Below are 57,671 nucleotides of genomic sequence, written 5' to 3' on the forward strand. Positions count from 1 at the left end.
AAATCTGGATAGAAGGAGATCATTTTAAACGTAAAAAACTTGATGAAGGTCCACTTACTGGCACTAAAATCTTTAAAAAGACCTTAAAGCATGGTATATATCTTTGCATATCCTTTTTAATTGCAAATACCTTTTTAGCTTACTTAATCGGCTCCAACCAACTCCTTAAAATTATCACAGAGCCAGTTTCGCAACACCTCTCTGGATTTATCTCTATCTGCCTATTTACATTTGTATTTTACCTCGTTTTTTCTAAAATGAGGGAACTGGTATGTACAGTAGCCTGTCCTTACGGACGCTTACAAGGAGTATTACTTGACAACCAAAGTATTATTGTTGCTTACGATTATGAACGTGGTGAGCCAAGAGCTAAACGTAATAAATCAGAAGAAAACCTATCTGGAGATTGTATAGATTGTAAGCTCTGTGTTGATGTTTGTCCGACAGGAATCGATATTCGCAATGGAACACAAATGGAATGTGTTAATTGTACTGCCTGTATCGACGCTTGTGATATGGTGATGGAAAAGATTAATCGCCCTACCCGACTTATTGGCTTCAAGTCCGAAGATGAAATAAAAAATAAAAAAGAATTTCACCTGAACAGACGTATTTATGCATACTCAGCAGTTTTAGTGATACTAATCTCTGTACTTTCCTATTTGCTGATTATTAGAAGTGATGTTAAAACCACCATTCTTAGAGCTGGAGGTACGCTGTTCCAGTTAAGAGATAAGGAACATGCAGTTAGCAACCTATATAATGCTGAACTCATAAATAAAACGAACAACAATATTAAATTTGAAATCGTACCTGACCATCCCGGTGCAAAAATACAATACATACAAAAACAGGATAGTATTGCTTATGGAGGAGTGGCGAAACTCACATTCTTTGTAATCCTCCCACAAAGTGATATTAAAACTTACAAATCGGTCATTAAGTTTAAGCTGATTGCTAATGATAAGATTGCAGATCGATTTGAAACAACTTTTATAGGTCCACCTAATGATTAAAGAAATGAACTGGGGAACAAAATTGGTAATCGGCATGATTTGCTTTATGAGTTTTATTATTGTACTTGCCATAAAGATGATTAATAGTAAATCTGATGCACTTGTAGATACAGACTATTATGAAAAAGGTTTAGCTTATGATGAAGATTACAAACGCAAAGAAAATGTAAAAACAGATGATGCTGCACCAGTAATCAGCATCACAGAAAGCTTTATATTGTTAACCTTTAAAGATAAAGCAGTAGGTGAATTAAAACTGGTCAGAAATTCAGATAAACGACTGGACAAAAAAATATCAATCAGTACTGACAGCCTTCATACTGTAAAAATACCACTCATTGGAATAGAAAAAGGACAATGGCGATTGATCATTTCATGGACTACTGATGGAAAAGCCTACCTCAACGAACAGGAGATCATAATACCATGAGCAACGAAAAACTAGCCTTTATGATTGGATTGATGGGAAGTGTACATTGCATAGGTATGTGTGGTCCACTTGCATTTGCTGTTCCAACTTTAAAAAAAGGCTGGTTTTTTCTTGTGACTGACAAACTTATTTATCAATTCGGACGAACTATCGCTTATTGTACTTTAGGGATAGTTATCGGCCTTATTGGTAAACAGATTTGGCTAGCGGGATTTCAACAAAGCGTAAGCATTTTAAGTGGATTACTCATTATTACGGCTGCTTGTTCAAGAATATTCAGATTTCCATTCTTAAAGGATAGCCCATCTCTTTTACTTGGTCCTTTCAACAAAATGTTTAACTATGCATTAAAGCACAAAGCCAATCATCTTATTATAGGTTTTATCAATGGTTTCCTACCCTGTGGTTTTGTTTACCTGGCTCTTGCAGGAGCTTTAAATACAGAAAGTGTACAAAGTTCTGTGTTATATATGTTTTGGTTTGGACTAGGAACACTACCTTTGATGTTCATTGCTACACTAGGTATTGGATTTACGGGCAAACTGCTCAGACAGAAAATTAACCGTATTGTCCCTTACTTAATGCTTTGTATTGGAATATGGTTCATATTAAGGGGGCTAACATTAGATATCCCGTACTTAAGTCCGGCAGCAACAGGAATTACCAATTGTAATTAGAATTATGAAAGATATAGCGCATAGAGAAGATATTCAATACCTTGTAGAAACATTTTATAAAACCGCTTTAGCTGATCCACTTATCGGCCCTGTATTTACAGCTGCTAAGTTCAATTTAGAAAGCCATATCCCAACTATGGTTTCTTTTTGGGAAACTATCCTTTTTGATGTAATTACTTATCAGGGCAACCCAATGCTAAAACACTTGAACCTGAACCGTTCTGTCCCTCTTCTTCCAGCTCATTTTGAACGTTGGATGAAAATATGGAGAGCAACTATAAACAATAAGTTCGAAGGTCCCCTTGCTGAAAAAGCAATTATTAGGGCCACTTCTATTGGACAGTTGATGGAGTATAAAATCAAACAGGCCGATCAAAAGACCAGCCTGTAAAGCATTTAATGAGGCATTAATTGCGAGGGAATATAAGTACAATTAGTCTGCTAAGCTGAATAGCTGTTTTTCAGGCTGCTTCTCCCACAACCTTGCATCTAAACTCATACAAATATTTCTTAAATATTTTTTACCAATAGCGGTAACCTGTAATTGCATTGGAGAGAGCATAATCAAACCATCATGTGCTAACCAGCGCATTTTCTCTATGCCTTTGGCAAAAGCTTCATTTTCTAATTCCTTGCTCGTCCATTCAGTATATCCTTTACACATAATATTTAAAATATGTTTACGAATCAGGAGATCTGTTTCTGTAAGAATATGGCCTTTAAATACAGGAAACTCACCTCCATTAACAATTTCCATATAGTTTTCTACAGTTTTGACATTTTGTGCAAATGCATTCCAGGTATCACTAATAGAGGAAACTCCTAAGCCAACCATTACACGGCTATATTGATGCGTATATCCCATAAAGTTCCGGTGTAAAGTACCTTTCTTTTCTGCTCTATAAAGGCTATCAGTTTTCAAAGTAAAGTGATCCATACCTATTTCCAGGTAACCATTTTCCTTTAGCAGCCTTCTACCTAGTTTATATAACTCCTGTTTAGCTTCAGATGTAGGCAGATCTTTTTCTGTATAACGGCGTTGTCCTGGTTTAACCCATGGTACGTGTGCATAGCTATAAAATGCAATCCTATCTGGCTTTAATCTGATGACTTCCTCAATAGTATTTGAAAGACCAGTAAAAGTCTGATGAGGCAAACCATAAATCAAGTCGTAATTAATGGAGGTATAACCATTCTTACGTGCCAGTTTTGTTGTACTTTCTACCTGTTCAACAGATTGAAACCTATTGATTAAGGCTTGTACTACAGGATCAAAATCCTGGATCCCCAGACTTAAGCGTTTAAAACCTAAGTTACCCAACGTTATTAAGTGTGTTTTCGTTGTATTACCTGGATGCGCTTCAAAACTAAATTCAGCATCTTTATGCAAAATTGCATCCTTCAGTAATCCGTTAATTAAAAACTCTAAATTATCTGCACTAAAAAAAGTAGGAGTTCCTCCACCAAGATGTAATTCCCTGATAACCGGCTTGTCTTTAAACAACTTAATATAAAGCTGCCATTCCTTTAATAGGGCATCTATATATGGTTTTTCTACACCATGATTTTTAGTAATACGTGTATTACAGCCACAATATGTACATAAATCCTCACAAAACGGGAGGTGTATATACAGGCTAATACCATCCTGGTGATTACTTATATTAAATGCATTTACAATAGCCTGGCTCCATTTTTCAACGTTAAAACCTGCTTCGTCCCAATATGGAACCGTTGGATAACTGGTGTAACGAGGAGCAGCTACTTGATACCTTTTAGTCAGTGTGCTTGTGTTCATGAGTGGTGTGATTGTTTAGGGTTGTGTGGTTTATTTGGTCACATGATCTAGAACAAACACAGGCTAATCCCAGGCACTTCTTCTGCTGCCATTTGTCAAGATTTAATATCGTTTCCTCGGCCAGGGCCATAGGCAATTGAGTATCATTAAGATTGTTTAAAGCAATTGAAGGAACACTTGCAACTCGCATAGATCTTGCAGTTGCAGTATCACGATCTATATGGTTGGTGGACACAGAGCGCGTAGCAATATACTTCACTCCCAAATCAGCTAATTTATTGATCACATCTGCCGATACATCGTCGTCTTCAAATACAATTACAGCTTCCTTACCTGTTGCATAGCTTACGGTATCAGCATTTAGCACATTAGAAATCAGGGTGATTTCATGCTTTTTATGATTGGCTATAGCCAGGGGTTCTTTCTCAAATGATTTTATACTGTAGGCAACAACTTTCATGTAAACTGATTATTAATAATCAAATTTACCAGTATCTTAATTCACAAGAAATGAGTTTAATCAATTGAAAAAATGATCTTCGTCAGTTTTTCATATTTTGAAGACGGAATTCATCCAGGATAATGATTTTACTTCCTTTTCGTTCTATTATTTCTTCTTCTTTAAAATCGCTTAATATACGACTCACTGTTTCGGTAGCTATACCTGCCATTGCGGCCAGATTATCCCTCGAAACTTTCAGGTTTAATTCATCACTTCTATTTTCCTGTCTTAACAACCTGATCAGTGCTTCAGCCAAACGCTTTCTTACAGAATGATAAGCCAATTGTAATAACTGCTCTTCTTTTTCCAACAGGTCATTAGATAAAATCTGAATAAATTGTCTGGCTACATCAGGATGCTTATTCAACAGTTCTTCAACCATTTCTTTCGGTAATAGACAGACTGTAGAATCTTCTACCGCTTCAGCAGTTTCTGCATAAGGTTCCTGACTTAAAAAGGCGGCGATTCCAAAGTAATTATCTGAACCATACATACCCGTAAGTAATTCCCGGCCATCAGTGCTCAGCTTTATCGTTTTAATCTTACCAGTTAGGATCAGATATACACCATTAACATCATCCCCCTCATAATAAATAACCTGTCTCTTTTTTACGTTCCGTACTTTACGCTCTTCAATCATTTTCTGAAGCGCAGGCATACCTGAGGTTACAATTAAACTTGATAATTTCTCTATAGACTGACTATAAAAACTTTCTTGTTTGCCTTTTTTGTTCAATCTTATCTCAATTGCGTTTAGCAATTCTACATCATCAAAAGGTTTAGTCAGATAATCATCAGCCCCCATTTCCATACCTTTTCTCATATCAATCCGTTCTGCTTTAGCAGTCAGAAAAATAAAAGGAATAACAGCCGTTTGGGGATTTTTACTCAACATATACAAAACACTATAACCATCCATTTCGGGCATCATAATGTCGCATAAAATCAGATCCGGAAAGTGTTTAGTTGCTATTTCAAAACCTATCTTTCCATTATCAGCTTGTAAAACATTATAGTTCGCCAATTCGAGTATTTCAGCGGTACTCTCTCTAATGTCATCATTATCCTCAATAATAAGTATAGTCGTTTTCTCCATTTATTTATTAAAAGAAAGTTTGAAAGTAGTTTCCTTGTTAATCACACTTTGAAAATGCAAAACCCCATTCATTAGCCTAGCATAACGTAGAACAATATTTAATCCCAATCCTGTACCAGGAATATTCCCTGTGTTATTGGCACGGAAAAAAGGTTGAAATAAATGCTTCTGATCAGATTCTGGTATGCCGATCCCATTATCTTTTATGGTAATTGTGCATTCATTGTCATTAATCTCTGTATTAAATTCTATAAAGGTATTCTCACCTGAATATTTAATAGAATTAGAGATCAGGTTAATCATGCAATTCCGGATCAGGTTCTGATCCAGGCTAACCATACTTTCCAAACCAGTATGCTGATAAATAATATGTTGTTGCTGTTTGGCAATCATCTGCATTTCTTCTGTCACCTCTTCTGATAATTTTACTAAGTCAAAAGGAACATATACCGGTTCCACAATACCAGCTTCCAATCGTTCGAGCGATAGAAAATCATTTAATATTGTAGTTAAATTACCGACTGCATTTTTGATCTTGCCAACATGCTTGGTAATATTCTTATTGTTAAAAGGTTGCGCGTATTTCTCTATCAGTGAAGAAGAAAGCTGAACTGAACTAAGTGGGGTTCTGAATTCATGTGAGGCCATAGAAACGAAACGACTTTTCATCTGGTTAAGTTCTTTTTCCTTTTCCAGTGATAAACTCACCTCTTCTTTAGCTTCACTTAAAGCTTTTACTGATTTCCTTAATGATTTGGTTCGTTCTTCTACCAGCTCTTCAAGTTCTGCAGCGTATTCGCGCAAGCGTTCTTCTGCTTCTTTTTCTTTCGAAAGATCGTGTATAAAGCCCGTATAAATGATGCGATCATCATACTGCACTTCACTTACAGCAAGTCTGAATGGGAAAGTACTCCCATCTTTTCTAAGACCTCTTACTTCCCGTCCTTTACCAATGATACGTTTTTCACCGGTGGTCTGATACCTGTTCAGATAGCCATCATGTCCACTTTTATCCGGCTCGGGCATCAGCATTTTTATATTTCTCCCCTTTACTTCCTCAAGAGAATAACCAAATAGCTTAAGCGCGGCGGGGTTTAGACTTTCAATATGCCCTCTCCTGTCAATGGTGATAATCCCATCAATAGCAGTTTCAATAATTGCTTCTAATAACCTGACTTGCTCCATATCTGCGTTTTCACAAATATATACAATTTATAATCATCAGTTTATCGTCAAAGTCAATTTTAAAAGTGATTACCGTCATATTTTAAACTAGGAATAGTATGCTCTTTTGCGTTCTAAATCTTATTAATAAATCATGAATCATACCTTTCATATACCAGTACTAGGTCTGGGATATTCCATAGATACCCCTTTAAAAGTTGCTAAATATGGGATTTCTTCTGTTGTTTCTATTGTAGATGATGAGCTGACTGAGCGAATGAGAAAATTTCATTCTGAAAAAAACAACGAAAATTATGTACTGATTGATAAAAAAGAGACAGATAGTCGCGCAGTAAGAATTACTTCATATTTGAATTTATTACATAAACTAATTAAGGAACAGTTTAATAGCTTATTAAGCGAACCAGCTGAAACCGGAACTGCTCTTGATACTTATTTTGAGTTACTTCCAGATCAATCCTTACTTAAAACAAAATACAAAGAAGTACAGGGAATCACAGATCTTAAAGAGAGAGAATCAGCATTTGAAACTTTAAAATCACAACTAAAACCTGGAAATATTGACGTAAATATTATGTCGAAAGTTGACAAGGCTAATTATAATGTAAAAGATGAGTATCTGGGCGATGACTATACTGACGCACTTGCAGCCATGCGTGGTTTTGCGAATAGTGATCTTAATGCATCTGTAATCATTTCAGCCGGATTAAATCCACGTTTATATACATACATGGAGAAATGCGCAGACTTCTACCCTGACGGTTCTGGTACTTTAAACAAAACTATTATCCTGAAGGTTAGTGATTTTCGCTCGGCAATGATACAGGCAAAGATGCTGGCAAAAAAAGGCTTATGGGTATCCGAATTCAGAGTTGAATCAGGGTTAAACTGTGGAGGACATGCTTTTGCTACAGAGGGCTTTTTATTAGGGCCGATATTAGAAGAGTTTAAGGAAAAACGTTCTTCATTAGTCGTTGAATTGTTTGATATTTATAAAACAGCCTTAGCAACAAAAGACATTTCCATTGTTTCCTCTCCACAACAAAAAATTACTGCTCAGGGGGGAATTGGTACAGCTGAAGAACATCAGTTTCTGATCAATTATTACCAGTTAGATGCCGCTGGCTGGGGAAGCCCATTTTTATTGGTTCCAGAAGCTACTAATGTAGATGATGATACACTTAATGACCTTGTTAATGCCGATCATTCTGATTATTATGTAAGTAACTCATCTCCACTAGGTGTGCTTTTCAACAACTTTAAGAAAAGCAGTATGGAACAACTTAGATTAGAACGTATTGCGAAAGGCAGACCGGGCAGTCCATGTACAAAGAAGTTTCTATCTACAAATACAGAATTTACTGCATTGCCAATTTGTACTGCATCCAGGGAATACCAGAATCTAAAACTTAAAGAACTTGAAAAGCAGGAACTGACAGCAGAAAATCGAAAACAACAATTCGATGCCATCACAGAAAAAATATGTCTTTGTGAGGGTTTATGCTCGTCAACTTATTTAAAACACGATATACTGAAGCCAAAAGAAAGTAAAGCTGTAAGTATTTGTCCAGGTCCTAACCTTGCCTATTTCTCAGGAAAATACACTTTAAAAGAAATGATACAACACATTTATGGTAAAACAAATCTATTGGAATCAGTTAGTCGCCCTAATCTGTTTATCAATGAGTTGAATCTATATGTAGATTATCTAAAGAAAGATATTTCATTGCAACTAGACGAACTGAGCCTTAAAAAGGCCAAGTATTTCAGTAAATTTAAAGAACAATTGCTACAAGGAATAGCTTATTATCAGGAATTAATTCCTGAGCTAAAAAAACAAAGTAATATGGCTATTAGTGAAATGCAGCAACAGTTAAAACTCGCAGAAAGTAAGCTTGCAACATTTAAAATATAATGTCAAAAGGGTTGTATTCTATAAAAATACAACCCTTTTATATACTTAAGTTTAATTAGGCGGATTAGAATGGCACAGACATATGTACCATTAACCTGTTTCCGGCATAAGCTCTTCCTCCGGCCAGATCCTGAGATCGAACATTCTGATAGTTCGCACCAAAAGATAAACCTTTCATTCCGGCTTCAATACCTGCTACAGCAGATAATGAATAACCGCCTGAGACATCAACGTCATATTTCCCGGATTCTACATCCTTCTGAGCTGTCTCGTATAAAACGCCGGCATTAGGTGCAACTGTAATCGCTTTTGCAATCCTTATTTTATAATAAGCAAGCAAATTTGCTGTGAACTTATTGCCATAACGGTATTCGTATTTGTTTTCAGTATTGATCTTGTAATTTACATTAGCATTCAATCCAACGTCATTATACCTAATATCATACGCTGCATTGACAGTAAAATCTGTGCTTGCTGTCCCAAGTTGAAAGTTATTTGGGGATTCCTGAATGGCAGTTCTCTCAGCAGGTTCGTATTTACCTGTAGGAACTTTTACACCTCCTCCAATCCATAGTGATTGTACCAGTAAACGTTCGCCCAATGTTCCTTTATGATCAAACACTTTATAATACCCCATTAATGCAATATCTCCCAATCCGTTTTTACTTCCATTGCCAGTCTGAGCTTTACGCTCATTAAAATTATAAGGTACAAAAGCAAGCACTCTGAACTTAGTTCCGATATTCCATCCGCCCCAGAGTTCAGCGCTCTGATAAGTTTCATCAGCAGTAATTGGTGTTCTTTCTCCATACGGGCCCAAATGCGTATTCAGGTTTTTGTATTGATAACGCATCCCTAAAAAGCGCTTGTTATATTCAGGTAAAATCCCCAGATAGTAGCTTCCAACACCACATCCGCAAATATCACAGGCTTTAACTATTGTTAAGCTCGTGACGATCAATATCAATGTGGCTATTATTTTTTTATTCATCATTTCTATTTTTTATTGTTCAGAAAGGGACTTGTCCTTAATGAAAGTTTCGTCATTTAATGTATTCAGGAAAGCCAGTAAATTGGTTTTATCGACTTCTGAAAGTGGAATTCCCAGTTTTCCATTTTGCTGCAGTAATGGATCCAGATTTGGTGTCTGCATCACTTCTGATGAATAATGATCTAATACACCTTTCAGTGTAAGATACCTCCCATCGTGCGTATATGGTGCACTATACTTCAGGTTCCTAAGACTCGGCACTTTAAATTTATACTTGTCGGTCTCATTCATCGTAATCTCGTAGCGTCCCATATCATCCACAGATCCAATTCCTATTCCATTATTCCTAAAAGATTCATCAGTAAATAAAGGGGCTTTATGACAACTGGCGCAATGCTGCTTAAATAAATTAAAACCTTTCTCTTCTTCGGCAGTAAATGCCTGATTGTCTTCTCCACGCATCACCTTGTCATATTTGGAATTGCTCGAGATACACATTAGCATAAACTGCGACATAGCCTTCATGGTTCTTGCAGTATTAATTTCTTCAGTTCCAAAAGCTGCTTTAAATAAACTGGTGTATTTGGGCATTGCCCTAAGCTTAGCCAACACACGATCTAAAGTCTCATCCATTTCCTCATGCGCCGTTATTGGTGCAATAGGCTGTAAATCAAGATCAAAAACTCCACCATCCCACATAAAGGTCTTCCTCCATGCAAGGTTCATAATTGGCGGAGAATTACGTTTGCCCAATCTGTCTTCAATACCATGACTTACATCATGACCATGATGCGTAAAAGCGGCAGATTGTATATGACATGAACCGCATGAAATTGAATTATCCCTTGAAAACCGGGGTTCATAAAATAAGGCCCTTCCCAATTCGAACCCACTTTTCGTAATCGGATTATTGGCAAAATTATATTCAGGCTCAGGAAAGTTTCCTGGTTTTTTAAAACCCAGGAAACTTTCTATCTCTTCTTTTATAACCTCATTTTTACTACATCCAACTATAAAAAGTATGATGACACACCATACATATAAGTGGTTTGCTTTCATAGTGTGGTATTAATTTTCTGTATGATCGTGACTAAACATATTTACATAATTGTTTGCCACAACTGTGCTGTATGAACCGGACATTACAGTCGGATTTACTGCAAAACTAACGTTAGCAGGGCCATTAAAGACTTTCATAATATCAGCAAACAAGTGGATATTGCTACTCCTGTCTTTACGTACTTTAGCAATACCTGCTGTTCTTAAGTCAATAGTTACTGACTTGATGTTATTGATTCCTGGTGCCGAGTAGCCACCAAATCCACCTATGTGATATCTGATTTTTTGATCAGCAGATCCTGCATCAGGAGCAGAACCTTCCAGTTTTAAAAATATATAACCGCTGTTCCATGACCAATACATGCCACTTGTACTATGATCTCCAGCAGGATCTAAAACACCTGTTCTTTTGCTTACATCCATGGTACTGCGTAAACTATCAACACCAATTGTAAAAGTTAAAGATTGGTAATCCGCTACAGGAACCTGAACCTTTGCAAACTGAGTTGCAGCATCAGCTTCATTTATCAGGAAATAACTATCATCTTGAGGAACTATATATTCTTGCCCCTCTGTGGTTTTCAATTTGATATTGCTGATAAAGTACTGTAATATGGAAATATTAAACTGTTGTCCTAATGCATTAGTATAGTTTCCATTGTTTAAAATCAGGTTCTTATTACCTACTATATTGTCAAACTGTATAGATAAACCAGCTTTTTCGCTTTCGTTAAAGTCTGGTTCTGGATCATCATTTTTAGAGCAAGCAGTAAGCAATATGGAGAGACTTATAATTGATAGTATTCTTTTCATCTTCTTAAAACAGTATATAACAGGCTACAAACCAATGTTCATTAGCTTTTTTATAATTAAATATTCATTTTGGGTACAAACAGTGTATAAGTTTGAACCAACAGTTCAGATTAACTGCGAATGTTTGATTAAGAAAACCTATTCTGTGGAGGATGAAGAATTTTAAAACTATTTGTTGGCAGTTCAAAGAAAATTTCAACAACCAGATGCTTTTTTACGATATAAGCCGGCACAGCTAAACTAATTATTGGTTTCACCAGATAATGATCCTGAAAGTTCTTTTTCTGGGCTTCCTGTGCCTGTTTCTTTTCCTTCTCTTCTGCTTGCTTAAGCTTTTTCATCAGGAAACACTTACCCTCACAATGTAATTCAGGTTTATCCCTGTTCTCACATAAAGTACTGGCAATATAATCCCGGTTCAGTTCAAAACCAGCATAAATAAACAGCTGACTAAACTGAGCAGAGCTTAAGGCAAATAATAGAAATATGGCAGTAAAACTTCTTAGCATTTTATTCTTTCAATAAAATATCCATATCACTCATTAACTGCGCTACCTCACCGTCTACAGTACCATCGTAAAGTCCTCTTATTCTCTTTTGTTTATCAATCAATACCAGATACCCCTGATGTACAAAACCTCCCGGTGCAGCTTTATCCTCTTGTGCCGACACCAAATAGTTTCGCTCAGCCAAAGCATAAATTTCATCTCTGCTACCCCATAAGTATTCCCATTGTGTACCTTCAATGCCTAGCTTTGTTGCATAGCTTTTCATTCTTGAAGGCAGGTCATATTTTACATCAATAGTATGAGATACTAATTTCACTTCAGGATTGCCTTTATACTTGTTATAGACCTTTAAAAGGTTCCTGTGCATGACCGGACAAATGGTTGGACAAGAAGTAAAGAAAAAATCGGCCACGTAAATCGTACCATCAAAACTCTTCTCAGTTACTACAGTACTATCCTGATTCAATAATTTAAAAGCAGGTATATATCTGAATGTTGAATCAATGATCGTCTTTCCATTAACAACTCTCTCAGTGGTTTCCAACTGTATAAATGGCAAACGCTTAGGTTGATTATTGCAACTACTAAGAATTGCGAATAATAAAATCAAATAAATACCAAAACTCCTTATCATTTCTTAAACCTTTCCAGGTAAGCATTAGAAGAAGCAATCTCCTTTTTATACAAACTATCTACCGCAGCAATTTTAGCCTTTTCATCCTTAAAATACTGTACTGCAACCTCATTGGACTTACCTGTAACATCAGGTTCAAAATTATGCATCCAATCATTCATACTGTCTTCAGCTATAGTCAAATCTTTAATCAAATCGTTAATAGCATCTTTTTCTTTTAGTGTATCTATTTCAGGAAACCTTGTTTTTAAACCTTTCAGATCTCTAACAAGCGTATCCAATTTCATCTGATTGTTAACAACCATTCCATGATCAGCCATGACAACATCATGAAATTTCATCACCTCATCACGTACTGCTTTATAATTTGTCTCTTTATTTTGTGTTGGACTACAAGCAACTGCAACAATTGCTATAAATGCAATTCCTAATATATACTTCATTTAGAATAGAGTTTTTTAAAAAAATATTGATTGTACTTCAAAAGAGTACATATAAATAACACCCTACATAGTACGAATGCTATATGGGCCATACTTGAACTAAAATTTACCTTCTCTGAAGAGACCTCAGGCGCTTTTGCCCTTCAGCAAAAACCGACTGAAAGGAGGTCAACGAGACAATTAAAAATTAACAAAAGCCTCCGAGTTAAATGCCAGTCTCAGAAGAGAATGGTTAATTTTAAATTTTATCTTTTAAACCTTTGGCGGCTGAAAGACAGAATTTTCAATATTTTGCGGGATTCCCATTGAAGCAGGAATATGGAGTTTCATTTCCTTTAGAGGAAACTGTTTAAAAACCATTGGAATTACAACCAGTGCTTCTTGAAAATGAATATTTTGACTTTGACGTTCTTGCTTTTGTTCCTTTTCTTCAGCTTGTTTCAGCTTTTTCATCAGGTAACATTTCCCTTCGCAATGTAACTCAGGTTTAGCTTTGTTTTCACAAAATTCTGCAGCAATATATTTCTTGTTCAGCTCAAAGGCTGTGTATAAAAATAAATTTGAGAAATTTATTGTCAATACACTAAACAAAAGCAATATGGAAACCGGTTTCAGTAACATTTTGTGGCAAATGTAAGGATCCTGATTTAGGATTACACCATAATCCCTGCATTATTTTAAAATAGATATGCCCCTATTAATCTTCTATAGTCATTTAGTCTTTTTTAGGCTGGCGAAGCTTCCCCCATTTAAGGTATGTTGCTCCCCATGAAAAGCCTGCACCGAAGGCAGTCAATATCATTTTATCGCCGTATTTGAAATCATCTTTAAAGTCCCATAAGCACAAAGGAATAGTGGCAGCCGTAGTATTTCCATAACGATCGATGTTTACCTTTACCTGCTCCGAAGATAAACCCAGGTAATCACCTACAGATTGTATGATTCTTAAATTTGCCTGATGAGGAATAAGATAATCGATTTGTGAGCTTAATAATTCATTTGATTTCAAAACCTCATTACAAGTATCCGTCATACCCTGAATTGCAGCTTTAAAAACCACTCTACCATCCTGACGTACATAATGGAGTTTGCTATCAAGTGTTTCTTGTGTAGCAGGGTGTTTTGATCCTCCTGCAGTAACAATAAGATTTTCTTTACCAGATCCGTCTGTTCTGAAGAAACTATCCATTAATCCTACAGGATCTTCTGTTTGTTCCAGTAAAACCGCACCTGCACCATCACCAAAAAGTATACAAGTATTGCGATCCGTATAGTTAACAATAGAGCTGTTTTTATCTGCACCTATTACAACCACCTTTTTACAACGTCCGCTTTCAATCATACTCGCGCCCAATGTTAAAGCATATAAAAAACCACTACAAGCGGCATTGGTATCAATTCCCCAGGCATTTTTTAATCCTGCTTTTTCGCACACCATACTTCCGGTACTAACCATCACATAATCAGGAGTTGAAGTTGATACAATTACACAATCAATTTCATCCGGATTTACATCACCATCCTGCATTAATCTTTGCAGCGCATAGGTTGCCATATCTGAAGTAGCAATCTCTGGATCATTTACAATCCTTCTCTCCTTTATTCCAGTCCTAGCAATGATCCATTCGTTATTGGTATCCACCATTTTTTCGAGGTCATGGTTACTTAAAACCGTATCTGGTACATAACCTCCAATCGCGGTAATCACCGCATTTTTCCTTATTCTCATTTGTGCGTACGTAATTCTGTAAAATAAAGGCAGGCATAACCCTGCCTTTATTTTTTACAAAGTTACAGCTTCTTCCACATATTCTCGCAGTACTTTTGCAGCAGAAACCATTTCTATTAACGCTTTTTTTGTTTCATCCCAGTGACGGGTCTTTAAACCGCAATCAGGATTCACCCAAAGTTGAGCTGAAGGAATAACTTTTTGTGCTTTTTGAAGCAGAAAAACCATTTCTTCTTTAGCTGGGACACGTGGTGAATGGATATCGTAAACTCCTGGTCCAATTTCATTAGGATATTTAAAATTGGCAAATGCATCCAGTAATTCCATTTGCGACCTTGAACATTCAATGGTAATGACATCTGCATCCATATCTGAAATATTTTGAATGATATCATTAAACTCAGAATAACACATATGTGTATGAATCTGCGTATCGTCTTTTACCCCACTTGCAGATATCCTGAAAGCACGAACGGCCCATTGTAAATAATCTTGCCAATCAGATTTACGTAAGGGTAAACCTTCCCTAATTGCAGGTTCATCAATCTGAATGATCTTAATACCTGCTTTCTCCAGGTCTACCACTTCGTCCCTTATTGCCAATGCGATCTGTGTACAGGTTTCAGATCTAGGCTGATCATTTCGTACAAAAGACCATTGCAATATGGTTACAGGTCCTGTAAGCATTCCTTTAACCCATTTGTTGGTTAATGACTGGGCAAAAGCAGACCATTTAACTGTCATAGGCAAAGGGCGATAAACATCTCCATAAATCACAGGAGGTTTTACACAACGACTACCATAACTTTGTACCCATCCGTTCTTAGTAAAAGTAAAACCAGCAAGCTGCTCACCAAAGTATTCAACCATATCATTACGTTCAAACTCCCCATGAACCAAGACATCTATACCGGCATCTTCCTGAAAACGAATTGTTTCCTCCGTTTCCTTTTTGATCAGCTCATTATATTCCTCAGCACTTAAATCACCCTTTTTATATTTTGCCCTCCAGCTACGTACTTCCTGCGTTTGTGGGAAAGAACCAATAGTAGTTGTAGGAAATAAAGGTAAATTTAAGGCCTGCTTTTGTAATTGCTGACGAACAGCAAAGGTATTTTTCCGTTGATCATCCTCGACAGTAATACCAGCTACACGTTGCTTTACAGCATTATTATGAATCAGATCAGATGACTTTCTACTTTCATTAGCTATTTTGTTTGCTTTTAATTTAGGAATGGCTGTCTTAATGTTCAACGCAAGTTCATTTAAAACAGCGACTTCATCAATCTTTTGTCTGGCGAAAGACAACCATTGCTTAATCTCAGCACTTAATACAGCTTCATTAGTCTCCAGTTCCAAATCACAAGGCGAATGAATCAGTGAGCATGACGGACTAATCATTAGTCTGTCATGGCCAATTTTGTCAGCCGCAGATTTGATTAAAGTTAAAGAAGCATCAAAATCATTTTTCCAGATATTCCGACCATCTACAAGACCCAAAGACAGTCCCATATATGCAGGGATATCAGCTAATATCTCCTTCAGTTGCTCAGGACTACGTACCAGATCTATATGCAAAGTATGAACAGGCAATGAAAGTGCTAGTTCCTTATTGTCTTGTAAAGCACCAAAATAAGTGGCCAATAAAATTTTTAATCTTGGAAAGCGCTTTTTAATTTCAGCGTACACATATTTGAAAGCTTTTCTATCCTTCTCTGTAAGATCTAGTGATAAAAATGGCTCATCAAACTGTACCCATTCTACATGTTGTTCTTCCAGTTTTTTAAGCAATTCTAAGTAAACCGGTAAAAGATTCCTGATCAGATCTATCCTGTCAAATCCACTTTCCTTTTCTTTACCCAGTAATAAGTAAGAAACCGGACCAATAATTACAGGCTTGGTTTTAATACCCAGCCTCACACTTTCCTGATATTCATCCAGCAGCTTGGTTGAAAACAATTTAAACTGCTGATCTTTTAAAAATTCAGGAACGATGTAATGATAATTGGTATCAAACCATTTGGTCATTTCCATTGCTGTAATATCTAAACCATCCTTTTGATAACCTCTGGCCATTGCAAAATAAAGGTCAAGCTCTGTATTACCTTTGTTGAGGATAACTTCATGATAACGTTTCGGTATTGCACCTACTGTAAGTGATAAATCTAAAACCTGGTCATAAAATGAAAAGTCATTTGATGGAATCAGGTTTATACCCGCTTCCTTCTGCATTTCCCAGTTTTGCTTACGAATTTCACGACCAGTTTGAACCAGCTCCTGAATAGTTGAATTGCCTGACCAATACTGCTCGCAGGCTTTTTTGAGTTCTCTTTTACTACCAATACGCGGGTAGCCCAGATTGTTTGTTAGCATTTTTTTGCTTTTTAATTGATGAAAAAATCAGTTAAAAGCTCTCTTGCTGAACTTCGCAATGCTGTCGAAGAATGAAGAATATGAAAATACAATGTATAAGACCGGGATAACGACATGCTGCCCACACCGTATCACCAATAATACATCAAACCTAAACATGCTTCATATCGCGAAAGCAAAGTCAATTCGATAAAGGCAGGTCTCCTGACTTGTAACATTTTTACCATCCTTCCCATTTCAATAACGAAACAGTGGATATACTAAGGGTAAAAACTTTTATGTTACTTACAGTTGCGCGACAGTTCGTGATTTACACACGATTCCCTATTAATCTACAATTAAGTAAAACCATTACCGGTTGATGAAGAAAGTAAAGAACTTTATCTGGCGTAAAGGTACTATAAAAAACTTTCTTTTGATAATACTGAAGCATCCCTTAGTTAATCCTACCCAGGTACATGCTATTGGCTACGGCTTTCCTGTTTAAGGAAGTCATACCTACATAAACTTCAAGTGTTTTACCTACAAATGGTTCTTGTATCTTAATATCACATTCCTTGTAGGCTCTGTTAACGCCGCCTGTAAAACCAAATGACATATTCAATTCAGGAGAATAAGCTACAAACATCAACTGATCATTAAAGGCTGTCTTTTTTACCACATCTGATTTCCATGTCAGTTTAAGTATCTCAGAGTCTTCAAGGATCATTTTTACATCATTAATCATAGGCAGTTTACCTACACTTAAGATCAGCTTACTATAATCTGCCTCCAGATCAGGATATACCCCAGAAATCATGGTGTTGTAGTTCGCCGAAAATGCAGCACTGATTTCAGTTTTCTCTACAGCTTCATTAGCAAATCCAACAGTAATAAATTCATGAAAAGGCACTAAAATTAAGTTCATAAACTTCAACTTTTCTTGTGTGGCTATTTGTGCCGGACTACTTTCCCTTTTATTCTTCTTCTTTTTAGGGACAGTCCTTAAATAAGGGATACTTTTCCAGGTAGCACCCACAACTGGACCAATCTTTCCTGATACCGGGCCTAATATGCCCTTTCTAATTTTTGCCATCTTGTTTTCCTTTCTTGGTTAATTAATTATTATATTTATTAGTCTTTTATAATCATCTTCTGTGAGTCCTCTCTTATTTATTACTTGCCATTAATTACACAAAAGGCTAAAAAATGCCTTTTAAATGCTTTTTATATGACCCCAGGTCATACAGAGTCATACAAGACTCATTAGAGACTCATACAACACTCATAGTTATTATAATCTTCGATCTAACTAAACCCTGTATATCAGCCAATTACATCAATAAATCTTAAAAAAAGATGTATTAACGAGTAACAACAAAAAAAAACAGACCTAACAATTAAATCTGTTTTACTAATATACTATCCAAAAAATCCGTTGTCAAGTTCCCTGAGTTCCCAACGCAGGGTGTAAACCTTTGACAAAACGCGGTTTAAACACCCGCCAGCGCGGCATTTTTTTTCTACAATGTATCAGATTTTTTACATTAACCATCATTAAATTTAACTAACAACCGGTAACGAAAAGTAAAACTTACTACCTTCCCCTATTGAACTTTCGACCCAGATATGACCATTTTCTGCTTCAATAAAATCTTTCGAGATGGCAAGCCCCAATCCCGAGCCCGACTTATTACTTCCATCTGTAGGTACCTGAAAGTACTTATCAAACAAACGTTTCAGGTATTGTTCTTCAATACCTTTTCCAAAATCGCGAACAGAAAATTCTATCGCATCATTATTTTCGATAACCTGCACAACTATTTTCGATTTTTCTGCACTATACCGTAAAGCATTCGACAAAAAGTTCACCAGTACCCAAGCTGTTTTTTCAATATCTACACTTACTTTCGGAAGATTATTTCTAGAAATAAGTTCCAGTTCTATAGCCTTTTGTTCTGCTTGAAAACGAACTGCATCGATAGCATAAATCGCTATCTTTTTAGGGTCAGTCTTTACAAAATTCAATTGTAGGTTACCTGTTTCTACCTGTGCAAGATCCAAAAGCTCGGAAGTTATTTTTAACAAGCGACCACAATCTTCTTTAATATGTTGAACCAGTTCTTTTTGTTCAGTGTTCATGATTCCTACCCGATCATCATCCAGTAATTTCAAACTCATTTTAATGGATGATATTGGCGTTTTCAACTCATGTGATACAGTGGCAATAAAATTTGTTTTAGCCTCATCCAATTCTTTAAACTTGGTTATATTTTTAAGCACATAAACTTGCCCAGCTGCTTTATCGGTCTGCACAGTCGCATTATCAGTATTATCTTCATAATTCGGCACGCTGATATCTCTTCTTTCCAACTGAAAATAAGATTCTTTATGGTCTGCATAGATCTTCATAGGTTTATCATCAACAGACTCCTGCAAAATTCTATTCAACAGATCATTCTTCTTCCTCAATTCCATTGCGTTTACACCAACTACCTGTTGCTGATCTAGATTCATTAGCTGTCCGGCAACTTTGTTAAAGAAAAGAATTTCCTGTTTCTCATTGACTCCAATAATTGCATCCTGCATCTGTTCAATAATGGTTTCTATTCTTAATTTTTCAGACTGAATTTTAGCCAGGTTACTATTTTCCCATTTATTCAGTTCTGAAGTCATTGTATTAAAGGAATCAGCGAGTTCTGAAAACTCATCAGAACCTTTGAAATCCAGTTTTTGCTTATAATTCTTACGACTAATTTCACGGATGGCCTCAGAAAATTCACGTAAAGGATTGGCAACAAATCCAGGAAAGTTGACTATAAACGAGAATAGTATCAGGAAACAAATTGAGGCAGCAAAAATCACATACATGGCTGATTTTTCGATAGCAGACTGTGCAGCAGCATTTTTCCTAACTATAGCGTTCATATTCAGATGATCGATCTCTTTTAACTGCTTCCTGACTTTATTTAAAGACACTTGCTTTGCCGTCAGGGAAGATAATGGATCAATAACACCCTCGTAAGCCAATTTCAATGCATCAACTGCCTTTCCTTCTCCTTTTTCAGTAACATTCTTTTGTTCCAAATTCAATTGTTTATCGAACTGACTTTTGGCTTCAGGCGACAAAGGCAGCTCGTGCTCATCTAAAATTGAACGCATGTTACTCGTATAGTTCAGCGTCTCATAATTATCTTTCAAAATAACCTTCGACCTTATGGAAATTTCATTCATGTAGTATAATGAAACCGCTCCAAAAAAGAGTATCACCACGAATAGGAAGCCGAATCCGAGGCGAAGTTTGGTTTTTATTTTCATAATTATATTATTTATCTTTTTGCACTAACTCAATATTACTAAATCAGTTTCTGTAGCTGAAATGCTCCGCAAAAGTTGATTAAAAATTGCAGTTCTCATCATAATTTGAAATAAATTTAAATGGGGCTTACCTATACATATTGTTGTGATCTCTTTTTCTGCTGCAATTTTCAATATGGTATTGGGAATATTATCGTTTTTTACCTTAATCACTTCTGCTCCAAGTTCAGTAGCCAACTTAAAATTATTAATCAGATGTCGCTGTAAATCCAGTTTAACTCTGTCACCACTTTCCTTACTATTCTGAACATACAATACAATCCAGGGAGAATGATAATAAGAGGCCAGTCTGGCAGTTTTACGAATTACAATTTTTGCAGTTGCATTATTGGTAGAAATACAGGCCATAAACCGCTCCTGCCTAAGCTTAATTTGCTTTGGAATTTCTATACTGATCTTTCTTTCTAAATGATGCGCCACTTCCTTAAGTGCCATTTCACGTAATTGCAGTATTCTATCCGATTGAAAAAAATTATTTAAAGCGCGTTCAATTTTAGTCTTATCGTAAATTTTTCCAGACTTTAAGCGGTCTATCAATTCATCAGCCGTCAAATCTATATTTACAATCTCGTCAGCCAATTCCAGAATCTTATCAGGTATTCGTTCAGTAATGGGGATGCCGGTAATCTTTTCGATTTCCTCATTCATGCTTTCCAGATGCTGAATATTTACTGCGGAAATGACGCTGATACCCGCTTCGAGTATATCAACCACATCCTGCCAACGTTTCCCGTTTTTGCTTCCTTCCACATTGGTATGTGCAAGTTCATCGACAATCACCACTTCGGGATGAATATTAACAATTGCATTAACATCCATCTCTTCCAGTTCTTTTCCTTTGTAAAACAACTTTCTTCTGGAAATCACCGGAATACCAGCTAAAAGTGCATGTGTTTCTTCACGATTATGGGTTTCAATATACCCGATTTGGATATCTATCCCGTTCTTTAACAGTGCGTGTGCCTCCTGGAGCATTCTATAAGTTTTGCCCACACCTGCACTCATACCAATGTAGACTTTAAATTTCCCTCTTCTGGATTTTTTCACCAGGTCCAGAAACTTACGGACAGAACTCTCTTTATTTTCTTCTTCCATCACATGTTACCATTTTACGATGATATAGGCCTCTTTAATTAAATACCAAATTCCCAGTAACAGTATTAGACAAACACTTAAAACCGGGATCAGTTTGAGAATAGATTTATTATTCATTTTACTTTCTTTTACCAAAGGCAATCTTTTGCGATCATTAATAATACAGGACCAGCCGCACCAAAACCGGCCCTGTATAAGTTAAACTAAAAAGAAACTGCTATGCTGGCTGTAACAGCTACATTTGTATTTGTCGGATTATCATTACGCATAAATACTTTGTCTTTGCTATCATAAACCTTTCCTTCTAAACGTACCACAGCATTACTAACAGGAGCATAATCCATGTTTACGGAATATCCTGTTGTTTTAAAACCATTCGGAGTTTCTGTCGCGATAAATACACCATTTTTATCCTGATAATGCTCTACCCTTCCTGCTACTTTCCATTTGTCGGCAATTCGGTACTGCGCAATAGCCACAGGCGCGAATACTTCATTACGATCATCACTACCTTTAGCTTTTTGCTGGGTTCCATAGTCAATACCAACTGTTAAACCAAAATCATCGGTCAGTTGAAATATTCCATATACATCATGGTAAAAACGTTTTACCCTTACATCGTCAGCACCTTCTGTTCCAAGATAATTACTGTAATTTACAGTGATTTTATCTGTAGGTTTCCAGGTGAGTTGTAAACCACCCGCGGGTTTACTGTTTCCATTTAAGCGATTAATTCGCTGCCAACCGTTCAGATACAATAGCACTGCTGAGAACTTACCGTCATTAGATGCATAGCTCAATTTTGCACCTGACTCATAATAGGGTGTATTTTCTGAAGAGATGTTTCTGGTCAACACCCAGCAATCCTTAGATACTGCGCTTTCAAAGCCAATATGGGAAGAAAATATACCGGCATCAACCCAAAGGTTAATTGTTTTAGACAGCTTTAAACCAGCATTCGCTTCATAAATATTTTTCAATACACCCGGTTCGGCAGCAAGGTTTGCATTTGTATAAGTACCCGCCATTAAGGCTACGTTTGCACGAATTGTACCGTTGTCATAACTGCCTTTAATAAAACCAAGGTTAAGGTTCACCTCATTATGGCGGTTGTGTGAGTAAATGAAACCAGGTCTGTTGTTATCAGCAGACTTGTTAAAATCGTATCCATAATAAGTTTCCAAATATCCGGTTACTTTTATCTTAGGCTCTTCCTGTGCATATAAAACTGATCCTGTTGAAAGGGCTACGGCTAATGTTATGAGTTTTTTCATTTGTTTTTATCGTTGTTTTAAATTATTATTTCTTTAATTCGTCCAGGGCAACGTTAAGTTTCAGGACGTTGACTTTAGAAGGGCCAAACAAACCAAATAATGGTCCTTCGGTATTTTTCACCACCAATTCCGCTACAGCTTTGTCGGTTAATCCGCGGTTTGCCGCAACTCTTTTGATCTGCATAATGGCTGCCTGCTCCGAAATATCAGGATCCAACCCACTACCTGAGGCAGTGACCATATCCGCAGGGATGTCTGTTTTTTTCAGATAAGGATGATATTTCAACAAGGTATCTATCCTTCCTTCCACATCTTTCAGGTAATCAGCATTGGTCGGACCTTTATTGGAACCTCCTGAACCTGCCGCATTGTACCCAACAGCTGATGGTCTGCCCCAAAAATATTCTGGTTTGGTAAAAGACTGGCCAATCAATGCATAGCCCACTACTTTACCATTTTTTATTACTTTTTCGCCACTTCCTTCACCTGCACTGAATTTTCCAACAAAGGCGATAGTTAATGGATAAATGATACACAACAGTACCATAAGTACTCCTGTTAGTCTCAACGATTGTATGATGTATTTTTTCATGACAACATTCTTTATTTATGTATTTATTTAGATGATATCTTTCTATTAAACAAGCAATTAAACCATCAAAGCAATCGCCATATCAATTAGTTTTATGCCGATAAATGGAGCAATTACCCCTCCCAGTCCATAAATCAGAAGGTTTCTGCGCAGTAAAGCACTCGCACCAATTGGCTTATAGGAGACACCGCGTAAAGCAACCGGAATCAACAATGGAATCACCAACGCATTGAAAATTACTGCGGAGAGTATTGCTGTTTCCGGACTGTGCAGATTCATGATGTTTAAGCTGCTTAGTGCCGGGATGGCTACAATAAATAAGGCCGGAACGATGGCAAAGTATTTCGCTACGTCATTGGCTATAGAAAAAGTGGTCAGCGTGCCCCTGGTAATGAGCAACTGTTTCCCGATCTCCACAATCTCAATCAATTTCGTTGGATCATTGTCCAAATCCACCATATTACCAGCCTCTTTAGCTGCTTGTGTACCGCTATTCATTGCTACACCAACATCTGCCTGTGCTAATGCCGGAGCATCGTTTGTACCGTCTCCCATCATCGCCACCAGTTTACCCTGAGCTTGTTCTTCTTTGATATAGTTCATTTTATCTTCTGGCTTAGCCTCAGCAATAAAATCATCTACACCTGCCTTTTGAGCAATAAACTTAGCCGTCAAAGGGTTATCTCCGGTAACCATTACTGTTTTTACACCCATTTTACGAAGACGCTCAAAACGCTCGCTGATGCCCGGTTTAATGATATCCTGTAACTCGATTACACCCAGTGCTTTTTCATTTTCAGCAACTACCAACGGTGTACCACCATTACTGGCAATTCTTTTCACCTGCTCTTCGATATCCATGGGAAATGGATTCCCTGCAGTCAGCACCATATTACGAATAGAATCAAATGCACCTTTTCTAATCCTTCTACCGTCTGCTGTATCTAAACCACTCGACCTGGTTTCGGCCGTAAACTTGATGAATTTAGATCCTACAGGTGCTGTAGTAATCAATTTATCATCCTGTGAAGCAGCCAGCTCAATAATCGATTTTCCTTCTGGTGTTTCATCTGCCAATGAACTTAATACACAGGCGTCAGTAAAGCTTTTAATCACAATTCCGGCAGTAGGATAAAAGTTGGTAGCCTTACGGTTCCCAATTGTGATCGTACCTGTTTTATCTAGTAACAACACATCGATATCTCCGGCAGTTTCCACTGCTTTGCCCGATTTGGTAATTACATTGGCTCTTAGGGCTCTGTCCATCCCTGCAATACCAATAGCAGAAAGTAAGCCTCCAATAGTTGTTGGAATCAGGCAGACAAACAAAGAGATGAATGCTGCAATCGTAATTGGCGTATTCGCGTAATCTGCAAAAGGTTTTAAGGTGATACATACAATAATGAATACCAGTGTAAAACCAGCTAATAGAATAGTCAATGCAATCTCGTTAGGGGTTTTCTGACGTGAGGCACCTTCTACAAGTGCAATCATTTTATCCAGAAAGCTTTCTCCCGGCTGAGTAGTCACCTGTACTTTGATCTGGTCTGAAAGCACTTTGGTCCCCCCTGTTACCGAAGATTTATCACCACCTGATTCGCGGATTACGGGAGCAGACTCTCCTGTAATGGCCGATTCATCAATTGTTGCTATCCCTTCAATGATCTCACCATCTGTAGGAATAGTGTCTCCTGTTTCACAGATGAACACGTCTCCTTTTTGCAATTGATTAGAAGAGCGCATTTCAATCTTCCCATTGCTCAATACCACTTTTGCAGGTGTTTCTTCCCTTGTTTTACGCAAACTGTCGGCCTGTGCCTTTCCTCTTGCTTCCGCTATAGCTTCTGCAAAATTCGCAAAAAGAACAGTTAGCAAAAGAACAATAAACACCACAAAGTTATATCCGAAAGCCCCCTGACTACTATTCCCGATAGAATAAAGTGTAACAAACAGCATCACAAATGTTCCTATCTCTACGGTAAACATGACCGGGTTTCGGATCATCAAGCGTGGATCAAGTTTGATAAACGATTGCTTTAATGCTGTATTTACTAAAGCAGGTTCAAATAATATATTAGATTTTGTTTTCATTATAATTCTATTATTTAATTAGGGTAAAATATTCCGCTACCGGACCTAAAGTCAAGGCTGGGAAAAAGGCAAGCGCAGCGATGATCACGATAACTACGAATGTCATCAAACCAAAGGTTAGCGTATCTGTTTTTAAGGTTCCTGCAGATTCAGGGATGTATTTTTTTGAAGCCAATAACCCAGCAATTGCTACAGGGCCAATGATTGGAAGGAAACGTCCAAGGATCAGTACAAAGCCAGTCAATACATTCCAGAAGATATTGTTATCACCAAGTCCTTCAAAACCAGAACCGTTGTTTGCAGCTGCTGAAGTGTTCTCATAAAGCATTTCAGAGAAGCCATGGAAACCGGGATTGTTTAACCAGTTGGCGGGCTTAACAGCCCAGTTTGCTTCGGGGAAATATGTAACGGTATACGCAGCCAACGCAGTTCCAACCAGGATAATAAACGGATGTAGCAACGCAATGATAGAAGCAATTTTAACTTCCCTGGCCTCTACTTTGTGCCCAAGAAACTCAGGTGTTCGCCCCACCATCAACCCGGAAATAAATACCGCAATGATGATAAAGATAAAGTAGTTCAAAATCCCAACCCCACAGCCTCCGTAAAAGCAGTTCATCATCATAGCAATCAACTGCAACATACCTGTTAATGGCATTGAACTGTCGTGCATGGAGTTAACTGATCCTGTTGAGATAATGGTGGTTACAGTACTCCAGTAAGCTGTAGCCGTCGGTCCAAATCGAACCTCTTTACCTTCCATTGCTCCTGTCTCCTGAGAAATGCCCATTTTAGCAATTGACGGACTTCCTCCAGTTTCGCTAATGACCGTAGGCACAAGTAAAAGCATCATCCCCAAGGTCATAATTCCAAAGATTACCCATGCCATTTTCTTTCTGCGGATAAAGTATCCAAAGGCAAAGATCATAGCTATAGGTATGATCACCTGGGATATCACTTCTACCATATTGGTTAAGTAGTTTGGATTTTCTATTGGATGTGACCCATTTACTCCAAACCAACCACCCCCATTTGTACCGAGGTGTTTGATGGCTACGAAACCGGCGGCAGGTCCTCTGGAAACACTGACTGTATCTCCCTGAAGGGAAATGATTTGATCTTTACCCTCGTAACTGGTTGTAGTTCCGTTGAAAGCTAGAATAGTCGCTACGACTACAGAAAGTGGCAATAATAAACGGGTAATCGAACGGGTAAAGAATACCCAGAAGTTACCAAGACTCGTAGTTGTTTTATCACGGAAAGCTTTAAACAGTACTACCGCAGCAGCAATACCTGTAGCAGCACTTACAAACTGTAAGAACATGAATACGAAATGCTGTGTAAAGTAAGTTGCGCCACTTTCGCCGGAATAATGCTGTAGATTACAGTTTACCACAAAGCTGATAATGCTATTGAAAGCCAGATCGGGCGACTGTCCCAGGTTACCATCTGGATTTAAAGGAAGTTTATCCTGATAAATTAGTGCAAAAAAACCGTATACCAACCATACCATATTGATGGTTAGCAACGCTTTCATATGTTGTTTCCAGTTCATTGATTCTTCCGGATTAATTCCGGATAATTTGTAGATACCTTTTTCAAGGGGTTTTAGAAAGTCTGTCCAGACTTTCTCACCAGCAAACATCTTTGCCAGGTAGATACCCAGTGGTATTCCAATCAGCAAGGTCAGACCGTAAGTGGTAATAATGCCAAGTAATTCAGTGTTCATAATGATAGTTAATTAAAATTTTTCGGGTTTAATCAGCACGTATACCATATAGATAAATACTGCGATTGCGACAATGAGTAATGCGATCATAATTTTTAGATTTTTTCGAACCAGTCAATAGATTTGTAGAATACCCAGCACATCAGTAGCAGGGCAAGAAGAAGTACGATTGTTAACATAATTGTCTTGTTTATTTTAAATGCTTATTGCCAATTGGCATACCACCATTGCCTACCCAGACGTAAACCACTGAATTACAGTCAACAAAACAATAAAACACAATAACTACTTGTTTTAATTGACAAATAACCCTTCCAAAATGGAAGGGTTATTTGTCGTTTTGGTATATTTAACCAATGAAATATTTACAATGACCATCTCGATACAACCAACACTAGAAAACGAACGGATAAAACTAATCCCTTTAACAAACGATGATTTTGAAGGGCTTTTTAATGTAGCTTCAGATCCTGAAATATGGATACAACATCCCAACATGGATAGATGGAAACGAGAAATTTTTGAGGCTTTTTTTAATGATGCCCTCAACAGCAAGGGAGCTTTTAAAATTATTGATAATAGTACTGGCGAAGTTGTAGGTAGTACTCGTTTTTATGATTACAATAATGCAGAGAACAGCATTTTTATTGGCTACACTTTTTATGCTACCAAATACTGGGGTACAGGTATTAATCCTATTGTGAAAAAACTCATGATGGATTATATTTTTCAACAGGTCGATAAAGTGTATTTCCATGTTGGCTCTACAAACCTTCGTTCGCAAATGGCACTCAGCAAAATTGGCGCGAAGAAAGTGGCAGAACAGGATTCTGCTAAACCCGGTGAGGCATCAAACCTGAAGTTTGTCTATCAGATTGAAAAATAACCATTCTCTTCAATTGCTGGAACCTTTTTCCTGAAGAAGGAAAAATTTTCCTATGCACTTTCAGAGAAGGTAATTTTTCTTTCAGCGACCGATAAAAGTAGGGTTGTCATTCAAGTTTCCTATACAAAGTTGTTAAACCAATTCCCAGTAACCTTGCTGTTTCGGTTTTATTGCCACCGGTATATTTGAGGATTTTATCGATATGTTGCTTTTCAACATTTTCAAGCTTCATCATATCCCCATCATTTCCGATTGTTTCAGTATGAAACTCATATGGCAACAGGTTCGCACTTAATAATTGTCCATCGGCCAGGATCACCACACGCTCCATTACATTTTTTAGCTCCCGGATATTTCCTTTCCAGGAATGTTTCATTAGCAGTTCTTCAAAGTGATTGTCCATTTTAAAAGCAGGCTTATTCACCTTATTGGCGAACTCATCTAAATAATGCCTGGCGAGCAGTAATATATCTGATTTACGTTGTGATAACGAAGGGAGTTCTATAGAAAATACGGAAAGGCGGTAATACAAATCCAGCCTAAACTTACCAGCCTCGGCTTCCTGCTTCAAATCTCTGTTTGTGGCAGCTATAATCCTTACATTCACTTTACTGGTTTGTGTATCACCAACCTTAATGAAGGTCTGGTTTTCAAGTACCCGTAATAACTTTGCTTGTAAGTCGAGATTCATCTCTCCTATTTCATCCAGAAATATTGTTCCCTCATTTGCTTCTTCCAGTAATCCTTTTTTATCTTTAACAGCGCCCGTAAAGGCACCTATTTTATGTCCGAACAGTTCACTTTCCAATAACTCATGATTAAAGCCACTACAGTTTACAGCGACAAAAGGCTTCATTTTACGCAAGCTTTCATAGTGGATAGCCTGCGCAAACACTTCCTTTCCTGTCCCTGTTTCTCCAAGTAACAATACCGTGGTATCTGTTGCGGCAACTTTATGTGCAAGGTTTATGGTTTCATGAATGGCTTTCGATTTCCCGAGAATTCCATCAAAGCTATATTTCCTGATTACCTTATTTTCTAGCTCATTCACACGATACTGCAATTTTGCTTTATCGAGGGCTTTATAAACCAGGGGAATGATCTTATCATTATCATCCCCCTTAGTAATGTAGTCGAACGCCCCGTTTCGCATAGACATCACCCCGTCGGCAATGGTACCAAAAGCAGTCAGGTTGATAACCTCGGCATACGGTTTTATTTTCTTGATTTCCTTAACGAGTTCCACCCCATTGATATCTGGAAGTTTTACGTCACTGATCACAACATAAATATCATTATTGGCTAAAATTTTCAGACCTTCCTTTCCTGTAGCAGCCTGAAAAACTTTAAAACCTTCCAGTTCTATGATACGCGCCAGAAGGCTGCAGATCTTCTTTTCGTCATCTATAATTAAGACTGTATACTGCATAGCTGATAATTTCAACAATATTAGTAATTATTCGACACAACTGAACGGTCGTAAGGTACATCATCAACTACAATAAACTTAAGACCTTCATCTCTAACCTTAAATTTACACCAGGTATGATTTTTAATGACATTCAAAATCTCCTTTACGGTATAGTTATGGTCATAAACTATTTCTACTGTAAAATTAAACTGACTGGCGGAATTAAGCTGTTGAACATTTGTGTTCACACCCGTCACTTTCATCTCTACAGGGTTTGGGAGTTGTCCTTCTATTGGAAAAACAAAGTCTGTAAACCATTTAATATCCATTAATGCTGCACATATTGCATTGGTTCCTTCGGCAAAAGGCACAAGGCTTGCTCTGGGATAGGCAACACAATCCAATACCATGACTTGCTTTTCCTCTTCAGTTTTTACGGTCTGCATCTGTATATTTTTAAGCTGTGGATCAAAAAGCATGGCGGTACACAAACAATTGCACCTGCGCTTACTTTCGAGAATATTATAGTTTACACAACTTTTACAACCTTCCCAAAAATACTCATCTTGTGTAACTTCGGCAAAGCTGACGGGCTCAAAGCCAAGGCGGCTGTTCATTTTCATAATTGTTGATCCAGAGGTAATACTGAATATTTTAGCTTCAGGATACATTCTGCGCGACATTTTAAAGATGCGTTCTTTGATGGCCTTGGCTACCCCGGCATTCCTAAATTGTGGTGCAACGATCAAACCAGAGTTGGAAACAAAGGTCCCATTCTCCCAAACCTCAAAATAAGAAAAGCCTACCCAGTTACCTGCTCCGGTGACTGCGATTACGGCCTTTCCTTCTTCCATTCTAAGTCGCAATGACTCAACAGTTCGTTTAGCAATACCCGAGCCACGTGAAATGGCCGATGTGGCTGTTTCTTTTACTATTTCATCTGCGTACTTAAAGTCGGCTGTTGTAGCAATACGTACAAATATCATTTGATTATCCATGATCAATTTAATTTTATGGCAGCCCGTTTCAAACCTGATGCCGATGTTATGAGCAAGACTTAAAAACCGGCCCATCATAACTATGAAGGTCCATTTATTATTTCATGACGCTTTTATGGCAATACTATACCTTATCAAAACGATAGGGTTAATTTCATTTTAATTACATTTGCTTTTCTTCAATTATCATTATTCTTATGAAGCTAAATTTTTCATTATCTCTATTAACTGCTACTCTAATATTCATGTCTTCTTGCCAGAACGAGAAAAAACTACCTATCCTGGGACCAAGAGCAGCCGAAACGGTTACTAATCCAGATGGTACAACTCAAATTGACACCGTTTATAAGACAATTCCTTCATTTAGCTTTTTAAATCAGGATAGTGTTGCTGTTACTCAGGACACATTTAAGGATAAGATCTACATTGCTGATTTCTTTTTCACATCATGTTCAACAATCTGTCCGACGATGCACCGTAACATGAAAGAGATTTTTGAAAAGTACAAAGACAATCCAGAAGTAATGTATCTTTCACATACCATTGATTTCAAATACGATAAACCTTCAGTTCTGAAAAAATATGCAGAAAAGTTAGGTGTTGATAATGGCAAATGGCAATTTGCTTATGGAAGCAAGGACAGCATTTATAAAATTGCTGAAAATGATTATCTGGTAGCTGTTATTGAAGATTCGACTGCAAAAGATGGTTACATCCACCAGGGATGGCTGGTACTGATTGATAAGCAAAAACGTATTCGTGGTGCTTACGATGGCACTGATAGCAATCAGGTTGCTCAATTGATGAAAGACATTCCATTATTACTAGCTGAAGATAAAAAATAAAAATGCGCAGACTCCTTATCGGTTCATTGTTAACCATTGCCTTATTTTCCATTGTTTATGGCTGCCAGAATGCAGGGCAGGTAAAGCAAGATATGTATCATGTTAACGGTAGGGATATCTATATCAAGCACTGTCAAAATTGTCACGGTTCAAAAGGCGAAGGCCTTGGTACGCTTGCTCCAGCACTCACCGACAGCATTTCCTTAAAACAAAACAAACAAAAAATTGCGTGTTTTATAAAAAATGGGATAAAAGACACCATCATTATACATGGTCAGAAATACGAGGGTACAATGCCCTCATTCCCTGAGTTATATGATATTGATATTGCACAAGTCATGGTTTATATTACCAACTCCTTTGGCAATAACCAAGGGATATATACTCCAGAACAAGTGGCAAACGATTTAAAAAACTGCAAATAGAATCCGGTGCTTTTTCAGCTAAGTAGATTCCTGTATTACAATTTTGAGTCGCTGGCTTTAGAATTTAATAAGTTCTGATATAAAGTGTTATAACACGGTAGAAAGTCTTTAACATCTTTATAAGCACTTTCGTACATAAATGGTCCATCATATCCAACTTCGTTTAAGGCAGAGAGTATCTCTACCCAATTGTTCTCTCCTTCGCCTGAACAAGGGAAAAAATGATTCTCTTTCTTTCCGGTACCATCAGCAATGTGCACAGATTTTAAACGCTTACCTAAAGCTCTGATTAATCTTTCAGGATATTTAATATGGTTCATATCCACTGCAGCATATATATTGGCTGGTAAACGACTCATAATTTCTGAAACTTCTTCTACAGTACGACATAATGGGCGTTCACGATCTGCACCTACATTTAGCTCATAACCAAGCATGTTTTCAATCACCATAATTGCCTTGATTGTTTTGACTTGCTTATTCAATTCAACCGCCGACTTAATCAATTGTTTTTTACGTTGTTCGCGCTCATTTAATCCAAGAAAATAACTTGGGTGAAACAAGATCACTTCTGGTTTTAATATTTTACAGTAATTAAGTATTTTAGTGTGTAGTGCTACCACATTACGTCGTTCAGATTCATCAGTTAACGACAAATCGATATCCTTGCTAAAAGGCATATGTATAGACCAGATCTTTACTCCTGCATCATCAGCAGCTTTTTTTGCGGCTATTACCTTTTCCATCATCTCCTCATCTGTGAACTTAAATTTTCTGTTTTTATCCAAAAATGAGCTCAAAGAAACCTCTAAGTAATCAACTCCGGCCGACTTAGTATCCTGCATCTTTTGAGGAGTTATTGAAGCTACACCGATGGAATAACCTATTTTTAAACGTTTAGGGCTTTTTACATGATTTAAGGCCATCGAAGGGTGATAACTTAACGCTATTACCAAAAGGCAGAACAGATATTTTAGTTTTAGTTTCATCTGATTAGCTATGTCTATTTTCAATTCATATCTTATAGTTTTCAATGTTAAATAAAAAATAGCTTTTAAAAGCAAAAAACAGGTAAGGAAATAATTAAAGCCTGATCATAATGTTAATGAAACAGGCTTTTATTCACTAGCTATAAGTAAGTGTAATTTAGAGAGACTTATTCCTTGGGCTCGCCTGTTAAATCAGGCTTTGTCAGATCAAAATAGTATAGTCCGCTTTTTTTGTACAAGGGAAACTGATCTTTTAATCTTAACATAAACTGTTGATAATTCCTATTGCTATTTTTAGTCCAGGCCGCTTCAGCCAAAGCCGCAATCCTTGGATACATCATATAATCGAGCCGTTGCTCAGTAACTATCCTTTCCGTCCATACATTTGCCTGGATACCTAAAACAAGGTTATTCTTTGGAAAAACTACCGGTATTTTTTCTGGGTTAAAATGATATACATTTTCAGTTGAGTTTAAACTGAATTTCTTCCAGTCCGGGCCATGAACCTGCAAGCTATCTTGCTTATAGTCAAAATACATTGGAGAGCGAGGACTTAAAACTACTGAAAAGCCTTTATCCAGCGATTTTTGTAATTGCTCTGGTTTATTATGTCTCCACCAGAAAACAATCGTTTCATTTTTAGGAAGATTGGATTCAGCAACCTCATCCCAAGCCAGGACTTTATTACCTATTACCAGCAATGAATCTGCCATACGTTTAAAGAAATAGTTTTCTACAGCTTTTAAATCACTTAGCTTTTCTTTTTCCATTAATCGCTTTATATCTCCATCTGTATTCCATTTTTCATTACCATAATGCACTTCATCTCCTCCGATATGTATCATTTGCCAAGGGAACAATACATCTGTTTCTCGAAGGATGTTAGTCAGATATTGATAAGTTGATTCCTTGCCTGGATTAAAGGTAAACTCAGGGAATTGTTTACTTCCACCTCCACTAAACTCAGGATATGCTCTATTTGCAGCAGAGGCATGTCCAGGCATATCGATTTCAGGAATAATCTGGATAAATCTTTCCGCAGCATAGCTGACAATCTCTTTGATATCTTCCTGTGTATAGTAGCTTGCTGGTGCATTTTCATTGCTATAATTTCCAATTCCTCCTACAGTAGCAAGCTTTGGATATTGCTTAATTTCTACCCTCCAGCCATGCTGATCGGTTAAATGCCAGTGAAATCGGTTCAGCTTATAAAAGGCCATCCAATCGAGTGTTTGTTTAACTTTTTTCTTTCCAAAGAAATGTCTTGATTCATCCAGCATTAAGCCACGCCAATTATATTGTGGCTGATCAGTAATTTGCCAGCCAGGAATACTTACCGTGTTGTTTACTTTTTTCGTCGAACTGACAAGCTGTAAAAAGGAAATAACTCCATTAAAAAGCCCTTCGTTATCGCGTCCACTAATCGTTACTTTATTTTTTGTAATAGTCAACTTATAGGCGCCAATAACATTAGGCACAGTTTTATTATATAGAAGGACTATTTCATTAGCAGCCTTTTTATTACTTACAGAAAGCGTAATCTGAGCAGACCGAAGCAGTTCTGACTGTAAATAATCACCTATGCGTTTTATCTGCTCGTCTTCAAATACAATTACTGTATTTCTGTTTAATGCGAAATTCTCTTTGTTTTTTTCAACCTTTTCAGGTAACGGGATTATGGGACAGTACTCTTGTGTATAGCCTTTAAAAAAAGCTATACACAGTACAAGAACTATTATTTTTCTTTTCATGTATGATTAAAAATTACCGCTGTTATTGATTCCGGTTTTGATGTTAAGTATCCCCATATCATTATCAAATACTCCTCCGCTTGAGGCATTAAAATTACTCACATCAAGGTTTGTCCCAATGAAATTAATGGTACCATTCGGCATCTTATTGTGTGTAATTCGTATTGAGTACTCCATATCGGTTGCATTATTTCTCCAATACCCGATTCCATGATAGATGTCATTTACATTAGTAGTAATATCAATTGTATTATAAGAAACATCAACGTATTTAAGAAAAGGCGAGGTACTCCCGCTATATTCATATAATAAGACTCCAGACCCTGTCATATTATTACCAAATATGCTAATATTCTGCCCATTGCGAGCCTTTACAGAACCCCCGGAGGCATTAGGAGGCCATCCGGAAATTGTATTATATTTAATTAATACCTGATCAAAACTGTGGGCATAAATACCATGGTCTGTTTGTGCATCATCAGTATTTAAAGCGGGATTACGTTTTATCTTATTTGCCTGGATAATGGTATTATTAGTTAACGACTCATTTATTCCAGTTACAAAATAACCTAATGAACCACCATCACCAATATCATTGTTAATGATTTTTGAATTTGTTGCAGAGGTGTTCCAGATTGCTCTGCCACTGTTCCCCGAACGTCTGTAGAAATTACAATTATCTACCACGGCACTATCTGTTCCGGTCAACTGAATATAAGCATCCTGATAGAAATTCTTATCTGTCCCAGAAGGTCTTTTACCGTAATCGAAATCACAATACATAAACCTGAGGTTTTGAGCACTATTTATATTAAACCGAATATTATGAAAAGTTATCCCTCTGATTAGACAATTGTCTATCTGTCCTGTATAATAAGACATTGTGAGCATACCATTTGCAACACTGGTACCATCAAAAATGGGATTAACAGCTGTCTTTCTTTGTAGCGTTACACCAGATTTCATTACAATCTTTCCGCTGGGAATGTAATATGTCCCAGCTTCAACCCATACAGTATCTCCTGCATTCGCTGCAGCAATTACACTATTCATTTGTGCAAGTGTCATTCCTGTTTCGATCGTTAGATTTGCAACCGACATAATTCCAATCTCAGTTTTAGAGGAAGCTACTTTATTTTCGAAGCCCTCAGTAAACTCTTGTTTACATGATGATGAAACAAAAAGCACATTCAACGCCAGTAATTTTAAAAATTCATTCATACAATAAGCTTAAGGGTTTATAATTTTTTAGTTAATTTATATAAGCCACTTCCTATAGAAGGTAAAGTAAATTTCAACTGATTACCTGTCTGAACAGCAGTTATTTGCCCTTGATCTTTAGAGACAATCTGCCAACCAGCTGGTATATTAATGCTCAGACTTTTAACAGTATAATAAGGGTTAGCTAATAAGATAAACAACTCTCCATTATGTTCTTTTGCACTTATAACAGCCCCATCATTAGCGGATATTGTTAAAGGTTTTTCCTTCCCTGCCAATAACATAGGGATCAAAGCACTAATCTCTTTTGACATTGAACTTACCCCTTTCCAGCGCTCGTTAAAATATTCAACACTAAAAGATTCATTACGTGGCCATTTCTCATGAAAAAGATCGTAGTAACTATAAAATATCATGCCCTTTGCACCAGATATAATTGCTTGATAAGCTTGATTTCTCATCTCATCTAGCGTTGGTGGTTTGGGTTTTCTATCTTTTTGATATACTGCCCAATCCATAATCTGTGGGACAGACCATACTCCTTTTGATCCATGCATACCATTTACTGTTGCATTCGTGCGAATGGTTGTCAGATTTAAGTCGGGCCTACCTAAAGGATAAGGATCTGTTGCCATGATATCTGTTGTATAATAATACTTCTCCAACATCCTTGCACCATCATAATAGTGAACCTGAAAAGCAGGGTGGTTCTTATCATTTTCAACAATATCACTGTACATATCCTTTATTTTAGGAAGCCATTCCGGCAGTAATTCATCAACAGTATACCAGGACAGTAAGGCTGGCTTATTTTTGAGTTTATTAATGTACTCAACAGCTGTTTTCCGAGGCTGATCAATCTTCATTGATCTCCCTTCGTACATATCCTTTAAGGAGTATATTACATTTAAGTTATATTCGTGAGCATGATCGAGATAGGCTTCTGCACCTTTATTAAAACCGTATCCATAAGATAGAACTGTATTAAATCCAGCATCTTTTATACGCTTTAAATGTTGGTCGTCGTGATGCCCGATATAAACCCCAAATGGAAAAATCCGCTTTCCATTTTTCACTGTAAAACCTTCCTTGTCTATGTATACTTCCGGCATAGATTTTACCACTTCAACAGGATGTTCCTGATCGAGAACCAATTTACCTTTTTCATTAAAATACTGCATATTCCAGGTATAATTACCTATAGCAATACCTTTTGGTGGAGAGAATGATAAGGTCGTGTCTATCTTGTTCAAACTAAATGTATAGTCCTTTTTGCTCAGAACTTTCTTTTTGTCCTTTAAGGTAAATATCGCACGAACTTTGCTCTTAAGATCAGGAGCTGATGGGTTAATCCTTAATTTTGTAGTCCAGGCATTTTCATCTCCTGACAACACCATTCCTCTGTAGTTTGGACTTACCATAAAAGACTCAAATAGTTCGGGTGCTTCTAATTGTAATGAAACATTATCGAACCATACCTCACCTGTTATTCCTGGTAGAAAACCTATCCCGATAGAAACAGTTTCTGCATCCATCGGAACTGTATACACCCCACCTATCTGTTTCCAGTTATAGGTACCAGGCCCACTAGATGCGGGATATATGCCATTGATCATTTTACCCGCAGCATCATAGCTTTGTAAGTATACACGTGCACCGTAGGTGTTCTTTTCTGCATTTGTTGCATCAACGTCCTTAGCTTTTACCCATACACTAAAATAAATGGTTTCGCCAGGACTAACACTTATTTTCTGAGTAATTCTCGGTGCATAGACTTTGGGATCCATGTGTTTAAAATGTATGCTTTTTTTACCCTCATAAGCCTCTCCCTCTACAATGGTTGCAAATTTAGCTGGGATCAACCATTTAGGATCTGCGTTCTCAAAACCGGGGTCTGTGATCTGATTCTCACCTAACTTAACCTCAGCCCTTATTTTTTGAGCAGTAGCGGGAAAAATCGCTGAGAACAAGCTCATAAGCAACATAAAAATAAGGGTGTGATAACTTTTTGTTCTTTTCATATCTTATCAATTATTCTATGGTAACCATAACTTCCTTAACCACTTGTTTCCTATCGTAAACATTACCATTCACAGCAACAAAAACGACTTTATATGTCCCTGCTTCTTTATAAGTATGAGCATATTGGGTTATGGGACCACTTAAATCTTTAATCGCTAACCCCGCATCAGGGTTTACTGAGGTCAACTGCAAGGCTTTGGTAATTACCCAATCTTCGTTATCAGGTTCATTGGCATTTGCGCCTATATAAAGATTTGGTGCAGTAATTCTCCATTTTCTGGCATCCCCCTCCACGCTATACTCAAGCCAACCACCACTAGCCAAATCAGGTACAATAGGTAATATTTTGCCCTCCGGGGTTAATGTATTCAATGAAAAATTAGTGATGTACCATGTCTTTTGGGGAGTAGCCATATTCTTCCCGATATATTTGAAAGCAATATGTATAGGTCCCCGCTGGATAAAATCACTCAGGTCTATAGTTCCTGATGGTACAACTGTACCTGCCGATAGTGTTGCACGATTGGTAATATCATCCCAGGAAGCATTATAAATACTTTCTTTATTTAATTGTCCGTTAAAATTACGCGACACCAATAAAGCAAGTGTATTTACCTGTGTTCCAAACTTACCTTCACTATCAAACTTAAGTTGTGGTACTGCTCCTTCAATTGAAGTTCTTTCTCTGAATTCGTAATTGTGTCCATTACTCCCATCATAAAAGGTGACATAATCAGCACTCCCTGAAAATTTGAACTCAACTACTTCATTTACCTTATAGGTTTGTTTAGCTACCGTAACATTAAATTCCGGACTAGAAATTTCTATACTTTTACTACAAGAGAAAAAGCAGGAAATCAATGGTAGCATTACTAAATATATTCTGATTTTCATGTGAAAAATTCTAAGGTTAAAAAATTACCATCCTGTAGTTTGAACCAATGCTTTATTCAATGCTATCTCACTGATTGGTATAGGAAGAACAAGATTTTTAGGTTGAAAATTGGAAGAACTTAATCCAGCATATTTATAAGTATCAGGAGCATTAGACTTAATATCATTTGACATTTGGTTCAGTGTAATGCCCAATATATTCCATCTGATCAGATCATACTTCCTCATTGCTTCAAAACAGAGTTCTCTGGAGCGTTCTTCTTTAATTAAATCCAGGAAATCTTCTTTATCCATCATAAGTACATCCGCGTCAGATACCTGATGAATTGTAGCAACGGCAGTTGCTCCTGTACCTCCTCCACCTGTAATACTAATGGTAGGTGGACTCGTATAATTACTACCTAATTTAACTCCAGTAAGTGGATCTGGACTAAGGTTAATCCCAGTGACTTTACCAGTGGTAATTATTGCAGTAGCTACAGCTCCGGAGCCACTTCCGCCACTGATGGTCACTGTAGGTGCAGAGGTATAACCTGCTCCCTGATTGGTAATGGTAATTGTATTAATTCCACTAGCCCAGGCTCTACGTCTTATTTTGTTGACCGCATCTATACATGCCTGTGTTGGGCCGTTATTTAGTTCGCTCTCCGCTTCTGCAAACATCAGCAGCACATCTGAATACCTTAGCAAAGCAAAGTTTATAGGTGTATTCTGACTAAGCTTTGGTCTGGCAGTTTCTTCTTCTCTGCGCCATTTCCCTACACTTCTACCATAAAATGTTGTACCTGTCCAGTACACTTTTGTACCATCAGCATTATAATAAAAAGGCGCAACTGCTCTGTCTCTTCGCAAATCTCCAGCCTTATACAATTGATAAAGTTTTTTACTAGCACCAATAAAACCATATGCGGTACCTATATCAGCATTACTTGAACGTATTCCAATCCATGAACCTACCTGTCCATGTTCATAAATTCCAGTTGTAGCAAATTCTACTTCAAAAATGCTTTCTTTAATATCATATTTATCCGCTGCATAATTGATAAATACCTGGCTATATGATGGGTTTAAATCATGTGCTGCTTCCGTATCATCCATAACTTTTTTAGCCCAGTTTCTTGCATCTTCATATTTGGCGGTATTTCTAAGCGGATAACCAGCCCAATACAGATATACTCTTGACAGAATTCCTCTTATCGCTGATTTATTAACCCTTCCCCCAATTTTCACTTCTGTTATAGAAGGAACCAATGCTTCTGCATTGATCATGTCCTTTGTAATTTGTTCATATACCTGAGCTGCCGGAGTCCGGGCAACTGAATTCCCTTCTACAGATTTTGCAGTACTTAAAATCAATGGCACATCTCCCCAGTTTGTCACCAATAGGAAATGATAATAAGCTCTTAAAAATAAAGCCTCACCATGTATCGCGTTTCTCTTTGTCTCGTCCATATCGGGTTTATTTATATTCTCGAGAACAGCATTTGCTCTGCTGATACCAGAGTAAAGTGCAGTCCAAAAATCAAGCACCTCACTATCCCCGGATGACAAATCATAAAACTGAGGCCCATTTGTTCTGGATGTACTTGCATAAAAACCTTCATCAGCTTCTGTAGCTAAACGGGTCTGCAGTGAATAAGCATATAATTGTCCTCTTCCAAGTATATCATAAACACCAGCAATAGCGTTATTCATCTGCTGTTCCGTATCATAGTAATTTACTGGTGATAGCATATCCCTTGGATCAGGTTCTAAAAACTTTTTACATGAACTAAAACTGAGTAATATCAGCAGGCATATAATGGTATAATTACTTTTCATGTTCTTAAAATCAAATTTGAATTAAAAATTAGCATTAATTCCAAATACTATGGTTCTTTCTCTTGGGTAAGCCGAAAAGTCGAAACCAGGTGTTAAAGCCGAATGTCTGGTAGACACTTCAGGATCCATACCTTTATAATTTGTCCAGGTAAACAGGTTTTGCGATGAAACACTGAATGATAAATTATTCATATATAATTTTTTAGCCAGGGATACTGGTACTTTGTATTCTAATGACACCGTTTTCAGTCGCAAGAATGAACCATCTTCTATAGTTCTGGACGAATAAGCACCTATTGGCCCATGTCCGTCTGATCTGAAAAGTTCATTATTCTGATTCTCTGGTGTCCACCTGTTATTGTAACTGCTGAACTGATTTAATAGAGGTCTGAATAAAGAATTTCCTTCAAATATCAACCTATTTGCGTTCTGAACATCATTACCGTAGGACCATTGAAAAAACACACCCAGGCTAAAGCTTTTATAATTAAAATTATTCGAAAAACCACCTGTATGTATGGGCAATGGTCTTCCGATAATAGCCAGATCTGATGAGTTGACAACAAGATCACCATTCATATCTTTGTATTTAATATCTCCAGGTTGTATAGCGGTTCTTGATTCACCATTGGTAGTTACATTGCCTTTCAGCATGTATTTGCCAGGAGATACTTCATCAAAATCTGAGTATTGATAGTTTCCATCAAACACATAACCATAAAATAATGCCGCAGGCTGTCCTACTTTTCCAATATACATTGGAGCACTATAATTATTCTCCCAGCTTACTTTACTTTGGAGATTATCTTCTCCTTCGGACAGTTTCAGGATTTTATTTCTATTGAAAGAGATATTAAAGCTACTTTCCCAGGAAAAGTCTTTGCTTTTTATGTTCACTGTATTAATGCTGATCTCCAATCCCTTATTCATCACTTCACCTATATTTTTAAATGCAGAGATAAAGCCTGTAGTTCTAGGAAGGTTTGCCGACAATAATAAATCGGAGGTTACTTTACGATAAACATCTACATTCAGAATAATACGTTCATTGAAAAAGCCTAAATCTAATCCGATATCTGTTTGTTGCGTACTTTCCCATCTTAATAACGAATTACCTAAAGCGGTATAAATAGCTCCCTTAGTTGGTACCGAATTTCCATAAGAATAACCCGCATTATAATCTGCCAGGATTAATCTTGGTAAATAGTCAAAATCACCTATCCTGTTGTTTCCTGTGATACCAAAACTTCCTCTCAGTTTTGCATCCGAGATCACTGAAACATTCTTTAAAAATGACTCTTCCTTCATTTTCCAGGCGACGGCTCCAGAAGGGAAATAACCCCATTTTTTTCCGGAAGGAAATTTAGAAGAACCATCTGCTCTCATGGTTAATGTAAACAGGTACTTTGATTTGAAGTTGTAATTAACTCTTCCAAAAAAAGAAGAAAGCCTGCTAAGTCCTTCTAAAGAGGTATTCTGATATGGTGTTCCGGAAGCTAAAGCATTGAACGTTAACTCTTCTACAAGGATGTGATCTGCTTCAAATCCATAGGACCTATTGTTACTTGCCTGAAAAGAGAATCCTCCGACAGCGTTTAAAACATGATCTTTATTAAACCTTTTATTGTAGGTCAGTGTATTTTCATTTAATAATGTACTGTATGACCTGTTTACCACTCCTCCATAAACACCTCTGAAATTACTAGGATTTAAAGGTGTACCACGTGATGTTCTTGAATTATAAAAATAGGTGTATTCATTTTTACGACTATTTATTCCAGCTGTAACCTTTAATGTAAGCCCTTTTACTATATCGTATGACAAATAGGAATTTGCATTAATATCCACATAATCATTATTAATCATTTCTTCCTTTGCATTAATAATTGGATTAATCATCAGATTGAGGCCTGAGCTTTCCGGATCTACCAATACAGATTCCAGATCAATTGCATCCGATGATGTTACAGGGCGGAAACCCCAGGTTTTATACATTACATAACTGGTTGCTGAACTGGTTTCGCCAGATGCAATCGGTGAACCAGATTTTATCATTTTTCCTAAAGCAGCTGTGGCACCTGCCTTTAATTTTTTACTGATCGTCTGATCTATGGACATCCTTCCTTGATAGCGTTTGTAAGCGGAATTAATAATGATGCCCTGTTGATCGTATACCATACCTGAAATAGAATACTTTGTACTTGAATTACCACCACGTACTGATAAATTATGTATATGTATAGGTGCAGTTCTGAATAAGCTATTCTGCCAATCGTAGCCTTTTTTGGTTTTATAGTCATCCAGAGTCATGTTCACATCCCCCAAATAATATTTTTCAGCCAGTGTAGGATATATCTCCTGCTGATATTTTACAAAATCATAAGGTTTCATCATATCCATCTTATTCGTTGCTTCCTGAAAGCCTGCGGAGCCCTTATAACTAATTGCAGGCTTCCCGCTCACACCCTTTTTGGTTTCTATAACAATAACCCCGTTGGCACCTCTTGAACCATAAATAGCCGTTGCCGATGCATCTTTCAATACACTGATAGAGGCAATATCTTCGGGACTTACCGCAGCACTTGAAAAATCTTCCATAGGAAAACCATCTATTACATATAGTGGTGCAGAACTCTGGGTAAGTGAGTTTCCTCCCCGGATAACGATATTATTTTCTTTACCAGGCTGTCCATCGCCTGAAGAAACTGTTACACCAGCAATACGGCCAGCTAATGCCTGATCAAAAGACGCTACCGGTGCCTTAGTCATATCAGAAACTTTAGCCAGTCCTACTGAACCAGTTAAATCTTTCTTCTGAACAGATCCATAACCTACTACTACAACTTCATCGAGTTTAGTGTCTGATTCTTTAAGCTCTACATTTATTACCTTTCTTCCTGCAACATTTACTTCTTGTGTAGCAAATCCTATCATAGAAAAGACAAGAGTGGCTTGTTCCTCAGCAGCAGGTATTACATATTTTCCCTGTGCATTTGTTGCTGATTTGTAGGTATTTCTTTTAATAGAGACCAGAACTCCAGGCAGTGGACTGCCTTTGGAATCCGTTACCGTACCCGTAATTTTAATAAGAGCAAAATAATCTACTACTCTATCAAGTACAGATTTCTCTTTAAGTCTGATCACCACAGTCTTGTCTTCAATAGAATAAGTTAAATTTTGATTCTGGAAGCAAATTTCCAAAGCCTCATCCAGACTAATCTCTTTTACATTGATGCTTACAGGCTTTGCTGATTTTATCAGCTTTGCACTCCCAATAAAATCATAACCACTTTGTGATCTTATTGTGTTTATAATGTGTTCCAGTGATGCATTTTTTTCATTCAGTGTAATCTTTTGCGCATAAGTTCCGGCGCTTACCTGAAGTAAAAAAGTGGTCATTATGATGATGGTTAGCTTCATAATTCGCAAAAATTGTTTGGGTACATATATAGGTACCCTAAATCTCAACAGATTCAGGTTGTAAATAATCATATATTTGCTTGTTGGGTTTTAGATTGATTGTTTAAGCACATTTAATGGGTAAACTCAGCATCTGCCGGCGGCGGGTCGCATCGCCTCCGGCTTCTTCAGATTTACCTTCTTAATAAAGTAGATTTATCTTTTTACGATGACCCTCCTTCCTTCTATTTTAAAGTGAACACTTCCGGTTGATTCCATTACTTTTAACACAGTTGAAATATTTTTTGATTTAGATACTACTCCAAGAAATGTCAGATCAGAAAGATCTCCTTCATAACTTACATCAATATCATACCATCGGGAAAGTTTTCTCATGATGCTTTGTATAGGTTCATCTTTAAACATGAAATAATCGTTTTTCCATGCCAGAATCTGTTCTGTATCAACATCTTTGACGATCAATTGTCCTTTATTATCTGTTCCAGCCTGTTCACCCGGTTTTAGTATCACGGGTTTAATTTGTTTCGTTTTCGCAAACCGGCCATTTGAAGATATCCCGACAACACCTTCAATAAGTGTAGTTGCTGTTACAGGTTCATCTGCATAAGCATTTACATTTATATGTGTACCAAGCACTTGAATATCCTGTAATGCTGTTCTTACAATAAATGGCATTCTTTGTCCCTTTTTGCCTGCATCAGTTTTTCCGAGAAACACCTTAGCTACCTCAAAATAAGCCTCTCCTTTCAACTCAATTTCACGGATTTCAGCTTTCGAAAAAGTTGAAGGAAATTTAATGGAAGACCCCGCATTTAACCAAACCTTTGTACCATCTGGTAATACAATCCGGTACTGACCACCACGAGGAGTTTGCATGCTCAGCTGTTTAGTATCATTACCAGTTTTACCAGAAGACGTAATGGCTGTACCATCATTATAAGTCAGTGTGGTATTAATTACTATTCCCTGTTTTGTACTATCAAGGCTTATGCGTTGCCCATTGGCTAAAGTTAATACCGCTTTATTTCCTCCTGGAAAGATATCGTTCTTATATACACTCCTCTGACCTTCGGCAAGACCAGATGTTTTAAAGAAATTGTTATATACAACTATCCCTGCGCACAAAACCACAATTGCAGCGGCTGCAACGACTCTAGGCCACCAGAGTTTTCGTATTATAGGTTTAGGTAATTGTTTAAATACCTGATCAAGGTCCTGCTCAATTTTTTGTTCGTCAAGCTCTTTATGATAAAGGCTATCCTGAGTCAGATACCAGCTTTCCAATAAGCTTATTTCATCAGCATTGCATTTACCTTCATTATATTTATTAATCAGTTCGAGTATCTCTTCCTTATTCATGCAAATTATAACGTTTTTAACCGTTATTATAAGTATGATACATAAGAATGCCTTAGGGCGTAGAAAAATTTAATTTATTTTAAGAGAAAAATCAGATAGGCAAATAAGCCCAGTTTCACCCTCAGGGTTTTCAATGCATTATTCACTTGCTTCTTAACTGTTGGTTCTGTAATACCCAGCTTATCTGCAATTTCTTTATGACTAAGATTTTCCTTTCTGCTCATCAGGAAAACCTCTTTCATTTTAGGTGGTAGAGAATCTATTTCACGATCTATCATCTTCTGTAACAAGTTTTCTCTTACGCGATGATCGGTAACACAGTTGCTTTTATTTACAGAGTCCTGAATAGATGTTATATAAGAAGACTCTATCCCTTTACGTCCAATAATTCTGAATACTCTATTTCTTACCGCTCCATACAGATAGGATGCAAGGTTATCTGTTAACAGCAACGTATCTCTTTTATTCCACAATACTGTAAATAATTCCTGCACAAGGTCTTTTGCTTCTTCTCTATTTCTGAGCTTATTATAAGCGTGAATATATAATGGTCCTTTATAACGGGTATAAATTTCTGAATATGCAAAATGATCACCCGACTTAAGTAAATCGGATAACTCTACATCAGAAAGTCCACAATATTTATGCATACCCTTAAAATCCCTGGTTTGAATCTAGCACTAAAATAGGTTAATCTCAAAATTAAAAGCAAATATTTGAGATTAACCTATCTATGAATTCATTGTGGATGGGTTATCCGTAATAGCATAGGTAGGCAACATCACTGTTGCATATCACATCAAAAGAAGTATTTGCAATAACATCAAACTCTTCTCCCTCACTATATTCTTTTAAGTTGGCACCCGCTAACTTTACTTCCATAGTACCAGAAACAATTACCATTTTCTCTGGTGATGAAGTAGAAAATGTATAGGTACCTTTCTTCATAACACCTAATGTTGCCTTTCCTTTAGCTGTTTCTAACCCAAGGCTTTGAACTTTACCTTCAAAATATACATTGTGTGCTATTGCTTCATTGATTGAATTACTCATGATTTTAGTTTGGTTGATTAATTTTTAAAAGCACAAATGTATATAAAAGTTGATTACCATTTATCTGTTCTAAAAGGAGATACTGGCAATCCATTACTATTAAATAAATTAGGAGTGGATACATCAGTAAAACCAAACCTAACCGCTACAGGAACTTTGATACTCTTATTAAATACAATCAATTTATTATTTGAGATTTTATAATCTGCTGGAAAAAACTTCTGGGATTCATCCGCAATAAGCAAATCTGTAATAAGCGGCCCTTCAACTTTAAGTTTTCCAATTATATCATCAAATTCAATAATCACATTATTTCCTACTACAGTATGGGATTTATAAACTGGAGATTTATAATCATTACTTTTTCTTCCATAAGTATCCACAATAGCCAGCCTGGCTAGTCTTTTAGCAACCTCCATTTTTTTTGTTGGATGAATATTTTTAATATCTGTCACCAAATCCGTTACCACAACCATACCTGTTTTCGGCAGTTGTAATGTTTTAATCTGTTGTTCCCTTAACAAAGCACCTCTTTGTTCTTCTGGTTTAGATTTGTAATCATACGGAGCAATTTGCACATAATAAAAGGGAAATTCATATTTCCAAGCATCTCTCCAGGATTTAATCATGGCAGAGAAGAGTTTATTATAGCCACTATAAGAAACAATATTTGATTCGCCTTGATACCAAAATACACCTGCAATATTATAACCAACAAGTGGATTAATCATAGCGTTCCACAATGAACCGGCATCATGCGGTTTAGATGGCGAAGGTTTTTGTTTTTTAGCATTTGTTAAAAGTTCTTCATCTTTTTCAATAATATGAGAAGGTGTCCAGAATTCGGCTGCAGTTCCACCCCAACTGGCATTGATAATACCAATAGGGACATTTAACTCTTGACTTAACTCCTTTGCAATAAAATATCCGATTGCGCTAAATCCAATAGCTGTTTCTGGATTACATTCCTTCCAGGAATCGTAAATGTTATCTTGTGGGTTCAAAGAGGCAATATTACTAACCTGCAATAGTCTAACTTTTTGATTAGTTGCATTTGGTAATTCATCTAACATTTCTTTAAGCTTGTTATTAGAATTCCATTGCATATTAGATTGGCCGGAGCACAACCAAACTTCTCCTATTAAAATATTTTTTAGAACTTTTTTATAAACGCCACAAACAACAGTTATGTCGAATGGGCCGCCTGCTTCAGGTGTTTTTAGTTTCACATCAAAGCGGGCATAACCTGTAGATTTTACCTTGACTGGAATATTAGTCCAGGATGGAATAATTGTTACATCAGCTCCCCTATTTGCCCAACCCCAAAAATTAACTTCTGAATTTCTTTGTAATACCATGTTATCAGAAAAAAAAGATGGCAAATTAATTTGCGCAGTTACTGAAGTTGATAACAATATTATAAATGATATTAAAATATACTTCTTGTTCATTATTATTAGTTTTTTGATTTTATACATCTGATTGACAACCCACCTCCTCTGCTAAATGCAGGATATTCAAGTCCTTTTGAAGAAAGATTTACTAAATATGAATTCCCTGTATTTCCCGCTGTACTTGACCAATACCTTAATACACTAGTCTGATTCGTGACTTTTCCATTGTTTGCATTACGCATTCCAGCAGGCAATAGTTTTAAATTGGATGAATAAGCTGTCAAAAAACTACTAATTTTCTCGGCTGCTATTACGTCTTTCCATTCTTGAATAGAAGGCACTCTCCATGCTCTTCCTAATAGTTGCTTGCATGGATCGCATCCATTTATCTCGTTCATTTTAGCTAATTCATTGGCTTCCCAGGCATCATACTGGTCACCATTTTTCCACCAGAAATCACTATTTTTTTCTGCAATATAGAATGGATTAATCCCTGTTTTTGATAGACCCTTTGGATTATTAGGATTCAATCTTTTTATCTCAACGACAGGATCAGACTTTTCATGTCCATCAAATCCTCTTCCCCACTGAAAATAACTCCCATAAGCATTTTTATCTGAAATATTAGATGCTATTCTTAAAGCTCCAAGATTTTGTTGAGTCCACACCTTACCGTCAGCAGCTCTTACTGTTACATAATCAACTTTTTGATCCCCTAACGACACTGTAATATGTCCCAATGCACCAATTTCTTTTGCAGGAACAACTTCATTACTCATTTCATTTACATTAATTCTTTTGGTAGTACAACCAGCAAGCACCATTACTGATGCAATAATACACATACTCTTATTCATACTTATTTATATTTTTTAAAGGTTTTTATTTTTTGGTAATAATTCTCTGAATGACACTATCCTTCCAAATGTTATTCTATTGGAATCATGATAATTTCTGGCACCTCGATAAGCTGTTCGACTTAAATAAATAATATCATCTCCATCAAACATCCAATCAGGATATTGAAAACCCGTTTTCTTTAATGATTCTGATACGGGTAAATTCTGATCATCCTGCATTAATGTTTTTGCATGATGCCAGGTTCTTAGATCTCTTGAATAAAATAGTGATAAAACACTCCTTTGAGAAGGATATTCGGGATGAGTATTGTTATTAGAAATCATCCAGTATACAGGTATTTCAGGATCCTTTCTTATAACAAACTTACTGATTCCACCTGGTAGCTTTATAAAATCATCTGGATTGAATGATGCTTTTTTACCATCATTCTCTACTTTTATCATTGCTGCCCTATCGAAATAGGGTGTTGAATTTACTCTTATAATATTCCAAAGGCAATTATCAGGTCCAACCACCATATTTCCTTCTATCCATCCTGTTGTATTCTTTGATCCTTCAGGGTCTTTTGAAGTATTATATGCAACTTCTGTACTTTTAGTCCAATTGGCTGCATTCAGAAGATCTGCATGTTCTGGAATGGAGATGACAAATGACTTATATCCACGCATACCAGGAAGAAATTCCGTCAAATTTTCAAAAGCCCTAAACAATCTTCCATTATGATTAACAACGGGCATTGGTGCACAATGGTAAAGTGGTTTTCTACCATTTACACCGTCTGCGAATAAAATCCCCGTTTTGGAATCTACAGGTTTAGTCCAATTCTTACCATTATCCGTTGATTTCATAATCACAATACTTCTATCTTTTACCCCCGAAGAAGTACCTAAAAGATAAATGGCATCATTGTGTAAAAAAAGATTTGCCCAGAACATACCTTTTAATTCAGTAAGAGGTAACCAGGATTTTCCATTATTTTTAGAAATATAAATAAAGGTATCATCTGAATTAACAAAGAGTCCAAAACGATCAAAAGACGCCAAAATATGACCATTACTTAATTTCACAATACTCGGACTTCCTAAATAAGTATTTGTTGAAGGATCCATCCAATTGACCTGACTAATCCACAAATTCGTTTTTACAGTATCTCTATATGAATACTTAAAAACTTTTGCCATTACCTTACTCTCTTTTAGAATCAGAGAAAAAACAAAAAAAAACAGTATTTTAAAATTTACTTTCATTAGTCGTTCATTGTCTCTTCTAATAATTTCTTAGTTGCATTAATTATTACAATAAATTCGACATTCCCTCTAGGTTTAATCATTGCCCTGAAAGTGTCCTGAATTTCATCGTATTTATCAAATGACATCCTTTCCTTTCTTTTCAACTTACCTTTCTGTCTTAGTAAAATCTGATCTACCAGATTTAAACCAATTTCAGAAAGTTTCATAAGGTTTTCAGATACAGGTTCTATCTCTCTGATTGCCGGAGCTATTTTTATGGTTTCTTTTAACTTATCATGATTTTGCGCCCAAATGTTGTATTGATTTTTAATTTGATCTCCTAACTCTTTCGTTGGTTTATGAACAAAATCCTCTATCAACGAATTGAATTCTCTTGCCACTTTACTTTCTGGCTTTGCAGCATCAAACACCATGGTTAATGGAGTATATGTATAATATGTAATACCCTGTTTCCGTCTGGAAAGTTCCTTCATCGGTTCTACAGCATCGACAAATGTTTTTAATGGTAAAATATCAGCTCCGTTACTTAACCTTTTTAACATACTTTCATAATTCTTATGATGCGCTATTCCTAAAAATTCCAATCGATCACTTTGCTTTTCCAATCGTCGATACATATCTTTAACATCTCTAACATCGCGTGGAGACCATAGCCTTTCTGCTATAGCAGCTGTATTTGGCCATGTTCTTGAATCAATTGTTTCTGCAGTAGCGACTTCAGTCCATATTGCAGCTTCTCCTCCATAAATATTTTTCTGCTGATCAAGAGTCAGATCATCACTTTCTGCAAATGGTTCATTCAAATAATAGTCTTTAGCACTCGATAAAAGGTCAACATAAAAACCATGTGAAATAATAACAGGATAACCTTTCTTTGCAGCTTCGGTTAGTGAATTTTTCCCTCTCCAGGAATGGATCATAATATCTTTGGAAATCCCGGGCTCTAAAATTTCATCCCAACCCATCATTTTCTTTTTATATTTAGTTAGAATTCGCTGAATCCGTCCATTAAAGTAAGTTTGTAAAGCCATGTTGTCTGTAAGATTATGTTGCTTCTTAAAGGCTTCAATATTAGCATTCGCTGTCCATTGTAACCCTTTATTTTCATCCCCACCAATATGAATGTACGCATCAGGGAATAACGTTACCATTTCAGCTATAAAAGCATCAATGAAAGGATACAACTTTTCATTTGTTGGATCCATTGTAGGTGCTGGTTCAAAATGGCTGTACTTTGTTTCAATTTGATATTTTTGCGAAGCACTCGCGAATTCCGGATATGCTGGAAACCAGCTAGAAGTATGACCAGGCATATCAAACTCTGGAACCACTCTTATTCCTCTATCCGTTGCGTACTTAACGATATCTTTTATTTGCGCCTGAGATAAATACTTTCCATTAGACCCCATTTCATGAAGTTTTGGAAATAGTTTACTTTCAATCCTAAAGCCCTGATCATCGGTTAAATGTAAATGCAAAACATTCATTTTTACAGCAGCCATGGCATCTATATTCCTTATAATTACTTCATATGGAATAAAATGCCTTACCACATCTATCATCAGACCGCGCCAGGGAAATCTTGGTGCATCATTCACAATTATGCTTGGAAAGTAAAAACCTTTCTCATCTGCTTTTAATAACTGCAAAAGTGTTTCTAAAGCATACATAGCTCCCAGATCTGTTTTAGCAGTTATCTTTATTTTGCTGCTACTTATTTCCAATGTATAGCTTTCATCTTCCCCAAGATGGATTTCAGCGGGTCTTTCAACAACAATCTGCAGAATAGCCTCCTTATCGTTGTCTTTTTTTGAGATCTGATCTTGTGTAAACCATTGTATGGTTTGTTCATCTAAACGTCTAAGAAACCTGGTTGCAGCCGCGTATAATCTTTCATTCGGATTGCCTCCAATGGCTAATCTAAAATCCTTATTTAAATATAGTTTTCCTTCTTTAATAGAAAACTGCTTTGGAACGGGCATCATATCTAAAGAATTCTGAGCCAATAGCATACTACTATTCAGAACTAAGAAAAATGCAAGTGATAAAATTTTAATCTTACTCATTCAGTGATTATTTAACTAACACTTCTTTAGTATTAGTAATTTGGTTTTAATTAAGTTTCAATTATTGAATTGTGGTTCTAAGTGACTTTCTAAATCCCTTTAACCGATGAAATGTTAGAAAATTTGCGTCATGGTAATTATGCGCACTCTTATCTCCAAAATCATATGCTGTTCTGGAAACATAAATTATATCCTTTCCATCAAACTCCCAATCAATATAATTGAAACCATGTTTTTTGGTATCACTGTGTGATAAGAGTATTTGATGTACGGTCCAGTTTTTTAAATCCTTTGATGAAATTAAAGCTTGTGTATTTCTAATTTTATCTAACTGAACAGCTCCCCTAAATTCTAATGGAACATAGTTCGCAATTGCAATATAGCACTGTGATTTTTTGTCGTACCTAATGGTGAATTTCTTACCTCCTCCTGGAAAGTTTATAAAATCATTTGTTCTATCAAAGGAAGAAGTTAATCCATCATCAGAAACATTAACAATCGCAGCACTTTCCTGAGATTTATCTTTAGGATTATGAACACGTAGGACATTTACGACTTTTCCTTTGGGATTTACAACAGCATTTCCCTCTATCCAGGCGCCAAAATTTCCCTGTAAATAAGTTGAATCATATGGGAGTGTATTTGTATGTCTCCAATTATTTGCATTTAACAGATCTGCACCTTCTTTAATGGACATCATAAAGGTTCCATACCGATACCCCCACTTTTTGATCTCTCCATCTGCCCTCTCCATAGATCTCCACAGATATCCATTGTGACTAATTACTGGCATTGGAGCACAATGAAATTCTCCTTGCATTAATAAACCTGACATAGCGTCTTTTGGCACGGTCCAGTGGCCTCCACCATCCGTAGATTTCCTTATCACAACATTTCCATGATGTTTATCAGTACCTAGAATATAAAGCTCCTTTTTATATAAAAATGGTTTTGACCAAAACTGTCCATCTAAAGTCGAAATCAACTTCCAGGTCTTTCCTTTATTATTTGATCGGTATACTTTAGAAATGGCTGAAGTGAATTCCGTAGATTTCTTACCGAACAAATCATGTGTTGCAATATAATCTCCATTTGGAAGGATACAAATACCTGGTGATCCTATGTATTGCCCGCCATCCGAATCCTGATAGCTAATCACAATTCCCGGGATATCAGAGTATTCGGTTTTTTGTGCAAAAATGGCAATTGACGGCCCTAACAATAGTAATATTGAAAAAATAATCCTCATTATATATGGTTTTAGCTTGTTACCTGGGTAGTATTTTAATTTGAAGTTGTTTAATTATTTCTCTGCGACCTTCTGAATTACTATTAAAAGCAACCAACGTAATCTTATAATCTCCTGGCTTATCGTAAGAAATCTTATAATTATTTAATCGTTTATCATTTAGGCTTTTAATTGATTTTCCCCAATCCGGTCCTGCATAAACAGATCTGGAAAAAGACATTTTTCCACTTACAGCCCAATCTTCGGTTTCAGCAGATAGATTTGCTGCGAGTCTATTTCCTCTCAGTTCTATATAAGTAGGAAAAAGTGTGGCTCTATCTGTTTCCTTATTCGTAGTTGAGAATAATTTCCAACCAAAAGAAGCATGATTATATAAAATTGTTTCACTAACAGGACTAACTTTCTGTATTGCTATCCCTCTAACCCTGTTTAAACTCGCAATATTTTTTTTGCTTGCATCAAGCTCTGATTGAAGATTCTGATTCTTAACCACATGCTTAACGGCGAAATAAACATCGACCTCTTCATGCTGTTTATCTTCAAATATAGCCGAGGTAATATCTCCTAAACCGCTAGTTGTATAAACCCTCGTTTCCTGAGGCTTCAACATTCTAAATTTTGATGTTATATCAAACCAGGTGGCTTTATTAACACCAGATATTGTATAGTCACCATCAAAGTTTTTAGATACCAATATCGATAATTGATCTTTTTGCCAACCGTCAAGAACTTGCGTATCAAAATTCATTAAGTAAGACATCTCTAAATCCCTGCCTTCTTTAAATCCATAATCATTTCCTAAGATTCCGGTATAAAGTGTTATAAAACCAGGGTCACCTTTAAATTTGATATCTACCGTATCCCCAACCAGATAATTCTCTTTCTCCAGATAAGCATCAAAAACAGGAGTATCTACCTTTTCTATTTTATCACATGCCTGTATTAAAAAACTTGCCAACAAGAATATCAATACTTTTATCCTATTCATAAAATTATATTTACCAACCTGCATTTTGTATAAGTTTAAAGTTCACACCTAATTCATAACTGGGTATAGGCCAGACAATATCTCTTGCACTGACATTCCTAAACATATTTTTAGCGAATCTCAAATCGTAAAAATCGATATGGCTATTCGCTTCTGAAAGCCTCTGTTTCATATTGGTTAGAAAAATTCCCCATCTGACTAAATCTCCCTTTCTTAAACATTCAAAGGCCAATTCTCTTGTACGCTCTTCCTGCATTCTTTCTAAAAAAACAGATTTAGATAAATTCTTGAGATCGACAGTTACATTAGGGATATTATAATCTAATCCAAACCCTCTTCTTCTTACCTTATTTATTGCTTCATAACCTTCTGGAGTTGCTCCATTATTAATCTCATTATCTGCTTCAGCAAACATGAGCATAACGTCTGACAAACGTATTAAAGGAAAATTTTGTGGTGTAAAACTTTTATGCTTTGGTAATAATGTTTCTGAGTCTCTACGAAACTTCCCACAGTTCCTATTCATAATCTGGTTAGTAGCCCATTGTACTTCTACGGCCTTCTTTTCATTGTTTGGAAAGGCATAATAAAAAGGGGCAATAGTCCAATCTCTTCTTAAATCTCCGGATGCATAAACATCATAAGTATAATTGGTAGTGTTTATATAAGAATAACCAAAGCCCTTATCTATATCTGTTTGATTGTATATTCCGTTCTGAACACCAACATAACCACTTAATCCTGCATATATTCCTGTACCATTTCCATAGAATTCGACTTCTAAAATACTTTCTCCAATATCATATTTATCTGTGGCTAGTTTAACGAAAACATCTTTAAAACTGGGATTAAGTCGATGGATAGGAAGTTCCATTACTTTCCTGGCCCATTTTTTAACTTCTTCATATCTGCTATGATCATTAATCTGCTTTCCAGCCATATGTAAATTTACTCTGGCAAGCATTGCCCAGACTGCAGATTGACTTACTCTACCTCCATAACCAACTTTATCAATTGGTTGAACCAAATCTGAAGCTTTTTCCAAATCAGCAACAATTGCTTCATAAACTATAACTTTAGACATTCTTTCTATCTGATGGGATTTAGAATCTGCAGTATTTATTGGTTGTAAAATCAATGGTACATCACCAAAATTACTTACCAATAAAAAATAGAAATAACTCCTTAAGAAAAGGGTTTCTCCCTCGATAGTCGCTCTTTCCGAATCTGTCAAATCCTTTGGTTTATTAATATTAGCTAAAAGACTGTTAGCTCTGTTTATACCAGCGTATAAAACCCGCCAAAAGCTTAATACTTTAATATCTGCTGTTGAGACAGCATAATCACCTATAGAGTTTGCATCATTGGAGTTTCTATTGTAAGCTTCATCTGCATCTAAGCCCATCCTACCAAGCATGTTATTTGCATAAAGTGCATTATCTTTTAATGTAGAATAAACACCAGTCAGTGCGTTATTAATTTGAGTTTTATTCTCATAGTATTCTGTTGGAGACAGGAAGTCATAAGGTGTTAGTTCAAGTGGCTTTTGGCATCCTACAAGAAAAATATAAACTGTAATAAAAATTAAAGTAAACTTATTCATTTCATTAAAAATTAGTTTTTAATCCAAATACTAACGTTTTTGCAATCGGATATACTGAAAAATCGAAACCAGGGGTCAAAGTCGAATTCCTTAAAGAGACTTCCGGATCCATTCCGGAATATTTTGTCCAGGTATAAAGGTTCTGAGCTGCGACATTTATTTCAAGGTTTTTCAGATTCAATCTTTTAGTTAATAATCTTGGTAATTGATAAGAAAAATTGATTGTTTTTAATCGGAGAAAAGAACCATCCTCCAATGTTCTATTGCTATAAAAGCCGGCAGGACCTTGTCCACCTACCCTGTATAAATTTGTTTCCGTATGATCAGGTCTCCACCTATTTGCATAAACCGCAAGCTGATTCATCCCTAAGCTATTATTTACGTTCCCCTCTAAATACATCCTATTAGCATTCATGATATCATTTCCATATGACCATTGAAAGAATATATTTAAACCGAAGTTTTTATATTGAAAATTATTATTAAAACCCCCTGAATGAATTGGTAATCCTCTTCCGATTATCACATTATCATTAATGTTTATGATGCCATCATTGTTAATATCCTGATACTTTACATCACCTGGTTGTATATTATTTCTAGAAAGTCCATTTGTTGGAATATCTAATTTCAAACTATAGGTTCCTCCTATTAAATCAAAATCTTCAGTTTTGTACACGCCGTCCCAAACCAAACCATAAAACATAGCAGAAGAACTTCCTACTTCAGCTATATATAGATTAACTGTATTAAAATTAGCTGACCATCCAATAGGTGTTAATAAACGATTAGACTCATCGGTTAAAGACGTGATTTTGTTCTTATTAAAACTGATATTAAAATCAGTGGACCAAACAAAGTTCTTAGTTTTTATATTATCAGTAGATAGACTAAACTCTAGTCCCCGATTGTTTATGCTTCCAATATTTTTATAAATTGATGTATAACCAGTAGTATAAGGGACAGGTGCACTTAACAATAGGTCTTTCGTGTTTTTATTATAAACATCAGCAGATAACCTAATCCGATTTTTAATAAATGATAGATCAACACCTACATCCAATTGTTCGGTAGTTTCCCATTTAAGGTCATTATTACCATACGTAGCTAATACAACTCCTTTAGAGGGGCTGCTATTATTAAAGGAATAATAGGAACCATATGGCATCGTCATTTGCGAGAATCTAGTAAAATCCCCTATACGGTTGTTACCCGTATAACCAAAACTAGTTCTTAATTTAGCATCTGTAAGCAGCTCAATATTCTGAAAAAAACCTTCATTTTTCAGCTTCCAGGCAAATGCTGCTGAAGGAAAATAAGCCCACCTGTTATCCTTTGAAAATTTACTTGAACCATCTGCACGGAAAGTAAAAGTTAATAGGTATTTACTTTTATAATTATAATCTAACCTACCTAGATAAGACATTAAAAAGTTTTTATTGATCAAAGCCTGGGTTGGTCCCGGATCTCCTTGATCTAATCCACTTAAACCAAGTTCTTCATTAGGGATTTTTTCACCAGACAAACCAAATTTATTGTAATTATTCTGTTGGATAGTAAAACCCAACAATCCTGTAAAAGCATGATTTCTAATTTTTTTCTTGTAAGTCAAGGTATTCTCATTTAGCCAATTGCTTAACTCAATATAATTTACCAATCCATTCACTCCTTTAGTATTAGAAATTAAAGTTGAGGTCCCTCTGGATGTAGAAGAATTGTAAAAACCTGATTCTCTGGTAACCCTTCTGGAGGCACCACCCCTAACTTTAAATTCTAAATCTTTCGTTAGCTTGAATATTCCATAAGAGTTCACAAACAAATTATCCCGTTTGTTTTCCCTTAATATATTATTTAAAT

49 protein-coding genes and 1 riboswitch (2 of these 50 running past the window's edge) are annotated in these 57,671 nt (G+C 36.5%); of the genes, 8 read left to right on the plus strand and 41 right to left on the minus strand.

Annotation, left to right across the window (positions count from 1 at the left end; genetic code table 11):
* The 4 genes in view from ccoG to ABDJ41_RS16770 are tightly spaced (at most 4 nt apart) and all read left to right on the plus strand, a layout consistent with a single transcriptional unit that may run on beyond the window.
* Window positions 1-1,016 carry the 3' portion of a cytochrome c oxidase accessory protein CcoG gene (gene ccoG / locus ABDJ41_RS16755; RefSeq protein ID WP_349787353.1) on the plus strand. The gene continues 382 nt to the left of window position 1, outside the view, so 1,016 of the gene's 1,398 nt are visible here — the last part of the coding sequence; its start codon lies off the left edge, out of view; the stop codon is at window positions 1,014-1,016.
* On the plus strand, window positions 1,009-1,446 hold the full coding sequence (locus tag ABDJ41_RS16760) for a FixH family protein (protein WP_349787229.1): 438 nt from the start codon (window positions 1,009-1,011) through the stop codon (window positions 1,444-1,446). Before ccoG ends, ABDJ41_RS16760 begins: the two co-directional genes overlap by 8 nt.
* A complete protein-coding gene (locus ABDJ41_RS16765; protein ID WP_349787230.1) occupies window positions 1,443-2,123 on the plus strand; it encodes a sulfite exporter TauE/SafE family protein in 681 nt (226 codons plus the stop codon). Before ABDJ41_RS16760 ends, ABDJ41_RS16765 begins: the two co-directional genes overlap by 4 nt.
* 4 nt (window positions 2,124-2,127) lie before the next feature.
* Complete coding sequence (locus tag ABDJ41_RS16770) at window positions 2,128-2,514, plus strand: group III truncated hemoglobin (protein WP_349787231.1); 387 nt, start codon at window positions 2,128-2,130, stop codon at window positions 2,512-2,514.
* 42 nt (window positions 2,515-2,556) lie between these two features.
* Here the strand turns inward: ABDJ41_RS16770 and hemN are convergent, their stop codons facing one another.
* The 4 genes from hemN to ABDJ41_RS16790 all read right to left on the minus strand — a co-directional run bounded on the left by hemN (window position 2,557) and on the right by ABDJ41_RS16790 (window position 6,704).
* Window positions 2,557-3,921, minus strand: coding sequence for an oxygen-independent coproporphyrinogen III oxidase (hemN, locus tag ABDJ41_RS16775; protein WP_349787232.1), 1,365 nt, complete (start codon window positions 3,919-3,921; stop codon window positions 2,557-2,559).
* A complete protein-coding gene (locus ABDJ41_RS16780) occupies window positions 3,899-4,381 on the minus strand; it encodes a Rossmann-fold NAD(P)-binding domain-containing protein (RefSeq protein ID WP_349787233.1) in 483 nt (160 codons plus the stop codon). Before ABDJ41_RS16780 ends, hemN begins: the two co-directional genes overlap by 23 nt.
* Before the next feature lie 82 nt (window positions 4,382-4,463).
* A complete protein-coding gene (locus tag ABDJ41_RS16785; protein ID WP_349787234.1) occupies window positions 4,464-5,519 on the minus strand; it encodes a response regulator in 1,056 nt (351 codons plus the stop codon).
* Complete coding sequence (locus ABDJ41_RS16790) at window positions 5,520-6,704, minus strand: PAS domain-containing sensor histidine kinase (protein ID WP_349787235.1); 1,185 nt, start codon at window positions 6,702-6,704, stop codon at window positions 5,520-5,522.
* Window positions 6,705-6,837: 133 nt separating this feature from the next.
* Here ABDJ41_RS16790 and ABDJ41_RS16795 point away from each other — a divergent pair, with 133 nt between their 5' ends.
* Entirely contained in the window at window positions 6,838-8,619 is a 1,782-nt protein-coding gene (locus tag ABDJ41_RS16795) for a hypothetical protein (RefSeq protein ID WP_349787236.1), read from the plus strand.
* Between the two features lie 64 nt (window positions 8,620-8,683).
* Here ABDJ41_RS16795 and ABDJ41_RS16800 read toward each other — a convergent pair whose 3' ends face one another.
* The 17 genes from ABDJ41_RS16800 to kdpF all read right to left on the minus strand — a co-directional run bounded on the left by ABDJ41_RS16800 (window position 8,684) and on the right by kdpF (window position 27,398).
* Window positions 8,684-9,613: a transporter gene (locus ABDJ41_RS16800; protein WP_349787237.1), complete on the minus strand. Its 930-nt coding sequence runs from the start codon at window positions 9,611-9,613 to the stop codon at window positions 8,684-8,686.
* 9 nt (window positions 9,614-9,622) lie between these two features.
* A complete protein-coding gene (locus ABDJ41_RS16805; protein WP_349787238.1) occupies window positions 9,623-10,669 on the minus strand; it encodes a cytochrome-c peroxidase in 1,047 nt (348 codons plus the stop codon).
* 9 nt (window positions 10,670-10,678) lie between these two features.
* Window positions 10,679-11,482 (minus strand): MbnP family protein, encoded by an 804-nt coding sequence (locus ABDJ41_RS16810; RefSeq protein ID WP_349787239.1) that lies wholly within the window; start codon window positions 11,480-11,482, stop codon window positions 10,679-10,681.
* 128 nt (window positions 11,483-11,610) lie between these two features.
* Window positions 11,611-11,991, minus strand: a complete 381-nt coding sequence (locus ABDJ41_RS16815; RefSeq protein WP_349787240.1) for a hypothetical protein — start codon at window positions 11,989-11,991, stop codon at window positions 11,611-11,613.
* Window position 11,992: 1 nt separating this feature from the next.
* A complete protein-coding gene (locus tag ABDJ41_RS16820) occupies window positions 11,993-12,535 on the minus strand; it encodes an SCO family protein (protein WP_502930342.1) in 543 nt (180 codons plus the stop codon).
* Between the two features lie 86 nt (window positions 12,536-12,621).
* Complete coding sequence (locus tag ABDJ41_RS16825) at window positions 12,622-13,068, minus strand: hypothetical protein (RefSeq protein ID WP_349787242.1); 447 nt, start codon at window positions 13,066-13,068, stop codon at window positions 12,622-12,624.
* A gap of 252 nt (window positions 13,069-13,320) precedes the next feature.
* The gene (locus ABDJ41_RS16830) at window positions 13,321-13,521 is read right to left on the minus strand and encodes a hypothetical protein (RefSeq protein WP_349787243.1); all 201 of its coding nucleotides are present in this window, start codon (window positions 13,519-13,521) and stop codon (window positions 13,321-13,323) included.
* A gap of 262 nt (window positions 13,522-13,783) precedes the next feature.
* Window positions 13,784-14,797 (minus strand): beta-ketoacyl-ACP synthase III, encoded by a 1,014-nt coding sequence (locus ABDJ41_RS16835; protein ID WP_349787244.1) that lies wholly within the window; start codon window positions 14,795-14,797, stop codon window positions 13,784-13,786.
* A gap of 54 nt (window positions 14,798-14,851) precedes the next feature.
* Window positions 14,852-17,170 (minus strand): 5-methyltetrahydropteroyltriglutamate--homocysteine S-methyltransferase, encoded by a 2,319-nt coding sequence (gene metE / locus ABDJ41_RS16840; RefSeq protein WP_349787245.1) that lies wholly within the window; start codon window positions 17,168-17,170, stop codon window positions 14,852-14,854.
* 177 nt (window positions 17,171-17,347) lie between these two features.
* Window positions 17,348-17,538, minus strand: a riboswitch (cobalamin riboswitch).
* Window positions 17,539-17,606: 68 nt separating this feature from the next.
* Complete coding sequence (locus ABDJ41_RS16845) at window positions 17,607-18,245, minus strand: DUF6266 family protein (protein WP_349787246.1); 639 nt, start codon at window positions 18,243-18,245, stop codon at window positions 17,607-17,609.
* Between the two features lie 467 nt (window positions 18,246-18,712).
* Window positions 18,713-20,467 (minus strand): HAMP domain-containing sensor histidine kinase, encoded by a 1,755-nt coding sequence (locus ABDJ41_RS16850; RefSeq protein WP_349787247.1) that lies wholly within the window; start codon window positions 20,465-20,467, stop codon window positions 18,713-18,715.
* A 24-nt stretch (window positions 20,468-20,491) separates the two neighbouring features.
* Window positions 20,492-21,622, minus strand: coding sequence for a sensor protein KdpD (locus ABDJ41_RS16855; protein ID WP_349787248.1), 1,131 nt, complete (start codon window positions 21,620-21,622; stop codon window positions 20,492-20,494).
* 203 nt (window positions 21,623-21,825) lie between these two features.
* Window positions 21,826-22,896, minus strand: a complete 1,071-nt coding sequence (locus ABDJ41_RS16860; protein WP_349787249.1) for a porin — start codon at window positions 22,894-22,896, stop codon at window positions 21,826-21,828.
* 25 nt (window positions 22,897-22,921) lie between these two features.
* Entirely contained in the window at window positions 22,922-23,488 is a 567-nt protein-coding gene (locus ABDJ41_RS16865; RefSeq protein ID WP_349787250.1) for a K(+)-transporting ATPase subunit C, read from the minus strand.
* Window positions 23,489-23,545: 57 nt separating this feature from the next.
* Window positions 23,546-25,579 (minus strand): potassium-transporting ATPase subunit KdpB, encoded by a 2,034-nt coding sequence (gene kdpB / locus ABDJ41_RS16870; RefSeq protein ID WP_349787251.1) that lies wholly within the window; start codon window positions 25,577-25,579, stop codon window positions 23,546-23,548.
* Window positions 25,580-25,589: 10 nt separating this feature from the next.
* Window positions 25,590-27,308 carry a potassium-transporting ATPase subunit KdpA gene (kdpA, locus tag ABDJ41_RS16875; RefSeq protein WP_349787252.1) on the minus strand — a complete coding sequence of 573 codons (1,719 nt, stop codon included), beginning with the start codon at window positions 27,306-27,308 and terminating at the stop codon, window positions 25,590-25,592.
* A gap of 12 nt (window positions 27,309-27,320) precedes the next feature.
* A complete protein-coding gene (gene kdpF, locus ABDJ41_RS23000) occupies window positions 27,321-27,398 on the minus strand; it encodes a K(+)-transporting ATPase subunit F (protein ID WP_157263106.1) in 78 nt (25 codons plus the stop codon).
* A gap of 229 nt (window positions 27,399-27,627) precedes the next feature.
* Between kdpF and ABDJ41_RS16880 the strand changes: the two genes are divergently transcribed.
* A complete protein-coding gene (locus ABDJ41_RS16880; protein WP_349787253.1) occupies window positions 27,628-28,194 on the plus strand; it encodes a GNAT family N-acetyltransferase in 567 nt (188 codons plus the stop codon).
* Window positions 28,195-28,300: 106 nt separating this feature from the next.
* Here the strand turns inward: ABDJ41_RS16880 and ABDJ41_RS16885 are convergent, their stop codons facing one another.
* A complete protein-coding gene (locus ABDJ41_RS16885) occupies window positions 28,301-29,623 on the minus strand; it encodes a sigma-54-dependent transcriptional regulator (RefSeq protein ID WP_349787254.1) in 1,323 nt (440 codons plus the stop codon).
* A gap of 20 nt (window positions 29,624-29,643) precedes the next feature.
* Window positions 29,644-30,603, minus strand: coding sequence for a hypothetical protein (locus ABDJ41_RS16890; protein WP_349787255.1), 960 nt, complete (start codon window positions 30,601-30,603; stop codon window positions 29,644-29,646).
* A 197-nt stretch (window positions 30,604-30,800) separates the two neighbouring features.
* Between ABDJ41_RS16890 and ABDJ41_RS16895 the strand changes: the two genes are divergently transcribed.
* A complete protein-coding gene (locus tag ABDJ41_RS16895) occupies window positions 30,801-31,448 on the plus strand; it encodes an SCO family protein (protein WP_349787256.1) in 648 nt (215 codons plus the stop codon).
* 2 nt (window positions 31,449-31,450) lie between these two features.
* Window positions 31,451-31,873 carry a c-type cytochrome gene (locus ABDJ41_RS16900; protein ID WP_349787257.1) on the plus strand — a complete coding sequence of 141 codons (423 nt, stop codon included), beginning with the start codon at window positions 31,451-31,453 and terminating at the stop codon, window positions 31,871-31,873.
* Between the two features lie 35 nt (window positions 31,874-31,908).
* Here ABDJ41_RS16900 and ABDJ41_RS16905 read toward each other — a convergent pair whose 3' ends face one another.
* The 18 genes from ABDJ41_RS16905 to ABDJ41_RS16990 form a co-directional block, all read right to left on the minus strand.
* Window positions 31,909-32,907, minus strand: coding sequence for a sugar phosphate isomerase/epimerase family protein (locus ABDJ41_RS16905; RefSeq protein WP_349787258.1), 999 nt, complete (start codon window positions 32,905-32,907; stop codon window positions 31,909-31,911).
* Between the two features lie 122 nt (window positions 32,908-33,029).
* Window positions 33,030-34,613 (minus strand): beta-N-acetylhexosaminidase, encoded by a 1,584-nt coding sequence (locus ABDJ41_RS16910; protein ID WP_349787259.1) that lies wholly within the window; start codon window positions 34,611-34,613, stop codon window positions 33,030-33,032.
* A gap of 6 nt (window positions 34,614-34,619) precedes the next feature.
* Window positions 34,620-35,834, minus strand: a complete 1,215-nt coding sequence (locus ABDJ41_RS16915; protein WP_349787260.1) for a right-handed parallel beta-helix repeat-containing protein — start codon at window positions 35,832-35,834, stop codon at window positions 34,620-34,622.
* 17 nt (window positions 35,835-35,851) lie between these two features.
* Entirely contained in the window at window positions 35,852-37,855 is a 2,004-nt protein-coding gene (locus ABDJ41_RS16920; RefSeq protein WP_349787261.1) for a carbohydrate binding domain-containing protein, read from the minus strand.
* Between the two features lie 10 nt (window positions 37,856-37,865).
* Complete coding sequence (locus ABDJ41_RS16925) at window positions 37,866-38,750, minus strand: DUF5017 domain-containing protein (RefSeq protein WP_349787262.1); 885 nt, start codon at window positions 38,748-38,750, stop codon at window positions 37,866-37,868.
* 24 nt (window positions 38,751-38,774) lie between these two features.
* A complete protein-coding gene (locus ABDJ41_RS16930; protein ID WP_349787263.1) occupies window positions 38,775-40,571 on the minus strand; it encodes a RagB/SusD family nutrient uptake outer membrane protein in 1,797 nt (598 codons plus the stop codon).
* 21 nt (window positions 40,572-40,592) lie between these two features.
* Window positions 40,593-43,970, minus strand: a complete 3,378-nt coding sequence (locus ABDJ41_RS16935; RefSeq protein ID WP_349787264.1) for a TonB-dependent receptor — start codon at window positions 43,968-43,970, stop codon at window positions 40,593-40,595.
* A gap of 216 nt (window positions 43,971-44,186) precedes the next feature.
* The gene (locus ABDJ41_RS16940; RefSeq protein ID WP_349787265.1) at window positions 44,187-45,350 is read right to left on the minus strand and encodes a FecR family protein; all 1,164 of its coding nucleotides are present in this window, start codon (window positions 45,348-45,350) and stop codon (window positions 44,187-44,189) included.
* Window positions 45,351-45,424: 74 nt separating this feature from the next.
* A complete protein-coding gene (locus tag ABDJ41_RS16945; RefSeq protein ID WP_349787266.1) occupies window positions 45,425-46,000 on the minus strand; it encodes an RNA polymerase sigma factor in 576 nt (191 codons plus the stop codon).
* Window positions 46,001-46,103: 103 nt separating this feature from the next.
* A complete protein-coding gene (gene ppnP / locus ABDJ41_RS16950) occupies window positions 46,104-46,403 on the minus strand; it encodes a pyrimidine/purine nucleoside phosphorylase (protein WP_349787268.1) in 300 nt (99 codons plus the stop codon).
* A 53-nt stretch (window positions 46,404-46,456) separates the two neighbouring features.
* The gene (locus ABDJ41_RS16955) at window positions 46,457-47,881 is read right to left on the minus strand and encodes a sialate O-acetylesterase (protein WP_349787269.1); all 1,425 of its coding nucleotides are present in this window, start codon (window positions 47,879-47,881) and stop codon (window positions 46,457-46,459) included.
* Window positions 47,860-48,654 carry a fibrobacter succinogenes major paralogous domain-containing protein gene (locus ABDJ41_RS16960; protein ID WP_349787270.1) on the minus strand — a complete coding sequence of 265 codons (795 nt, stop codon included), beginning with the start codon at window positions 48,652-48,654 and terminating at the stop codon, window positions 47,860-47,862. Before ABDJ41_RS16960 ends, ABDJ41_RS16955 begins: the two co-directional genes overlap by 22 nt.
* A gap of 15 nt (window positions 48,655-48,669) precedes the next feature.
* Window positions 48,670-49,839, minus strand: coding sequence for a sialidase family protein (locus tag ABDJ41_RS16965; RefSeq protein WP_349787271.1), 1,170 nt, complete (start codon window positions 49,837-49,839; stop codon window positions 48,670-48,672).
* A 65-nt stretch (window positions 49,840-49,904) separates the two neighbouring features.
* Complete coding sequence (locus tag ABDJ41_RS16970) at window positions 49,905-51,974, minus strand: beta-N-acetylhexosaminidase (RefSeq protein ID WP_349787272.1); 2,070 nt, start codon at window positions 51,972-51,974, stop codon at window positions 49,905-49,907.
* 61 nt (window positions 51,975-52,035) lie between these two features.
* Complete coding sequence (locus tag ABDJ41_RS16975; protein ID WP_349787273.1) at window positions 52,036-53,223, minus strand: exo-alpha-sialidase; 1,188 nt, start codon at window positions 53,221-53,223, stop codon at window positions 52,036-52,038.
* 19 nt (window positions 53,224-53,242) lie between these two features.
* Complete coding sequence (locus ABDJ41_RS16980) at window positions 53,243-54,211, minus strand: DUF5017 domain-containing protein (RefSeq protein ID WP_349787274.1); 969 nt, start codon at window positions 54,209-54,211, stop codon at window positions 53,243-53,245.
* A gap of 10 nt (window positions 54,212-54,221) precedes the next feature.
* On the minus strand, window positions 54,222-55,814 hold the full coding sequence (locus ABDJ41_RS16985; protein WP_349787275.1) for a RagB/SusD family nutrient uptake outer membrane protein: 1,593 nt from the start codon (window positions 55,812-55,814) through the stop codon (window positions 54,222-54,224).
* 4 nt (window positions 55,815-55,818) lie between these two features.
* Window positions 55,819-57,671 carry the 3' portion of a TonB-dependent receptor gene (locus ABDJ41_RS16990; protein ID WP_349787276.1) on the minus strand. Its footprint extends 1,516 nt past the window's final position, so only the last 1,853 of its 3,369 coding nucleotides appear in the window; its start codon lies beyond the right edge, outside the window; it ends in the stop codon at window positions 55,819-55,821.

Source organism: Pedobacter sp. ASV1-7, from assembly GCF_040203335.1.
Classification (GTDB): domain Bacteria; phylum Bacteroidota; class Bacteroidia; order Sphingobacteriales; family Sphingobacteriaceae; genus Pedobacter.

Bases quoted from the DNA above. Each gene is read 5' to 3' on its own strand.
- ABDJ41_RS16760 (WP_349787229.1), top strand. From the start codon at position 1,009: ATGATTAAAGAAATGAACTGGGGAACAAAATTGGTAATCGGCATGATT.
- ABDJ41_RS16765 (WP_349787230.1), top strand. From the start codon at position 1,443: ATGAGCAACGAAAAACTAGCCTTTATGATTGGATTGATGGGAAGTGTA.
- ABDJ41_RS16770 (WP_349787231.1), top strand. From the start codon at position 2,128: ATGAAAGATATAGCGCATAGAGAAGATATTCAATACCTTGTAGAAACA.
- hemN (WP_349787232.1), bottom strand. From the start codon at position 3,921: ATGAACACAAGCACACTGACTAAAAGGTATCAAGTAGCTGCTCCTCGT.
- ABDJ41_RS16780 (WP_349787233.1), bottom strand. From the start codon at position 4,381: ATGAAAGTTGTTGCCTACAGTATAAAATCATTTGAGAAAGAACCCCTG.
- ABDJ41_RS16785 (WP_349787234.1), bottom strand. From the start codon at position 5,519: ATGGAGAAAACGACTATACTTATTATTGAGGATAATGATGACATTAGA.
- ABDJ41_RS16790 (WP_349787235.1), bottom strand. From the start codon at position 6,704: ATGGAGCAAGTCAGGTTATTAGAAGCAATTATTGAAACTGCTATTGAT.
- ABDJ41_RS16795 (WP_349787236.1), top strand. From the start codon at position 6,838: ATGAATCATACCTTTCATATACCAGTACTAGGTCTGGGATATTCCATA.
- ABDJ41_RS16800 (WP_349787237.1), bottom strand. From the start codon at position 9,613: ATGATGAATAAAAAAATAATAGCCACATTGATATTGATCGTCACGAGC.
- ABDJ41_RS16805 (WP_349787238.1), bottom strand. From the start codon at position 10,669: ATGAAAGCAAACCACTTATATGTATGGTGTGTCATCATACTTTTTATA.
- ABDJ41_RS16810 (WP_349787239.1), bottom strand. From the start codon at position 11,482: ATGAAAAGAATACTATCAATTATAAGTCTCTCCATATTGCTTACTGCT.
- ABDJ41_RS16815 (WP_349787240.1), bottom strand. From the start codon at position 11,991: ATGCTAAGAAGTTTTACTGCCATATTTCTATTATTTGCCTTAAGCTCT.
- ABDJ41_RS16825 (WP_349787242.1), bottom strand. From the start codon at position 13,068: ATGAAGTATATATTAGGAATTGCATTTATAGCAATTGTTGCAGTTGCT.
- ABDJ41_RS16830 (WP_349787243.1), bottom strand. From the start codon at position 13,521: ATGAAAAAGCTGAAACAAGCTGAAGAAAAGGAACAAAAGCAAGAACGT.
- ABDJ41_RS16835 (WP_349787244.1), bottom strand. From the start codon at position 14,797: ATGAGAATAAGGAAAAATGCGGTGATTACCGCGATTGGAGGTTATGTA.
- metE (WP_349787245.1), bottom strand. From the start codon at position 17,170: ATGCTAACAAACAATCTGGGCTACCCGCGTATTGGTAGTAAAAGAGAA.
- ABDJ41_RS16845 (WP_349787246.1), bottom strand. From the start codon at position 18,245: ATGGCAAAAATTAGAAAGGGCATATTAGGCCCGGTATCAGGAAAGATT.
- ABDJ41_RS16850 (WP_349787247.1), bottom strand. From the start codon at position 20,467: ATGAAAATAAAAACCAAACTTCGCCTCGGATTCGGCTTCCTATTCGTG.
- ABDJ41_RS16855 (WP_349787248.1), bottom strand. From the start codon at position 21,622: ATGGAAGAAGAAAATAAAGAGAGTTCTGTCCGTAAGTTTCTGGACCTG.
- ABDJ41_RS16860 (WP_349787249.1), bottom strand. From the start codon at position 22,896: ATGAAAAAACTCATAACATTAGCCGTAGCCCTTTCAACAGGATCAGTT.
- ABDJ41_RS16865 (WP_349787250.1), bottom strand. From the start codon at position 23,488: ATGAAAAAATACATCATACAATCGTTGAGACTAACAGGAGTACTTATG.
- kdpB (WP_349787251.1), bottom strand. From the start codon at position 25,579: ATGAAAACAAAATCTAATATATTATTTGAACCTGCTTTAGTAAATACA.
- kdpA (WP_349787252.1), bottom strand. From the start codon at position 27,308: ATGAACACTGAATTACTTGGCATTATTACCACTTACGGTCTGACCTTG.
- kdpF (WP_157263106.1), bottom strand. From the start codon at position 27,398: ATGATCGCATTACTCATTGTCGCAATCGCAGTATTTATCTATATGGTA.
- ABDJ41_RS16880 (WP_349787253.1), top strand. From the start codon at position 27,628: ATGGAAGGGTTATTTGTCGTTTTGGTATATTTAACCAATGAAATATTT.
- ABDJ41_RS16885 (WP_349787254.1), bottom strand. From the start codon at position 29,623: ATGCAGTATACAGTCTTAATTATAGATGACGAAAAGAAGATCTGCAGC.
- ABDJ41_RS16890 (WP_349787255.1), bottom strand. From the start codon at position 30,603: ATGGATAATCAAATGATATTTGTACGTATTGCTACAACAGCCGACTTT.
- ABDJ41_RS16895 (WP_349787256.1), top strand. From the start codon at position 30,801: ATGAAGCTAAATTTTTCATTATCTCTATTAACTGCTACTCTAATATTC.
- ABDJ41_RS16900 (WP_349787257.1), top strand. From the start codon at position 31,451: ATGCGCAGACTCCTTATCGGTTCATTGTTAACCATTGCCTTATTTTCC.
- ABDJ41_RS16910 (WP_349787259.1), bottom strand. From the start codon at position 34,613: ATGAAAAGAAAAATAATAGTTCTTGTACTGTGTATAGCTTTTTTTAAA.
- ABDJ41_RS16915 (WP_349787260.1), bottom strand. From the start codon at position 35,834: ATGAATGAATTTTTAAAATTACTGGCGTTGAATGTGCTTTTTGTTTCA.
- ABDJ41_RS16920 (WP_349787261.1), bottom strand. From the start codon at position 37,855: ATGAAAAGAACAAAAAGTTATCACACCCTTATTTTTATGTTGCTTATG.
- ABDJ41_RS16925 (WP_349787262.1), bottom strand. From the start codon at position 38,750: ATGAAAATCAGAATATATTTAGTAATGCTACCATTGATTTCCTGCTTT.
- ABDJ41_RS16930 (WP_349787263.1), bottom strand. From the start codon at position 40,571: ATGAAAAGTAATTATACCATTATATGCCTGCTGATATTACTCAGTTTT.
- ABDJ41_RS16935 (WP_349787264.1), bottom strand. From the start codon at position 43,970: ATGACCACTTTTTTACTTCAGGTAAGCGCCGGAACTTATGCGCAAAAG.
- ABDJ41_RS16940 (WP_349787265.1), bottom strand. From the start codon at position 45,350: ATGAATAAGGAAGAGATACTCGAACTGATTAATAAATATAATGAAGGT.
- ABDJ41_RS16945 (WP_349787266.1), bottom strand. From the start codon at position 46,000: ATGCATAAATATTGTGGACTTTCTGATGTAGAGTTATCCGATTTACTT.
- ppnP (WP_349787268.1), bottom strand. From the start codon at position 46,403: ATGAGTAATTCAATCAATGAAGCAATAGCACACAATGTATATTTTGAA.
- ABDJ41_RS16955 (WP_349787269.1), bottom strand. From the start codon at position 47,881: ATGTATAAAATCAAAAAACTAATAATAATGAACAAGAAGTATATTTTA.
- ABDJ41_RS16960 (WP_349787270.1), bottom strand. From the start codon at position 48,654: ATGAATAAGAGTATGTGTATTATTGCATCAGTAATGGTGCTTGCTGGT.
- ABDJ41_RS16965 (WP_349787271.1), bottom strand. From the start codon at position 49,839: ATGGCAAAAGTTTTTAAGTATTCATATAGAGATACTGTAAAAACGAAT.
- ABDJ41_RS16970 (WP_349787272.1), bottom strand. From the start codon at position 51,974: ATGAGTAAGATTAAAATTTTATCACTTGCATTTTTCTTAGTTCTGAAT.
- ABDJ41_RS16975 (WP_349787273.1), bottom strand. From the start codon at position 53,223: ATGAGGATTATTTTTTCAATATTACTATTGTTAGGGCCGTCAATTGCC.
- ABDJ41_RS16980 (WP_349787274.1), bottom strand. From the start codon at position 54,211: ATGAATAGGATAAAAGTATTGATATTCTTGTTGGCAAGTTTTTTAATA.
- ABDJ41_RS16985 (WP_349787275.1), bottom strand. From the start codon at position 55,814: ATGAATAAGTTTACTTTAATTTTTATTACAGTTTATATTTTTCTTGTA.